This window comes from uncultured Clostridium sp. (genome assembly GCF_910588715.1).
GTDB lineage: Bacteria > Bacillota > Clostridia > Clostridiales > Clostridiaceae > Clostridium.
In genome coordinates this window covers 1-40537 of record NZ_CAJURG010000013.1, presented here as the reverse complement: position 1 = coordinate 40537, position 40537 = coordinate 1, and the positions used below count along the sequence as shown (strand labels likewise).

Below are 40537 nucleotides of genomic sequence, written 5' to 3'. Positions count from 1 at the left end.
TTACCACCGTGAAAGGGTGGTGTCTTGACCGCTTGACCAAGGGGCCTAGGCTTTTTTATTTCCTGCTGCACTCTCCCGAGCACATTACCTATAATACCTAAAAATATATATAGTGTCAACACTTTTTTTAAAAAATTTTTATATATTTTTTATTATGTTTTATTCAATTAAGTTAAACCAGCATTTTTACTAGGTTTTCTGGAGTTTTAGTTTTTTCAATTGCTTCTCCATATCTCGCTAATAAATATTCTTTTTCTTTAATATCTTTATTTATTTTTTTTATTTCAAAAGCACAAATTTCTAAAAATTCTTCTTTTGGTATTTCATCAATAGTTATATTAAATCCACTCTTTTTAAAATTTTGCCCATCAGCTGTTATTTTTATAGGAATGTTATCATTAATTGTACATAAAATTTCTTTTTCCCATATTCCTCTTTTATTTACTGCATATTTATCTTTTAATAAATTTAAACCTTTAAAATTAATTTTTAATTGATTTTCTAATGAATCTAAAATTCCTTTATATAATGCAACTGATATTCCTCTATTTAATTTAATCTTTAAAAAATCACTATAATTTATTAAAAATTCATCAACCTCAGTTTCTGTTATAAATTCTACTTCTTCTTTTTGAAATACCTTTATTCCCTTTTCACCTGGATAGTTAACAACTACTTGATTATAATTCATTCTTCTTAATTTAAATTCTCTTTCATAGTCTCCCGAACTCGAATTAATTATCTTAACCTTCATAAATATCACCTCTTTAAATAGTATTCCTTAATTTCATTTGTTATATTACTAAGAAAATTTGTTATTGCAGAACATACTCCTAAATATTAAGATATATTTAATTAAAAAATTAATGATATTTATGAAAGGAGTGTTTAAAAATGTATCATGATTTAATAATTGTTGGCGGTGGAGCCTCCGGTTTAATTGCAGCTATTACTGCTAAGGATTTTGGAATAGATGTTGCAATTGTTGAAGGTACTGATAGAATTGGTAAAAAGATTTTAACTACTGGTAATGGTAGATGTAACATATCAAACACTTGTATAAAACCACCTTTTATTAACTACCATAGTTCAAACTCTAATTTTCAATTTACTGCCTTAGATAAACTTCCACTTGAAGATACAAAAAATTTCTTTCTATCTCTAGGTCTTCCAATTGTAGAATTAAAAACAGGAAAACTTTATCCACAGTCTCTTCAAGCCTCTTCTGTTGTGGATATTTTAAAAATGGCTATTGAAGATAGAAATATACCGTTATACACAAACTGCAAAATAAAAGATATCCACAGGGGTAAAAAATTTAAGTTATCCACAACCAATGATGAATATAAGTTATTCACAGCTAATAAAATCATTTTAGCTTGTGGAGGAAAAACAGCTCCTAAAACAGGCTCTGATGGAAGTGGATATAATCTTGCTAAGAGCCTTGGACATTCCATAACATCATTAGTTCCAGGAATAGTTCAATTAAAATTAGATTATCCCCACCTAAAGGCTTTATCTGGAGTTAAATTTGATGGTTATGTAACACTTATAGTTAATAATGAAATTGTTAAAAAAGATTTTGGAGAAATATTATTTACTGACTATGGAATATCAGGTCCTCCTATTCTTCAAGTTTCAGCATTAGCATCACAAAATACATTTAAAAAAAAGAAAACTGAAATTGTAGTAGATTTATTACCTAACTATTCAAAAGAAGAATTAGAAAATTTTTTAGAATGTCATTTTGCAATTCTTAGCCATAGACCTATAATGAATGCTCTTACTGGTGTTATACATAAAAAAATAATTCCTGTTTTATTAAAAGAATGTAGTATAACTAACCTCCAAATGCCATGCTATGAACTTTCATGGCAAGAAAAAGCTAAGATAATAAATACTTTAAAATCTTGGAAGTTTACTTGTACTGGTACTAATGACTTTAATCAAGCTCAAGTTACTGTTGGAGGTATTGATACTAAAGATGTTTATTCAGATACGTTAGAATCTAAATTAGTTCCTAATCTTTATTTTTGTGGTGAAATATTAGATGTTCATGGAGATTGTGGTGGGTTTAATCTTCAATGGGCTTGGAGCTCAGGATATACAGTTGCAACTTCAATTGCTGAAAACAAATAAAATTAACTAATAAAAAAGGTGTTACTCATATTAAATTTAAATATGAGTACACCCATTTTTTTATTATATAAAATTTTAATTATAAATTTTATATAAGACTATTTATATAATACCTTTACCTTTTTAATTAACTTTATTTTATTTTTTCCACTTACTAGTTAATACCGTTAATTCCCTACCATCATTATCAACGATTTTATGAAGTATTATTAACCCATCTTCAGCTTCTTTTATTTCATATGAAGCAGTTATTTCGGCTCCATGTCTACATTCTTTTTCAAAAATAACACTTAATTCTTTAAGTTCATAATTTAATACAATATCTAGTGGAAGTGACTCAACTGCCCATTCAACATATCTAACATTATTTACGTGCATATTAGAATCTATATCACCATATCTAACTTTAAAATGATTTTTATTCATTTCTTCTTTTAATTTTTCAAGTTTATTTACCTTTATATCTGGACAATTTTCAGGATCTACTCCATATACTATGTATTGATCTTCTGGAATTCTTACTGCTCTTCTTCTATCTATATTTATTAATAAGAAAATTCCTTCTCCCTCAACTATTTTTTCATTATTTTCATCATAAATTTCATAAGCTCTTGAAGCATAAAACTTTTTAAAACTTTTAGCCATTGTAACTACTTTTATTTTTTCACCATACTTAGGGTATCTTTTTACGTTTATATCGTATTTATAAAAAACCCAAGATAACCTTTTTTCCATTAAATAATTAATTCCAACGCCTAATTCTTCTGATTGTTTAGTTCCTATATCACAAAAATAATTAATTATGGATGACATCTTACATTCTAATCTATAATTAGTTTCATAATAATGCACCTCATACTCTTTTTCTTTAATTATTCCCACTTTGTATTTCCCACCTTTTTTATTTATTAAAAAGAACCCACTATAATGGGTTCTAATATTTTTTCTATTTGTTTAAAGCTTCTAATAATTCTTCTAAATTTATTCCATGAATATATGCAGCTTCTTCAACAGTTTCAGCTTGTGCAGATGGACATCCAACACATCCCATTCCAAAGCTCATTAATATATCAGCTTTGCTATCACTTATTTTTATTACTTCTCCAATTGTCATATCTTTAGTAATCATTCTTAATCACCTTAGCTTTCATAAAATTATTTAATAAAAATATTTTATATCAAATATATACCAAATTCAAGTAAACTTATCTTCTGTCTTATAATTAATGAACTACTCTCAATTTATACAAATTAAAGATTATTATTAAAAACTTATAATAATTATTTAAGAGATACTAATATAAATTTACTAATCCATTATTAATTTGATTTACAACAGAACTAGAATCAATATCGTACTTTGCCATCATTTCATCTAATGATAAAGATTGATTTTCTATAATTGCATATGCTGGTATTCCATAGCTCATTAATATGTTTGCTGTCATAGGATTTTCCGCCATTATCTCGCATAAACTTGTGTATTTATTAATCATAATGTGCCCCTCTCATAATATTACTTATTAATATTTTGCACACTATAAATAAATATTATACAAATAGTAAAAAGCCATATAAAAATATTTTTATATGGCTTAAAAATTATACTATAGAGGTTTAACTCTCATAGTTTGGTCTCTTCTTGGACCAACTGATACTATAGAAATTCTAGTTTCAGTTAATTCTTCAATTCTTTCTAAATACTTTCTTGCGTTTGGATGTAAATCTTCATAGCTTCTTGCTTTTGCTACGCTTTCATCCCATCCATCAAATTCTTCATATATAGGCTCACATTTAGCTAAATCTTCTAAGCTAGCTGGGAAATAGTCTATAATTTCATCATTGAACTTATATCCAATACACATCTTGACTTTATCTAATCCAGCTAATGTATCAATTTTTGTTACAGCTAATGAAGTTAATCCACTAACTCTAACTGAAGTTTTTAATATAACTATGTCAAGCCAACCACATCTTCTAGATCTACCAGTAGTTACTCCATATTCATGACCTTTTTGTCTTATCCATTCTCCAGTTTCATTTTCTAATTCAGTTGGAAATGGTCCTTTACCTACTCTTGTAGTATATGATTTAGCTATACCAACAGCATTAGTAATCATATTTGGTCCTATACCAACACCATTAGATACTCCCCCTGCTGTTGTATTTGATGATGTTACATATGGATATGTTCCATAGTCAATGTCTAATAACATTCCTTGTGCACCTTCAAATAAAACTGTTTTATCCTTTTTGATTTCATCATAAACCCTTACTGATGTATCTTTTACAAATGGTTTTAATTTTTCACCGTACTTAGAATATTCTTCATATATTTCATCAAAGCTTAACTCTTCTCCACCAAGAACATTAACAATATACTTGTTCTTCATTTCAATATTAGCCATAAGCTTTTCTTTAAATACTTCCTTATCTATAAGATCACAAACTCTTATACCACATCTTTCAAACTTATCAGTATAACAAGGACCTATTCCTTTTCCTGTTGTACCTATATCATTTTTACCTCTAGCTTTTTCTTTTAATTTATCTAAAACCTTATGGTATGGCATAATAACATGTGCTCTATCACTAACTATTAACTTTTCTGGAGTTACCTTTACTCCCTCTTCTCTTAAGTAATCAATTTCTGAAAAGAAAGCCATAGGATCTACAACTACACCATTTCCTATTACATTAAGCTTTTCATCATGTAATATACCTGATGGTATTAAGTGAAGTTTATATTGCTTATCTCCAACCTCTACGGTATGACCTGCATTATTACCACCTTGATATCTAACAACTACGTTTGCTTCTTCAGCTAAGTAGTCTGTCATTTTTCCTTTACCTTCATCTCCCCATTGAGCTCCTAAAACAATAAATGCTGACATTTAACTGCCTCCTTTTAAGACATATTAATAGATTATATTACATCATAATCCCATATAACATGGTATCAAAGTAATTGTAAAATTTCAATATCCAAACGAATAATTTTTTGCTTTATTAATATATAATTCGTATAATATTATTGTAAATATAATTTTGAAGAGGAGTCTTAATATGAATATATATAAAGAATCATTAAAATTTCACGAAGAATTAAAAGGTAAGTTAGAAATATCTTCAAGAGTTAAAATAACTAACGAAAAAGATTTATCACTTGCTTATACTCCTGGTGTTGCTGAGCCGTGTAGAGAGATACATAAAAATCCATCTACAGCTTACTTATATACTCGCAAATGGAATACTGTAGCTGTTATCTCTGATGGTACTGCTGTTTTAGGTCTTGGAGATATTGGCCCACTAGCCTCTTTACCTGTTATGGAAGGTAAATCTATATTATTTAAAGAATTTGCTGATGTAGATGCTTTTCCTATAGTCCTTGATACTAAAAAAGTCGATGAAATAGTTGAAACCGTAATTAGAATTGCCCCTACTTTAGGAGGAATAAATTTAGAAGATATCTCAGCTCCTAGATGCTTTGAAATAGAAAAAAAATTAAAAGAAAAATTAAATATACCAGTTTTCCATGACGATCAACATGGAACTGCCATTATAGTTTTATCTGGTTTAATAAATGCCTTAAAGATAGTTAATAAAAATATTGAAGATTTAAAAATAGTTGTTAATGGTGCTGGAGCTGCTGGAACTGCAATAACTAAACTCTTATTATCTTTTGGTGCTAAAAATATAATTGTTTGCGATAGAGATGGTGCCTTAAATAGAAATACAACTTACTCAAATAAATATTTTGAAGAATTATCTCAAATTACTAACCCTAATAACGAGTCTGGAATATTAAAAGATGTTATTAAAAATGCTGATGTATTCATAGGAGTTTCAGCTCCTAATATAGTATCTAAAGAAATGGTTAAATCTATGAATCATGATTCTATTATATTTGCTATGGCAAATCCAACACCTGAAATATTCCCTGATGATGCAAAAGAAGCTGGAGCTAAAGTAATTGGTACTGGACGTTCAGATTTTCCTAATCAAATAAATAACGTTTTAGCTTTCCCTGGAATATTTAGAGGAGCTTTAGATGTTAGAGCAACTGAAATAAATGAAGAAATGAAAATAGCTGCTGCTTTTGCAATTGCTAATTCTGTTTCAGATGAAGAACTTAACCCTAATTATATTATTCCAAAAGCATTCAATTTAGATGTTCAAAATAAAGTTGCAGAAGCTGTTAAAGAAGCTGCAATTAAAAGTAATGTTGCAACTATATAAAAACTAAAAAATACTACATCCCAATTAAATTCAATAAATTGTGATGTAGTATTTTTCTTATTGCTCTATAAAAGTTATTAATATCTCTCCAATAACCTTGTCCTTTGAATATATATTTCCCCATTCTCTTCCATCTGTACAGTCATTAGGAAGTGAAAATGATAAATGTTCTTCTTTGATGTAAGGTTTGACTAATTCATATAACTCTCTATAATTTATATGTTTTATTATCTTTGAAAGACTTGCATTATTTTCTCCTAAGTCTTTTATTTCAACTTTATACATAATTGTCCCCCTGGATATATTAATCAATATATTATATTTTTATAGGCAATAAATATTGATAAAAATATTTTTAAAATTAAGATTAAATTTAATTTAGGAAGAAAGAAACACCTATGATTAATAAAAAAATATATTAAAATCTCTATTATTATCATTTCTTATTATTTTTATATTTGTTATGTTATTCGAATTTTTAGGAGCTACAAATAATTCCATAGGAATTGTCATGGTAACAATAATTGTTTTTACTATGCTTTTTTGTACTTATGAAATCATTGATGAAGTAAAGAAGCTAAAAAATAATTAATTTTATAAAAACATACTTAAATAAAAGAAAATTATTTAAAGTACAAAAAAACCTATAAATTAAATTACCTTTTAGCAATTTAATTTATAGGTTATATTTTAAATTACATTCTTTCTACACTTTCCATACCTAATAAGTCTAATCCTTGTTCTAAAACATTTTTAACAAGATTTATTAAACTTAACCAAGATGCTTTTTTAACTTCATCTTCTTCAGACAATATTCTTGTATCATTGTAGAACTTATTAAAATTATTAGATAATTCATATATAAATTCACAAATCTTATGAGGTGCTCTATCTCTAAAGCTTAATTCTATAACTTCATTAAACTTAGATAATTGAAGCATTAGCCCTCTTTCAGCTTCGCTTTTTGGCTCTAAAATCTTATTTTCTATATTAAATCCTTCTGATTTATTTAAAATAGATTTAATTCTTACTATAGTATATAAAATATATGGCCCTGTATTTCCTTCAAAAGAAGCAAATCTATCTATATCAAATACATAATCCTTAGATGCTTGATTTGATAAATCTCCATATTTCAATGCAGCTAAACCAACCTTTGAAGAAATTTCTTCAACATCATCTTCTGAGACATTTTTATTATCCTTAAGTTTTTCCTTACCAGCTTCTTTAATCATGCTTATTAAGTCTGCAAGTCTCATTACTCCACCTTCACGAGTTTTAAATGGCTTTCCATCTTTTCCATTCATAGTACCAAATCCTATAAAATCTAAAATAGTGTCTTCCTTTGCTATTCCTGACTTTTTAGCAGCTCTAAAGAATTGCTCATAGTGAAGTCCTTGTCTCTTATCTGCTAAGTAGATTATTTCATCAGCTTTCATATCTCTGATTCTTTCTACAACTGTAGCTAAATCAGTAGTTCCATATAAGGATGCTCCATCTGATTTTAATAATAATAATGGTGGAACTGGACTCTTATCAGTTTCTTCACTTACATCAAAAACTAAAGCACCTTCACTTTCTTTTGCAAACCCTTTTTCTTTTAACTCTTCTATCATCTCTGGAATAAATTTTTGAGCATCACTTTCACCGTTCCATAATTCAAAATCAACATCTAATGCTCCATAGTTTTTCTTTAAGTCAGTAACTGAAACATTTAATATATGTTTCCATAAAGCAACGTATCCTCTTCTACCTTGTTGAAGCTCAACAGTAGCTTGTTTTGCAGCTTCCATTACCTTCTCATCGCTCTTGGCAAGCTTACTTGCATATGGATATATATCTTCAAGTTCATCTATTGTAAATGGTGCTTCTTTAGGATATTCCCCAGTAAAGCTTTCGTCAAAGTACGGTAAAGAAGGATTTCTTCTTTCAACTTCAGATATTACCATTCCCATTTGAAGACCCCAGTCTCCTAAATGAACATCTCCAACAACATCATGTCCTAAGAATTTTGCAATTCTTTTTATACTTTCACCGATTATTGCTGATCTTAAGTGTCCAATATGTAGTGGTTTAGCAACATTTGCACCACCATAATCAACAACTATTTTTTTGATTTCTGTAGTCTTTGAAACTCCAAAATTCTCATCTTTATTCATATCATTGATATACATAGCTAAGAATTCATCATTAATATTTATGTTAATAAACCCAGGTGCAACAGCTTCTAATTTAGAAAACATTTTATTTTCCTTTAATTTTTCAACAACTTCATTAGCTATTATCATAGGTGCTTTTTTATGCTTTTTAGCATTTGCTAAAGCTCCATTACATTGATATTGGCATAAATCAGGTCTATTTGATACATTAACCTTTCCTGTTTCCTTTGCGTATCCTAACTCTTCAAAAGCATTTTTAACTACTTCATTTATTTCATCAATAAATAATTTCATAACTTTACCTCCTGATTTCTCTATTAAAATATAAAAAATCCGTCTCCTTTCATACAAAGAGACGGAATATTTCCGCGGTACCACTCAATTTAACTAAAAAATTAGTTCACTTAAAACTTTAACGCAGTTAACGGCATACCTTTATATAAACTTTTTATATTCAAGTAAGCTTCTCCAAGTTCCTTTTCCTTATTCAGAATTTTATAAGGCTTACACTCTACCCCTACTCGCTGTAAAATACTATTGAATAAGTACTCTTCTCTTCATAGAATTTTATATTTTAATTATTACATTTTTTTGAAATTATATTCATTATCTTAATATTTATATATTGTAAACTACTCTCATATTATAAAACTTTAATATTAATGATCAATATAAAAGATTTTAAAAGTTTACTCAAGTAATAAAATAGTTCTCCCTTAATAAAATATATTTTATTTATTTTGCTTCCCATCGTCAAGTGCTACCACTCTCAGTTTATAGTATTAAGAGTTTAATCGTTATTTAGTTAAATTTTAATTATTCATAGTATTACATGTTTTTAGATTTTTCTGCACATTTTTCAACTGCACTTATAACAGTACTTCTAAGTCCGTTTCTTTCAAGGTCTATTACAGCATCAATTGTTGTTCCAGAAGGTGAACAAACTTCATCCTTTAATACTCCAGGGTGTTTTCCTGTTTCTAATGCTAATTTAGCAGAACCTAATACACTTTGTTCAACTAACTTATATGCTTTAGCCCTAGGTATACCCAACTTAACACCTGCATCTGCCATTGCTTCTATAAACATAAAAACATAAGCTGGAGATGAGCCACATAAAGCTATAAATGCATGGAAATCTTTTTCTTCAAGTATTTCATATTTTCCAAAAGAATTATATAGTTTACCTACATAATTTAATTCATCTGAAGTTATATTTTTATTTGGACAAATTGCTGACATACCTTCTCCAACTAATGCTGGTGTATTAGGCATACTCCTAACAAGTTTAATATCTTTTCCAAACCATTCTTCTATTTGTGATATTGTGATCCCAGCAGCTATAGAAATAATAATAGTGTCATTATTAATCTTATCCTTTATTTCTTCTATAACTTCTTTAAAAAAATGCGGTTTAACAGCTAAAAACAAAATATTAGATTTTTCAGCTACTTCAGAATTTACTAATGTTGTTTTTACCTTGAAATCATTTCTTATTTTTTCAGCCGAATTTTCTCTCTTTGTAGAAACTATTATATCATCATTACTTATATCACTAGATTTAAGTAATGCACTAAGCATAGCCCTTCCCATATTTCCACAACCTATAATGCCAATTTTTCTATTCATACAACACCCCACAACAATTTAAATTATTTAATTATTCTCTATGTACTAAATCCAAATCAGCAAACTTAGAGTGTGCCCCAATCCAAGCCATCTTAACTGTTCCAACCGGGCCATTTCTTTGTTTAGCTATAATACATTCACCTATTCCCTTTTCTTCTGTTTCTTTATTATAATATTCATCTCTGTATAAAAACATAACAACGTCGGCATCCTGCTCAATTGAACCGGACTCTCTTAAATCTGATAACATAGGTCTATGATCAGCTCTTTGCTCTGGAGCACGAGACAATTGTGATAATGCAATTACTGGACACTCCATTTCCTTTGCTAAAGCTTTAATAGATCTTGATATTTCAGAAACTTCTTGTTGTCTATTATCACTACCTGAACTACCTGACATAAGTTGTAAGTAGTCAATAAGTATCATATCAACACCATGTTCCATCTTTATTTTTCTACACTTAGACCTCATATCCATAACACTAATACCTGCGGTATCATCTATATATATTTTAGCTTTTGCTAAAGGTCCTGTGGCTCTTGCGATTCTTTCCCAGTCATCATCTTCTAAATTACCTGTTCTAAGTTTTAACATATCTACATTAGCTTGTGAACATAAAAGTTTATATGCTAATTGCTCCTTAGACATTTCTAAAGAAAATATAACAACGCTTTTACCTTCTTTTAATGCTGCATTTTCTGCTATATTTAATGAAAATGTTGTTTTTCCCATAGATGGCCTTGCAGCAATAAGCACCATATCACCTTTTTGAAACCCTGATGTTTTAGCATCTAAATCCTTAATACCAGATCCAACACCAGTTATTGCTCCTCTATTATTAAATAATCTTTCAATTTCTAAAAATCCTCTTTCAAGAACATTAGAAAGTAATTCATATTCTTTAGTATCTCTCTTTTCGGCTATATCAAATACCTTTTTTTGAGCTAAATCTATTACCTTTTCAACATCTCCACCATTATTATAACTTTCCTCAATAATAGAAGTAGATGCTTTTATTAGTTTTCTTAAGGTAGATTTTTCTTCTACTATTTTTATATATGAACTTAAATTAGCTGTTGTAGGAACAGATGCACTTAATTCTGATATATAAGTAACTCCACCAGATTTATCTAACATATCAGTAGTTTTTAAGTACTCTAATATAGTTACTAAATCTACAGCCATATCCTTAGCATACATTTCTCTTATGGCTCTATATATAACTTTGTGTCCATCTCTATAAAAATCTTCTTCATTTAGCTTTTCTAAAACTTGAGCAATGGCACTTTTATCTATTATCATTGCCCCTATAACGGACTGCTCTGCTTCTATGCTTTGTGGTAAACTTCTCATCATAGGTGCTTCCATAAATAATCCGCCTCCCAATTTTTTATTAAAATTTCTGCTTTTTTGTGTCTATAACCTATTATATCAAAATGAATTTAATTTACTATCTCAATTTGTATAATAAATTTATTTCTTCACATAATAAAATTAAGCTTCCTATTTAAAGGAAGCTTAATTTATACATTACTTCTCAAATACTATCTCCATTAGTTCCTCTATATGACTTATAGATTTAACTTCAATATCTTCAAGTCCTAGAGGAACTTCTTTTTCATTATCCTTAGGGATAGCAACAAGTTTAATTCCTTTTCTTCTTGCTCCATATATTTTTTCAAATATTCCCCCAACAGGCTTAACTTTTCCTCTTAAAGAAATTTCCCCTGTTATAGCAACATCCTGACGAATTGCTCTTTCTGTAAGAGCACTTATTATACAAACTGTAATAGCAGCTCCTGCTGATGGACCATCAATTTGTCCTCCACCAATTACATTAACATGAACATCATAATCCTTTATATCCTTATCTGTGATTTTTCTAATTACAGATGCAGCATTAAATACAGAATCTTTTGCCATAGAACCTGCCGTATCATTAAACTTAATAGTTCCATGTCCTTTTTTCTTTGCTGGGAATACTGTTGATTCTATTTCTATTGTAGAACCTAAAAACCCACTTACTCCTAGTCCATATACATGACCTATTTCATAATTATCCAAATTATCTAATCTTTCAAATGGAGAATATCTTCCTATAGAAATAACCTCTTCAACATCTTTTAAAGTTATTTTATTATTCTCTTCATCTTCACTTGTATTAAATAATGAATATCCATATGCATCAGATAATATATTTACAGCCTTTCTACCTTCTATAGTATATTGGCTTATTAATTTTCCAACTCCATCTTCTAATTCTACATTTAATTTCTCAGATGCATTATTAACTATACCTTCTATATCTTTAGATGATAGAGGTTCAAAATACACTTCTGTACATCTAGATCTTAATGCTGGATTTATTTGACTTGGATCCTTTGTAGTTGCACCTATTAAAACAAAATCAGCTGGTGCTCCCTTTTCAAATAAATATCTTATATATTCAGGAATATTTTCATCATCTGGATCGTAATAAGAGGATGAGAATTCCACTCTCTTATCTTCTAAAACCTTTAATAACTTATTTTGAAGAATATCGTCTAATTCACCGATTTCATCAATAAATAATACTCCTCCATGAGCTTCAGTAACTAATCCGGTCTTTGGCTCTGGTACTCCAACTTCTGCTAAATCTCTCTTACTTCCTTGATATATAGGATCATGAACTGAACCTAATAAAGGATTTGTAATTTCTCTTGGATCCCATCTTAATGTAGTTCCATCAACTTCAACAAACTTTGAATCTTCATCAAAAGGTGTAAATCTTAATTTCTTAGCAGATTCTAATGCTAATCTCGCTGCTGAAGTTTTTCCTACTCCTGGTGGCCCATAAAGTATTATATGTTGAGGATAGGGTGAAGACATTTTTGATATTAATGATCTTACAGCTCTCTCTTGCCCAACTATTTCACCAAAGTTTTCAGGTCTTAAAAGTGACATTACATTTTTATTAATCTGCTTTGCGTCTAATTTTTCTAACCTTTCTAACTTTGCTGTAGTCTTTTTATTTTCTTTACCTTTTTGTTTTTTAATTATAGACAATTTAAGTTCATCCATAAACTTATCTTGTCTTTCAACTAAAGCTCTTTCTACTTCTGATTCTATTTTATTTTGAACATATTTTTTAGCTATATTTTCTGATATCCAATAGATAACATCTTCTAAAACCTCATTAGCTGTTTCATCTGTTGGGACAACCTTTGCCCCATTTCCATCAGATGCTATAACATTTAAAGCATATATTCTTTCATTTACATCTGTTGAGTTAACATGTTTTTGAAGCTTAAATCTTACTGTTCTAGCTCTAATAGCACCCTCGTCTAAAACATTTTTAAGAACATCAAATAATACATTAACTTTTGCTTCTATTGGTAAGTCACTTGTTAAAATTCCTTCTAAGTTAAGACCTTCTTTATATAAATTCAATGTTACTCCTCCTTATTGCTTAGGAACAATAATAACTTTCATCTTTGTAGATACTTCTGGATATAATTTTATTTCTACTTCATATTGACCAGCAACCTTTATAGTGTTAACAACAACTTTCTTTTTATCTATTGATAAATTAAATTTATTGTTAATAACTTCAGCTATGTCCTTATTAGTTATTGCTCCAAATAATCTTCCATTATCCCCTGCCTTAGCATCTATAGTAACTTCCTTACCTTTTAATTCAGCAGCTAATTTTTGTGCTGCTTCTAACTCAGCAAGTTTCTTTCTTCTTTCATTTTCTTTTTTCGCATTAACAACATGTAACGCATTTGCTGTTGCTTCTTCTGCTAATTTTCTAGGAAATAAATAGTTTCTTGCATATCCATCTGACGCTTCAATAACATCACCTTTTTTTCCCATTTTCTTAACGTCTTGTAATAAAATTACCTTCATATTATACACCTATCCTTTAACTTTTTATTCTTTAAGCTCTAAATGCTTCTTTATTGCTTCTTTTAACATATATACTGTTTTATCCATTGTTTCATTTACTTTTGCACCAGCCATATTCATATGACCTCCGCCTCCAAGCTCTTCTAATATAACTTGAACATTAACGTCACCTGTTGATCTACCACTTATAGTAATGGCATTGTTTATTTCACATAAAACAAAGCATACATTAATTCCAGATATACCTAAAAGTTCATCAGCAGCTCGTGCAACAATTACAGTATTATTTGCTTTGCTAGGACAAATAGCTATAGCTAAATTACCATAAACCTCAGCACTCTTAATAGTTTCTGAAATTAATAAATAATCTTCTAAACTATCAGTAAACATCTTTTTAACTTCTATAGTATCTGCACCTAAAGACCTTAAAAAAGCTGCTGCATCAAAAGTTCTCACTCCTGATTTAAATTGGAATCCCTTAGTATCCATAAAAATTCCACCTAAAAGTCCCTCCGCTTCAATTTTAGATATCTTTGGTTTTTGCAACATATACTGTATTAGTTCAGTTACAAGTTCAGATGTAGAAGATGCATAAACTTCTATATAATTTAATAGAGCACCTTCTATTATGTCAGGACTTCTTCTATGATGGTCTATAATTATTTTTCTATTAATTTTTTCAACTATACTTAAATTATTTACATATCCTTTATTATGAACATCAACAATTATTAATAACGTTTTATCATTTATTGTCTTTTCAGCTTCAGAACTAGAAATTAATAAATTATCATATTTGCCATCTTTTTTAAGTTTATTCATATAATAATCAATTGCGTTAACATCATTATCAATTATAATATTACAATTTTTCCCCAGTTGCCTTATAGCTGACCATAAGCCAACCGCTGAACCGAAAGCATCCATATCTGGGTTCTTATGCCCCATTATAAGTATGTTACTACTCTCAAAAATCAGCTCTCTTAAAGCTTGTGCTATTATTCTAGCCCTAACCCTCGTTCTTTTTTCAAGTTCACGAGTATTTCCACCAAAGAAATTTATTTTTTCATTATCTTTAACAACTACTTGATCTCCACCCCTACCTAGAGCTAACTCCCTAGCAGTAATTGCATTATTATAGTTTTCTTGTGAGTTATCCCCACCCCTACCTACTCCAATGCTTAAAGTAACTTCAAGCTTATTACCCCTATCAATATTTGATATTTCGTCTAATATGCTAAACTTACAATTAATTTCATCATTAATATATTTATCTTTTACAGATAAACAATATTTATTATAATCATATTTAATAATCATAGACTTTAATTTTTTACTATAGGAATTTATAGTTTTCTCTACCTCTGCTGCTAACATTGGTCTATTTGCTTCGTCAGTTACATCTAATGCCTCTGATAAATTATCTACTTCTATTAACATTATACTTTCTTTAGTTAAATATAAATCTCTTAAATTGCTTACTTCGTTAAAATATACCATATATTTTTGTTTTACATATGTTTCATTTTCATTGCTTATGTTATTAGCATATATGTTATAAAAAGCATCTTTTATTTTTACTCTTTGTCGTAAATCTTTATCACACTTTAACAATTTTTGCAAGTCAAGATTTCTACCTATACTAAGTATATTTTGCTCTTGTAAATCTAATAAATTTAATTCTTCTTTTAATCTATTATTAGCCCAAAGTATATTACCCTCATTATTAATTAAAGCTAGTGGATATGACATATTAGAAATATTGTCATTTATATTCGCTTTAATCTTTGTAGTTAAAGTATTAACCTTTTCATCATATAGTTCTCTGTTAATATTTAAATATATATTAATTGTTGCATATAATATTAAAATTATACTTGCTAAATAAAAAACTTTATTATAATAAAGTACTATTATTAAAATAGTAATTGCAACTGATATTAATAGTTTGCTATACCTTTTGAGCTTTTTTTTCATAAAAGCCTCCTAAATTTTATATTAATAACGTCCTTTAATATGATTTTGAAGTTTCGTTAAACTCTTTCCTTCTTTTTCATATTCATGCTCTTCAGCTATTCCCAACTTTAATTTTTTCCTCATTTCATCATCTACTTCGCTACAACTATATCCCAGCTTTTGTGCTAATACATATAAAATTAAAATTGCTCCGGCTATACAGTTTAATATAGAATCTTTAGCTATATTTGTTCCCCTTGTTAAAAGAGAAAAAAATTCTCCTATAATACATATCAAACTAGCCTTAAGTTCTTCTATAATTTTAATATTAGCCATAATATTTAGCTCTTCTTTTTTCTTCACCAAATTCTCACCTCTATTCAATACCTTGTATCTTTATTTTAATTATTTTTCTTTGTTAATGCAACTAAATAGGGGCTTAAATTACAAATTATGTAATTATTTTAAGATATAAAAATAAAAGCCCCTGAAAATCAGGGGCTAATAAAGTTATTACTATTCAGTTGTGAATGGTAATAAAGCTATGTTTCTTGATCTCTTGATAGCATCTGTTAATTGTCTTTGATGCTTAGCGCAAGTACCAGAGATTCTTCTTGGAAGAATCTTACCTCTTTCTGTAACAAACTTTCTTAGCTTGTTGATATCTTTGTAATCTATTGATTCAGCTTTATCTACACAGAAAGCACATACTTTTCTCTTAGATCTTCTCATTTTTCCAGATCTTTTCATTTCTCTCATGATGTTCCCTCCTTATAAAATAATTAGACTTTTTTAAAATGGCATATCACCATCATCAACTGGAGTCATATCTCCAAATCCCATATCTGGACTTTCAGTTGGAGCACCCCATGCGTTATCAGAATTTCTTGAGTATGAATTATTGTTACCTTCGCCAAAATTAGAACCTATGAACTCAAAACTTTCTACAGCTACATCAGTAGTATATCTTTTAGTTCCATCTTGTGCATCATAACTACCTGTTCTTATACTTCCAGTAACAGCAATTTGTCTACCCTTTGTAAGATATTGTGTAATTGTTTCTCCAGTTTTTCCAAATGCTACACAATTTATAAAGTCTGTTTCATCTTTTTTAAATTGTCTATTAATAGCAACAGTAAATCTACAAACTGCAGTACCGCTACCAGCTGCATATCTTAATTCTGGATCTTTAGTAAGTCTACCAATAAGTATAACTTTATTCATTTCAATACACCTCTTACGCTTCGTTTTTAACGATTATGTGTCTTATAACACCATCAGTAATTCTGAAAACTCTGTCTAACTCTTTTGGTAATTCAGGAGTAGCTTCGAAGTTAATTAAAGTATAGTAACCTTCGTTAACTTTGTTTATTTCATAAGCAAGCTTTCTCTTACCCCAGAAATCAACATTTTCAACTTTTCCTCCACCGTTTTCTATAACACCTTGGAATTTTTCGATTCCAGCCTTAACAGCCTCTTCATCTAATGATGGGTGTAATATAAATATAGTTTCGTACTTTCTCATCATTTTCACCTCCTTTGGACTAACGGCTACAATTTACTGTAGCAGGGATTACAGTTTTAAATTTTATCACTTTATTTTACTCTTTTCAAGTATTTTTATTTCAATTATTGGACTTAACAACCTTTTTCGTATCTTTTTGGAATTTAATGCGTGGTATCATAATTATTCTACCACATCCAATACACTTTATTTTAATATCAGCACCTAATCTTATTACTTCAAATTCCTTACTTCCACAAGGATGTTGCTTTTTCATTTCAACAATATCCCCTAAATCAAATGTTTGAATCATATTTATTCCCCTTAACTATTATTTTTATTTATAATTTGTGTCTTTGGATAAGGAATTTCTATTCCTTCTCTATCTAAGGCTAATTTTATATCTTTTCTTAACTCTCTTTCCATTTCCCATTGACTTAATGGTTCTGCTCTACCTATAATCCTAATAGTTATTCCTGAAGCATTTAATGAAAGAACTCCTAATACTTCAATTTCACCTCTCAATTTACTTTTATGCTTTTCCTCAAATAATTCATTAGTTTTCTTGATAACTTCTATTGCCGAATCAACATTCTCTTCATAAGCTATTTCAACATCAACTATAAATCTTATATCACCTCTTGAATGATTTGTAACTTCAAGAACTGAACCATTAGGCACTAAATGCAAATCACCTGTAAAATCTCTTAAAATAGTTGTCCTTATACCAATACTTTCTACAATTCCAGAATATTGACCAATAGTTACATGGTCTCCAACCCCATACTGATCCTCAAATAATATAAAAAAACCATTAATAATATCTTTTACTAAACTTTGAGCACCAAGACCTATTGCAAATCCCCCTGCACTCACTAAGGCAACAGGTATTTTAGCTAAAATATCATATAACATACTACCTATACCTATTATATATACTGTGTACTTTAGAACACTTTTTAACACTTCTCCTATAGTTAATGCTTTTTGAGGTTGTAAAGAAAAACTAGCTTTGCTAGCAACTTGTCTATCAACAAACTTTTTTATAAGATTATTTCCTACTTTTATTGAAAAATACATTATAATTGATATGAATATAATAGATATAATTTTTTCAACTATAGCTTCCAAGTTTATTCTCTTGCTAAAGAAATCAAATATGCTTTTACTTATACTATCTAAATTAATAAATCCATACATATAATGATTCCTCTTTTTACTTAATTAGTATATAGGTAGATTCTTCTCTTTTATATACGTTTTTAAAATCAATTATATTATCATTAATTATTTGGTTTAATTTTTCCTCTTCCTCTATTCTAATGCAAATACCACAACTTTGAGTAATTAAAGTTGGTGTAGGCATTATTCTAAACTTATAGTTTAATTTACCTAACTTTTGTTCTGCAGACATTGCATCATGAGTATTTTTAAATACTATAATAAAATAATTCATTTTTAATTTCCTCCTTAAAATATATATAATAATTATATTATATATATTTTAAATTTTTAATAAACACTAGCATTATAAAATTACATATTTTTCTAAAGGTTTATTGCAATTTTACTTATTTATTTTATTATAATATAAGAAACAACATTTTTAATATATAAAAATAAAGGAGTAAACAATGAAAGTATATTTAGATAATGGAAGCACATCGTTTCCCAAGCCCAAAATCGTATCAGATTCAATTTATAATTATTTAACAAATATAGGAGGAAATCCTGGAAGATCAAATCATTCTAATGCTTTAGAAGCAAATAGATCAGTATATATAGCTCGAGAAAAAATTTGTAATTTTTTTAATTACGACAAACCAGAGAATGTAATATTTACAAATAATATAACTTCATCATTGAATATTTTATTAAACGGAATAATAAAATCTGGTGATCATGTAATTACTTCTTCTATGGAACATAATTCAGTTATTAGACCATTATATAACTTAAAAAATATATTAGATATAGATTTAGATATTGTTCAAGCTAATGCTCTTGGAATAATAGATGTAAATAATATAAAAAATTTAATTAAACCTAATACAAAACTAATTGTTATTACTCATGCTTCAAATGTTACAGGCTCTATTCAACCAATTAAAGAAATAGGTGAAGTATGCAAAAAACATGGCATATTTTTCATATTAGATAGTGCTCAAAGTGCTGGTATACTTGATATAAATTTTAAGGAATTATCATTAAATGCTTTAGCCTTTACTGGTCATAAAAGTTTATTAGGACCTCAAGGAATAGGAGGCTTTATTATTGATGATAAATTAAATGAAATATGTAATCCATTAGTTCTTGGTGGTACAGGAAGTTTATCTCATTCTTTAATACAGCCTGACTTTTTACCTGATAAATTTGAATCTGGAACTTTAAATCTTCCTGGAATAGTAGGGCTCTATGAAGCAATAAAATTTATAGAATCTGAAGGCTTAAATACAATCTACGAACATAATAGCTATTTAAGATCTTATTTAATAGCTGGAATTCTTAATATGCCTAACTATAAAATAAGTGGTGTCTTAGATAAGAAATATTCTACTTCTTGTATATCAATAACTCACTCTAAATTAGATGTTAGTGAATTATCTTATATTTTAGAATCAGACTTCAATATTAACAATAGAAGCGGATTGCATTGTGCTCCCCTTGCCCATAAAACTATAGGTACTTTCCCTAATGGAACTGTTAGGCTTAGTTTAGGTTATTTTAATACAGTAGAAGAAATTAAATACACTATAGACTCTCTAAATAAGATAAATTCAATTTATAAGTAAATAGTTTCCCTTTTGAATAAGTTGTTAAATTCTTGTCGATACTTCCAATAAGGAGGTTTTAACATGGATGATTGTTTTTACATAGATTCACTTTCCCCTAACTCCTCAAACGAATTAGGGGAATATTTATATATTAAACTTAAAGATATATTTTTAGAAAATAGACCAATAATATTCCTATGCATTGGTACAGACCGAGCTACTGGAGATTCATTAGGACCATTAATAGGATATAAACTTAAAAATATTAAAAGAAAAAATATTTATATATATGGTTCATTAGAATATCCTGTTCATTCAATTAATTTAGCTGAGGTTCTAAATAAAATTAAATCTAATTTTATAAATCCCTTTATTATTGGAATAGATGCTTCTCTTGGAAATGTTCAAAATATAGGAAAAGTATTCGTTGAAGATTCCCCCCTACATCCTGGTTTAGCATTAGAAAAAAATTTACCTGAAGTTGGTGAAATGAATATAAAAGGTGTGGTTAACATATCTGGAAATTTAGATTTTATGATGTTACAAAATACTAGGCTATTTATTGTAATGTCTTTAGCTGATTGTATTTCTAATGCTATAGATCTTTTTGTTAACAAAATCTTATCTAATAATCACTTAGTTTCCTATGATTAAGTATTAATATTAAAAGTTAAAAATTATAAAAGGTAGCTGTTAAAACAACTACCTTTTATAATTTAGCTCTTAGAATTAATTGCATCGTTTAAAACTTTTAGTTCCTCTTCTGACAAATCGTACTTTGATCTTCCCTTATCTATTGGTTTAGCATATGTAGTACTATCATGTCTTGAATATATTCCAGTTATAATAACACCATCATTATAAGAATCTAATATTGCAATTGAGAAGCTTAAATCACTACCTATATCTTCAAAAGCCTTATATCTAATTATAGAAACCTTATTTATACATCCTTTTAATTCTTCAGAAATATTTTTACATTCATCAATTGCTTCTTGTGATCTATTTAATGCTTTTTCAACATTTCCTAAATTATCCTCAATAACCTGTTCTAAATTCTTATTGTCAACGCCGCACATCATTTTTTGATATTTACTCTCTAATTTTTTTACAGATACTAATAATATTATTGTAATTATAAAAAGTAATAATGTTATTACTGATAACCCAATTATTACGAAGATTGAATATTCATTGATAAAATTTATTATGCTATCCATTTATATTACTTCCCTTCAAATGTTTCACGTGAAACACTTTATAAATTAATTATTTCTAATATTCTTTGTAAATCCTCTTCAGAATAGTATTCAATCTCTATTTTACCCTTATTATTTTTATTTGTAATATTAACTTTAGTTCCAAAATAATTTTCTAGTTTATATGTTATATCCTTATAATATGGATTAATCTCATTAGTTGACTTTGCCTTTTCTCTTGTAGGACTACTTTTTAACTTTCTTATTAATACTTCTAACTCTCTTACAGATAATTTATCATCAATAACATTTTGTGCTAACTCACATTGAAGCTTACTATCATTTATTCCTAATAAAGCTCTACCATGTCCTTCTGATATTACACCTTCAATAATATACTGTTGAACACCCTCACTAAGATTTAATAATCTTAAAGTATTAGTTATTGTAACACGTGATTTTCCTATTCTTTTACTTAATTCTTCTTGTGTTAAATTAAAATCACTTATTAGTTTTTTATAAGCTAATGCTTCTTCAATAGAGTTTAAATCTTCTCTTTGAATATTTTCAATTAATGATATTTCTAAAATCTGCTTTTCAGTTAAATTCATTATTATTGCTGGTACTTCTTTAAGCCCAATTAATTTAGCTGCTCTCCATCTTCTCTCTCCAGCAACAATAACATATTCATCATCAACTTTTCTTAATATTAAGGGTTGTATTATTCCATTACCTTTAATAGATTCTGATAACTCTAAAATCTTTTCATCATCAAAAGATTTTCTTGGTTGATCTTCATTATTCTTAATTAAATTAATATCTATTAATATAGAGCCTTTTTCTTTTTCATTAGTTTTTTCCAATTTGTTGTCCAATGTACCCAAAATAGTTTCTTCGGGTATAAGAGCATTTAGGCCTTTTCCTAATCCAAATTTTTTACTCATCTGTTTATCTCTCCTATTGCTTACTTAAAAATTCTTTAGCAAAACGTTTATACGCATCTGCACCCTTGCATTTTTCATCATAAAGCATAATTGGTAAACCAAAACTCGGTGCTTCTGCTAATCTTATATTTCTAGCAATAGTCGTTTTATATACTTTATCATTAAAGAATTTTTTTGCTTCTCCATATACTTCATTACTTAAATTAGTTCTATAATCATACATAGTCATTACTACACCTTCTATATTTAATGATTTATTTAATGATTTTTTTACTAATTGTATAGTATTTATCAACTGTCCTACCCCTTCTAAAGCATAAAATTCACATTGTATAGGTATTAATACAGAATCAGCAGCTGTTAAAGCATTAATTGTTAATACACCTAATGAAGGTGGACAATCTATAAATATAAAATCATATTCATCTTGTATAGATGTAATTTCTCTTAGCAGTATAGTCTCTCTATCTTTTACTTCAATTATTTCTACCTCTGCACCTGCTAACTCCATTGTTGATGGTGCTATGTATAGGTTAGTAATTAATTCACTTTTTATAATAACATCTTTTAACGGAACATTTGCTGTAAGTACATCATACATAGAATATTCTAAATCTCTTTTATCTATTCCAAATCCACTTGTTGTATTTCCTTGTGGATCAATATCTATTGTTAATACCTTATACCCTTCCATTGCTAAATAAGCACATAAATTAATATTAGTAGTAGTTTTTCCTACTCCACCTTTTTGATTAAAAATACATATTTTTTTCATATAAAGCCCTATTTTAGGACTTCACCCCCTTCCCTCAGTTATATTATATATACTTTTATAAAATAATTAAAGATAGACATATTAAATTTAAAATAAATTTAGCATAAGTGTTTCACGTGAAACATAAAAATAGCACTCCACAGGAGTGCTATTTTTTATTTACTTTTAGGTATAGAAACTATTATTTCAATACATTCATCCCTATCTTGAAGTTTATATTTAGCTGGTATATTAAATTTACCTAATACTTGTTTTATAGTATTAACATATAACTTGCCAGGTAAAACACCCTTCCCTTTTTTCTGTTTAATTGGGTTACCAACTAATTTCAATAATTCTGTATTAATTAACTCTTCTGTTTTCTTTACATTTAAAGAATTTTTTATAACCTTTTTTATAACTTTTAATTGTAATTTTTCATCTGGTAAACCTAAAAGGGCTCTTGCATGTCTTTCTGTTAAATTATTTTCAATACACAATACTCTTAATTTATTGCTTAACTTAAGTAATCTTAATTTATTAGCTATAGTGGATTGTTTTTTACCCATCTTATTAGCTAATTCCTCTTGAGTGAATTTATGCTCATTAATTAAATTATAATATGCCTCAGCTTCTTCTATAAAATTTAAATTCTCTCTTTGTAAGTTTTCTAATAATGCAATTTCCGCAGATTGAGCATCTGTAATTTTAATTATATTACATGGAACAACTTCAAGCTGTGCCATTCTAGCTGCTCTCCATCTTCTTTCTCCTGCAACTAATTCAAATTTTTCTCCAACTCTTCTTACAGTAAGAGGCTGAATTATGCCATACTCTTTTATAGATTGACTCAATTCCTCTAACGCTTCTTCCTTAAAGAATTTTCTTGGTTGATATTCATTAGGAAAAATACTATCGATTCTTATGTTCATTATTTCTTTATTCATGTGTACGACCATCTATTATTAAAAATCTACAAATCAATATTCTTATAGATTTATAACAATAGCTTCCTCCTCATAACTTGTTATTTCATATTTTATTAATATCATTTAAACTCTTTATCTCTTTATATCCTATTAACTACCTAAACTCAAATTTATATTATTTCTATTAAAATAATTTTATCTTTTATATATCTTTATTGCAAAGGCTTCTTATTAACAGTTCCCGCTTTTCTAGGATAAGCCTTAGGACACATATTAATCTTTTTTATCTCAACTATATTATGCTTTAAATCAGTCTCCTCAATAGATATTTCTATTATTTCTTTTAATTCTCCACCTAATATTTTTATAGCCTTTTTTCCATTTTCAAGTTCTTCATCAATTGCCGGTCCCTTTAAAGCAACAAAATATCCACCTTTTTTTACATATGGCATACAAAATTCAGATAAAACTGCCATATTTGCTACAGCCCTAGATGTTGCAACATCAAATTTTTCTCGTAATTCCGGTTTTCTTGCCCCATCTTCTGCTCTTGAATGAATTGTTGTTACATTTTTTAAACCAAGCTCTTTAACTACCAAATTTAAAAAATTAATTCTTTTATTTAACGAATCTAAAAGAGTTACTTTTACATTTTGATTCATTATTGCAATTGGTAGTCCCGGAAATCCAGCTCCTGTCCCAACATCTATTATAGCTTTGGCTTTTCTTATAGGTTCTGATTTAAAAGATTTAATGCAATCTATAAAATGCTTTTTAATGACTTCTTCATCTTCTGTTATAGCTGTTAAGTTTATTTTCTCATTCCATTCTTGAAGAAGTCTCATATATTTAATAAATTGCTCATATTGTAATTCTGTAAATTCTAATCCTACATCATTTGAAGCTGTTTTCATTAATTCAAAAAATTTCATCCTTAGTCCTCCTTTTTATTTTTCTTATATTGATGTTCTAAATATATTAATAAAACTGATATATCAGCAGGAGATACTCCAGATATTCTTGATGCCTGACCAATACTTACTGGTCTTATTGCACTTAATTTTTGGATAGCTTCCACTCTTAATCCCTTTACGTCACTATAATCTATATTTTCAGGTAATAACTTTTTCTCAAACTTTTTAAATTGATTAACTTGATCTAATTGACTAGCTATATATCCTTCATATTTAGCTATAATATTTACTTGTTCACCAATATCATCTGTATATTTTGGTCTTTCTAAATCTAATGGTGCTAACATGAAATAATCTAATTCTGGTCTTTTAATCAGTTCATACATACTTATTGGCTTCTTAAGTTCTGTAGAATTAAGTGATACTAAAAACTCATTATTTTCTCTCTTATTGGTTATCTGTAAATTTTTTAATCTTTCAACTTCATTCTCTATATTTGCTTTTCTATTTAAAAATCTATTATATCTTTCATCACTTACTAGACCAACCTTTCTTCCTATTTCAGTTAATCTAAAATCAGCATTATCTTGTCTTAATAATAATCTATATTCAGCTCTAGAAGTCATCATTCTATAAGGTTCATTAGTACCTTTAGTAACTAAGTCATCAATTAATACACCAGCATATGCATCTGAACGTGTTAATATCATAGGATCTTCACCTTTAATTTTTAATGCAGCATTTATTCCTGCAACAATTCCTTGAGCAGCAGCCTCTTCGTAACCAGAACTACCATTTAATTGTCCCGCTCCATATAATCCTTCTATTGTTTTAAATTCTAATGTAGGTTTTAATTGCATTGGATTTATTGAATCATATTCTATAGCATAAGCAGTTCTTAATAATTCTACATTTTCTAATCCTTCTAATGTTCTATACATTTTTACTTGAACATCTTCTGGTAATGATGATGACATTCCTCCAACATACATTTCTAATGTATCTTCACCCTCTGGTTCCACAAATATCTGATGTCTATTCTTATCTGGGAATTTCATTACCTTATCTTCTATAGATGGACAATATCTTGGTCCAACACCCTCAATACTACCATTATACATAGGAGATCTATCTATATTTTCCATTATAATATTATGAGTTTCTTCATTAGTATAAGTTAACCAACAAGACACTTGCTCTCTATCTATATTGTCATGCATAAATGAAAATGGAACTATTTTTTTATCACCAGGTTGCTCAATCATTTTTGAAAAATCAACTGATCTTTTATTTATCCTTGCTGGAGTTCCAGTTTTAAATCTTCTCATTTCTATTCCTAGATCCATTAAATGCTGTGTTAACTCATTAGCTGCAGCTAATCCATTTGGACCGCTATTATAAGTTACATCACCAATTATTATTCTTGCTCTTAAATATGTACCTGTTGTTAGTATTATGGCTTTACATTTAAAGAAAGCACCATTTTTAGTTAATACTCCAATAACCTTTCCGTTTTCTACTTCAATATCAATAACTTCTAATTGTCTAACTTCTAAATTTTCTTGATTTTCCAAAACACTCTTCATTCTATTTTGATATTTTTTTCTATCAGCTTGTGCTCTTAAAGAGTGTACTGCTGGTCCCTTAGATGTATTTAACATTCTTGATTGAATAAATGTATGGTCAATATTTACCCCCATTTCTCCACCTAATGCATCAATTTCTCTAACTAAGTGTCCCTTAGCTGTACCTCCTATATTAGGATTACAAGGCATTAATCCTATAGCATCAAGATTTAATGTACATACTAATGTCTTTAATCCCATTCTAGCTGATGCAAGACCCGCTTCACATCCAGCATGCCCAGCACCAACTACAATTACGTCATATTCTCCTGCATTATATCTCATTTTATACTCCTACTTTCCTACACAGAAATCTCCAAATATTTTATTTACTAAGTCTTCTTCTAATTCATCACCTGTAATTTCATTTAAAGCTCTTAAAGCCGATGTTACAAAAATAGAAATTAAATCTAAATATTCATTCATTTTTACTCTACTTAAGGCATTTTCTGCATTTTCTAGCGCTCTAAATAATGCTTGCTTATGTCTTGAATTAGATATTATTAAACTTTCTGTATCAATTTTTCCACTAAAGAATAATTTCTTTATTGTTTCTTTTAAATCACCTAATCCTAACTCTTCTTTAGCAGATATCTTAATTATATTTTCAAAATTATTTACTAGCTTCTCATCAATCTTAGACTCTAAATCTATTTTATTTAATATAACAATACATTTTTTATCTCCAACCGAATCTATAATTTCTCTATCTTCATCGTCTAATTTTCTTGAAGAATCAAGAACTAATAAAACTAAATCAGCTTCCTGAATTTTTTCTCTTGATCTTTCTACTCCAATCTTTTCAACAACATCCTCTGTTTCTCTAATTCCTGCTGTATCAATTATTTTAACTGGAATACCATCTAAATTTATATACTCTTCAATTATATCTCTTGTAGTTCCTGCAATATCAGTTACTATTGCTCTCTTTTCTCTTAATAGTGCATTTAATAAAGAAGATTTTCCTACGTTTGGCTTTCCAACTATAGCTAAACTTAATCCTTCTCTAATAAGCTTTCCTTCATCTGCCCCCTTTAATAGAATCTTCATTTCATTTATAGCTTTTTCTAAACTTTCTCCTACCTTTAAAGGAATACTTGGATCTACTTCTTCATCATCCTCTGTAAAATCTACGGCAAATTCAACTAATGCTAATATATTTAGCATATATTCTCTTAATCTATTAATCTCTTTAGATAAATATCCTGTACTTTGCATTAAAGCAGATTTCATTGCTAAATCTGTCTTAGCTGTTATTATATCCATAACTGCTTCAGCTTGTGACAAATCTATTCTACCATTTAAAAATGCTCTTTTAGTAAACTCTCCTGGTTCTGCAAGTCTGGCTCCAGCCTTAATTACAGCTTCTAACACCTTATTTGTAGACACAACACCACCATGGCAATTTATTTCTATAGTATCCTCTGCGGTAAAACTTCTTGGCCCTTTCATAAAACTAATTATTACTTCGTCAATTAAATCATTAGTTTCTATATCATATATGTGACCGTACTTCATTGTATAAGGTTTCATATTTTTTATATCATCATTATTCTTAGATTTAAATATTTTTGATGTTATATCCACAGCTTTATCCCCAGATATTCTTATAATTGCAATACCACCTTCACCTAAAGCTGTAGCTATCGCACATATTGTATCAAATTCTTTCATTTTATCCTCCGAATGTGAATAAATTTATATAATTAAAAATTATCGTTATTTATTTAAGTATATTTAAATTCTATCCTTATTTATTTTTTTAATTCTCATTCCCCATTTTCATTATTATTCATTTTACAAAACAATTTTATATAAGTCAAAATTCTAAAAAATAATAAAAGAAAGCCTAAATTAGGCTTTCTTTTATTATTTTTTTAAGCTTATAACAATTCTTCTATATGGTTCTTCACCTTCGCTATGTGTGTTGATATCAGTATATTCCTGTAATGCTGAGTGAATAATTCTTCTTTCATAAGGATTCATAGGCTCTAACTTATATGGTCTTCCAGATTTTTTAACCTTATAAGCAGTTTTTTGAGCTACTCTTATTAAAGTTTCTTCTCTCTTATGCCTATAGTTTTCTGCATCTAAAACAACTCTTTTATAAGGATTATCATGATTTTTATTAACTACTAACGAAACTAAATATTGAAGAGAATCTAACGTCTCACCCCTATAGCCTATTACTACACCGATTTTAGTTCCACTTAAATTAATATTAATACAATCATCATTTTCATTAATATCAATGCTTGCCCCTACATTCATAGACTTTAAAACCTTATCTAAAAATGCCTTTGCATCATCTAAGGAGCTTTGTTTAGTCATAACCTTAATTTTAGCGGGTTTCGCACCAATTAAATTAAATAATCCTTTACTACCCTCGTCAATTATTTCAATGTCAACCTTATCTTTTGTTAGCTTTAGTTCTTTTAAAGCATGATCTAAAGCTTCCTCAACTGTTCTACCAGTCATTTCAATTGCTTTCATACCCTATTCACCACCTAGAAAATATGATAATTATCTCTTTTTAGTTTTTGGTGTAGATTTTTTAGCTTTTTCAATTTTAGCTTGTGCTGCCTTCTCGTCAGCAATTTTTTTCTTTTTAATCGCTGGTAAATAATTTAAGAAATATGTTTGTATTAATTGAATTATTCCACCAGTTATCCAGTAAATTATTAATATTGGTTGGAATTGAAGTGACATAAATCCCATCATACCTGACATCACTATGTTCATAGTACTCATATTCATTCCACCCTCTTGTTGAGGCATTGACTTACTTAATAATAATGATGGAATGTAAGTACTTAATGCTGCTAATATTGCTAATATGATAGAAACAAACCCAATTCCTTTTGGATAAGCAAATATATCGGGAATAAATAAAAATGAAGTATCAGCTCCTGGTGTTGCTGTTATATTTCTAAATACTCCGTATAAAGCAAATAATATTGGTAAAGGTAATAATGCTGGTAAACATCCACCAAACATACTAACATTATTTTCTTTCATTAGTTTAGAAGTTTCTAACTGTAACTTTTGTGGGTCATTTGCGTATTTTGCTTGAAGTTTTTTCAACTCAGGTTGAATTTCTTGCATTTTTACATTTGATTTTGTTGATTTGATGTTAAGAGGTAAAATTAATAATCTAATTATTGCAGTAAATAATATGATTGCTAATACATACGAAATCCCTTCTGCATGCTCTGGTACCCCTAATGCTATAATTAAATTATGTAAAGAATCGAACATCTTCGTCATTACATTTACTATCGCATTCCACATTCTAATAGCCTCCTTATTTCACCGGATCATATCCCCCGTTTTTGTTAAAAGGATTACACTTACAAATCCTTTTTATAGATAAAAATCCTCCTTTTAAAGCTCCATACTTAGTAATAGCTTCATCTGCATACTGAGAACATGTAGGTATAAATATACATCTTCTTGGTCGCATAGGAGAATAATATTTTTGATACAATTTTATAATTGATAAAATTAATTTTTTCATTACAAATATATTCCTGCCTTCTTAAATAAGTTTATCATAGCAGCCTCTACATCGCTATATTTTTTTTCATCTATAGCACTTCTAGCTACAAAAACAAAATCATATCCAGTCTTAATATTTTTTATGTTTAATCTATAACTTTCATATATAAGTCTTTTGCTTCTACTTCTAACAACACTATTTCCAACCTTCTTACTTACTGAAATACCTACTTTATTATAAGATAATTTTTCTTTATCTAAATTATTCTTATTCTTAAAAACATATAAAACTAATAGTTTGTTAGCGTAGGACTTTCCTCTTCTGTAAACAAGTCTAAATTCTGTATTTTTTCTTAATTTATATATCATAAGTTTTAATAAACTCTCCTTAAAATACCTGCACTTGCAGAAAAAAGGCCACAAAGTGCGGCCCTTATGCTGTTAATTTTTTTCTACCTTTTTGTCTTCTTCTCTTAAGAACAGTTCTTCCTGAAGCAGTACTCATTCTCTTTCTGAAACCATGTTCTTTTTTTCTTTGTCTCTTTTTTGGTTGGTATGTCATGAACATTCGAAATGCACCCCCTTTGAGTGATTTATTTTTATAGTAAAAACTATATTTCTCGAATTAAAGTTACTTTACTATTATATATATTTACTTTTTTACTGTCAATATGAATTAAATTCCGTAAAACTGTTGATAAAGTTATTCACATTTTAAAAATTGTGGATAACTTATTGATAATTAACATAAATTTATGATATTATTAAGTGTAATTGTGAATAAATCTGTGTATAACTTTAATTATCCACAGTTGTTAATTACTCTGTGTATAACTTGTTCAAAATTTTAATATCTATTTAATTTTTTTACATAATATCGTTATAAATAGGCAATTTATTGATTGTTAGTAATATTAGTTTTTATAATTTTAAAACCTGTGGATAACTTTTTAAATATTATTTTATCTACAGAAAATGTGAATATGTTATTAACTTTATTAACTTTATCAACAGAATTATTTTTCTGTTGATAATTCTGTTGATATCCTGTTTATAACTTTTTAAAATTTATTTTTTGGAGGATACTTATAAATGGAGACTGAGCTTAAACACTTATGGGAAAAAACCCTAAATATAATAAAAGGTGAGTTAACGGAAGTTAGTTTTAATACTTGGATTAAAAGTTGTGAGCCTTTTTGTATATCAGCTAACACAATAAAAATCAGTGTCCCTAATTCCTTCACTAAAGATATACTGGAAAAAAGATATAAGGATTTAGTTATAAACTCAATAGAAGCTGCTTGTTCTAAAACATATGATTTAGAATTTTTAATTGCTTCAGAAGTTCAAGAAACTGAGGAAAAAAATACTGTTAAAGATGATATATCTGTAACAGTTAGTGATGAAATGTCTAGTACACTAAATCCAAAATATACTTTTGATTCTTTTGTAATTGGTAATAGTAATAGATTTGCTCATGCTGCATCTCTTGCTGTTGCCGAATCTCCAGCTAAAGCTTATAATCCTCTTTTTATATATGGAGGTGTAGGATTAGGTAAAACCCACTTAATGCATGCAATTGGACATTATATACTTCAAAATAATCCAAATGCCAAAGTTGTTTATGTTTCATCAGAAAAATTTACAAATGAATTAATAAATGCTATTAAAGATGATAAAAATGAAGAATTTAGAACTAAATATAGAAGTGTAGATGTCCTATTAATAGATGATATTCAATTTATTGCAGGAAAAGAAAGAACACAAGAAGAATTTTTCCATACCTTTAATACTTTGCATGAAGCCAACAAACAAATAATTCTATCTTCTGATAGACCACCTAAAGAAATTCCAACGTTAGAAGATAGATTGCGTTCAAGGTTTGAATGGGGTCTTATTGCAGATATTCAAGCTCCAGATTTTGAAACTAGAATGGCTATTTTAAAAAAGAAAGCTGATGTAGAAAAGCTTAATGTACCAAATGAAGTAATGGTTTATATAGCAACAAAAATAAAATCTAATATTAGAGAACTTGAAGGTGCATTAATTAGAATAGTTGCATATTCATCATTAACAAATAGAGATATAACCGTAGATTTAGCAACAGAAGCTTTAAAAGATATAATTTCAAATAAACAAAATAAATGTATTACTATTGATTTAATTCAAGATATAGTAGCTAATTATTTTAATTTAAGAGTTGAAGATTTAAAATCACAAAGAAGAACAAGAAATGTAGCATATCCAAGACAAATAGCTATGTATTTAAGTAGAAAACTTACAGATATGTCATTACCTAAAATTGGTGAAGAGTTTGGAGGACGTGATCATACAACTGTTATTCATGCTTATGAAAAAATTTCTGAAGCATTAAATAATGACCAAAGCTTAGAACATACAATAGATGATATAACAAAAAAGTTAACTCAAAAATAATCAACAATTGTACATAACAAGTAGTGAATAGTTTGTGGATAATTCATTTTTTAGTTTATCAATGTGGATACTGTGGATAAGACTATTAATTTATTACCAACTTATCCACAGTATTTTTTACATTAAAACTCTTTAAATATCAGGGTTTAAGATACTTATCCACATATCCACAGTCCCTACTACTACTATTATTATATTTATTTATTATATTTATCTTATTATATTGCACAAATGAATGTGAATAACTGTGTATAACTTAGGAGGTAAAATCATGAACATAATATGCTCAAAACAAAAATTACAAGAAGGTATTTCTATAGTAACAAAAGCTATTACAGGAAAAACAACAATGCCTGTATTAGAAGGAATATATATTAAAGCAACAAAAGAAGGATTAACGCTTATAGGATCAGATATTGATGTAAGTATAGAAACAAAAGTTGAAGCTGATGTTATTCAAGAAGGTAGTATTGTTATTGATTCAAGAATATTTTCTGAAATTATAAGAAAACTACCAAACTCAGAGGTAAAAATAGAAATTTCAGAAAATGATTTAATACAAATTACATGTGAAAAATCAGTTTTTAACTTAGTTTTTATGAATTCTAGTGATTATCCTTCATTACCAAGCATAAATGAAGACATTAGCGTAGAGGTCCCTCAAAATTTATTAAAAAACATGATAAAAGGTACCTCATTTGCTATAGCTCAAGATGAAACTAGACCAATATTACAAGGGATACTTTTTGAAGTAAAAAACAGAGAATTAAACCTAGTTGCCTTAGATGGATATAGATTAGCGGTTAGAAATGAATTATTAGATGTTGATAATAATATCGAAGTTGTTATACCAGGAAAAACTTTGAATGAAGTTTCAAAAATATTAGAAGATAATAATGATATTGTAAAAATTACATTTACCAATAATCATATTCTATTTAATATTAACAATACAAAAATTATTTCTAGATTATTAGATGGTAAATTTGTTAATTATGTTTCCCTTTTACCACAAGAATATAAATTATTAGTTAACGTTAAAAAACAAGAACTTCAACAAGGAATTGAAAGAGCTTCTTTAATGGCTAAAGACGGTAATAGTAATTTAATAAGATTAGATGTTCAAGAAGATATTCTAGTTATAACTTCTAACTCTCAATTAGGAAAAGTAAGAGAAGAAGTTAATATAAACCTTCAAGGTGAAGGAGTACAAATTGCATTTAATTCAAGATATTTACTAGATGTTCTTAAGAACATGGAAGATGATGATGTGGTTATAGAAATGACATCAAGTGTAAGTCCATGTGTCATAAAAGGAAGAAATAGTAATAGTTCTAAATATTTAGTTTTACCTGTTAGATTAGTTAGATAGGAGGAATCTTGTATAAATTTAATTAAAGTACAAGAAATAAGAATATGAATGAAATAGAAATAAGTACAGAATTTATAAAATTAGATTCATTTTTAAAATTTTCTGGAGTTGCTTCACTAGGATCAGAAGCCAAAATTTATATTTTAGATGAACTAGTAAAGGTTAATGGTGAAATTTGTATACAAAGAGGAAAAAAATTATATAAAGGTGACATAGTTGAATTTAATGGGGAAAGTTATAAAGTAGTTTAAAACTATTTTTTTCCATAGTCCTTATCCTTATTAAATTTAATATGTTATAATAAAGGTGTTTAAAATGTTTATTAAAAGATTGCAAATGCTGAATTATAGAAATTATAATGTATTAGATATAAGTTTAGGTCCAAATGTTAATGTTTTTATGGGTGATAATGCTCAAGGAAAAACTAACATATTAGAAGGTATATACTATTGTGCTTTTGCAAGATCTCATAGAACATCAAAAGATAAGGAACTTATAAGCTGGAATTATGATAATGCATTATTAAGTATTACAGTTGGTAGGGAGAGATTAGATAAGAGAATAGATATAAGTATTCTTAAGGACGGAAAAAAGGCAATACAAATAAATAAAGTTAAAATAAAGAAAATAGGAGAACTATTTGGAAATTTTAATGTTGTAATGTTTTCTCCAGAAGATTTGAAGATAATTAAGGATTCTCCTGGTGTAAGAAGAAAATTTATTGATATGGAATTATGCCAATTAGATAATAAATATTATTATAATCTTGTTCAATATAATAAAGTTTTAAATGAAAGAAATAGTGTGTTAAGAAATAAAAACATAAATAAAGAAATTTTAGATGTTTATGATATGCAATTGGTTGAATTTGGATATAATATAATAACAAGTAGATTAGATTATATTCAAAAATTAAATAAATATTCTAATAAAATTCATTCTGATATAACTTCAGGAAAAGAAAAAATTGAATTTAAATATGTTAGTACTATTAAGGATATGGAAAACATAAAAGAAAATTTTTATTCTCTTTTAGAAAAAAATAGGATTCGAGATTGTGAGCGTGGAATTACTACAGTAGGTCCTCATAGAGATGACTTTATTGTTTTAATAAATGATATAGATACAAAAAGTTATGGTTCTCAAGGACAACAAAGAACAGCAGTTTTAACTATTAAATTTTCATCACTAAGAATAATAAAAGAACTTACGGGTGAGTATCCAGTACTCCTTTTAGATGATGTATTATCAGAATTGGATTTTAGTAGAAAAAAATATATTTTAAGCACGATTGGAGAAATTCAAACCATTATTACATGTACTGGAATAGAAGATTTATATGAGTATTTAGATAATAATTCTAAGGTATTTAAAGTTAAAGATGGAGAAATCTTAAACTAAAGGAGGAGAGCTGATGTTTTTACATTTAGGAGAAAATGTAGTAGTACCAATAAAGGATGTAATTGGTATTTTTGATTTACAGACATCAATGTATAGTTCAGATACAATATCATTTTTAAGAATGGCTGAAGAAGACGGATTTGTTGAAAAGATTTCTAAGGAAAGTGCTAAATCATTTGTTATAGCAGAAGTTAATAAAATGAGTAAGGTGTATTTATCACCTATTTCATCATCTACTTTAACTAAGAGAACAAATATTGATTATAATCCTTAAGTCCAATATTTAGCCTTCATAGTTAAGATAGTAAAAATATAAGGAGGAATTTATGTTGGAAGAGAATAAGCAAAGTTATGATGAAAGTCAGATTCAAGTTTTAGAAGGTTTAGAAGCTGTTAGAAAAAGACCTGGAATGTACATAGGAAGCACAAGTTCTAGGGGACTTCATCATTTGGTATATGAAATAGTAGACAATAGTATTGATGAGGCCTTAGCTGGATTTTGTAAAAATATAGAAGTTACAATAAACGAAGATAATTCAATTACTGTAGTTGACGATGGTAGAGGTATGCCTGTTGGTATACATCCTAAAATGGGAAAAGCAACAGTAGAAGTAATAATGACTGTATTACATGCAGGTGGTAAGTTTGGAGGAGGAGGATACAAGGTATCTGGGGGCCTTCACGGAGTTGGGGCATCAGTTGTTAATGCTTTATCTGAATATTGTGAGGTTACAGTAAAAAGAGAAGGATTCATATGGCAACAAAAGTATTCAAGAGGAAATGTTCTTTGTAATTTAACTAAAATCGGTGAGTCTGATGAACATGGAACCAAGGTATTATTTAAGCCAGATCATGAAATATTTGAAGATACTGTATATGATTTTGAAATATTATCAGGAAGATTAAGAGAATTAGCATTTCTTAATAAGGGAATAGCAATAACTTTAATAGATAAAAGAGAAGAAGAAATAAAAGTTGAAAAATACCATTATGAAGGTGGTATAAAGGAATTTGTTTCTTACTTAAATAGAAATAAAGAAGTGTTACATGAATCTCCTATTTATGTTGAGGGAGAAAAGGATGGAATAATTGCGGAAATTGCACTTCAATACAATGATGGATACAATGAAAACTTATATTCATTTGCAAATAATATAGATACCATTGAAGGTGGAACTCACTTAGCTGGATTTAAAAGTGCTTTAACTAGAGCTATAAATGATTATGCTAAGAGATTTGGTCATATAAAAGATAATGATAAAAATCTTTCAGGTGATGATGCAAGAGAAGGACTTACGGCTGTTGTATCAGTTAAGATTTCAGAACCACAATTTGAAGGACAAACAAAGACTAAGCTTGGAAATTCTGAAGTAAGAGGTGTTGTAGATTCAATAGTAGCTGAAGGAGTAAGTGTTTTCTTAGAAGAAAACCCTGCAGTTGGTAAAATTATAATAGATAAGGCTTTAATGGCAGCTAGAGCTAGAGATGCAGCTAGAAAGGCAAGGGAACTTACAAGAAAATCAGTTCTTGAAAGATCAACTTTACCAGGAAAGTTAGCTGATTGCTCATCAAAAGATCCAATGGAGTGTGAAATCTATATAGTCGAGGGAGATTCAGCAGGAGGATCTGCAAAGCAAGGAAGAAATAGAAAATTCCAAGCTATATTACCTTTAAGAGGGAAAATTCTTAATGTTGAAAAACAAAGATTAGATAGAATACTTAATTCAGATACAATTAGATCAATGATTACTGCTTTTGGTGCAGGAATTGGAAAAGACTTTGATGAAGAAAAGTTAAGATATAATAGAATAATAATTATGACTGATGCTGATGTTGATGGAGCACATATAAGAACATTATTATTAACATTCTTCTATAGATACATGAGACCATTAATTGATGGAGGACATGTGTATATAGCACAACCGCCATTATACAAAGTAAGTAAGGGAAAGAAAGAAGAATATGCCTACTCTGATGAAGAATTAGATAGAATTTTAGAAGAGTTTGGTGGAAAAGATAATTCAATAAATATTCAAAGATATAAAGGGCTTGGAGAAATGAATGCAAGTCAATTATGGGATACGACTATGGATCCAGAACATAGAATTCTTTTAAAGGCAACAGTAGAAGATGCTATTGCAGCAGATGAAATATTCACTATATTAATGGGTGATAAGGTTGAACCAAGAAGAGAGTTTATCCAAAAAAATGCTAAGAAAGTAAGCAATTTAGATATATAGTACTAAGAGTTTTAGTATTAGTTGAGGTGAGTACATGAACTTAAATGAAGGAAAATTTATACATGTAGATATAAATAAAGAAATGAAAAGGTGCTACATCGATTATGCAATGAGTGTAATTGTTGGGCGTGCTCTTCCTGATGTAAGAGATGGGCTTAAGCCAGTTCATAGAAGAATTCTTTATGCAATGCAGGAGTTAGGTTTAGAACCGAACAAAGGATATAGAAAATGTGCAAGAATTGTTGGGGAAGTTTTGGGTAAGTACCATCCACACGGTGATTCATCAGTATATGATGCATTAGTTAGAATGGCTCAAGATTTTTCTATGAGATATATGCTTGTAGATGGTCATGGTAACTTTGGTTCTGTAGATGGTGATAGTGCAGCTGCAATGAGATATACAGAAGCAAAAATGAACAAAATAGCAGTAGAAATGCTAAGAGATATAAATAAAAATACTGTAGATTTTATGCCAAACTTTGATGGAGAAGAACAGGAGCCTGTTGTATTACCTTCAAGATATCCAAATCTTTTAGTTAATGGATCATCAGGAATAGCAGTTGGGATGGCTACTAACATACCTCCTCATAATTTAGGTGAAGTTATAGATGGTACAATAATGTTAATAGATAATCCAGAAATTACTGGGTTAGAGCTTATGACATGCATTAAGGGACCAGATTTTCCTACTGGTGGAATTATAATGGGAAAATCGGGCATAAGAGCTGCTTATGAAACTGGAAAGGGAAAGGTTGTAGTAAGAGCTAAAACTGAAATAGAAGAAGAAAATAGTAGGCATAGAATAGTAGTTACTGAGATTCCATATCAAGTAAATAAGGCTAAACTTATCGAAAGTATTGCAGATTTAGTTAAAGATAAAAAGATAGTTGGAATATCTGATTTAAGAGATGAATCAGATAGAGAAGGTATGAGAATAGTAATAGAATTAAAGAAAGATGCAAATCCGAATGTTGTATTAAATTTATTATTTAAACATACAAAGATGCAAGATACTTTTGGAATAATAATGTTAGCTTTAGTTAATAATCAGCCACAAGTTTTAAATTTAAAGCAAATATTATCACATTATATAAGTTTCCAAAAAGAGGTTGTTACTAGAAGAACTATATTTGAACTTGAAAAGGCACAAGCTAGAGCACATATTCTTGAAGGATTAAGAATAGCTTTAGATAATATTGATGAGGTAATTAATATTATTAGAAATTCAAAAACAGGTGAAATAGCTAAAAATACTTTAATTGAAAGATTTGGATTATCAGAAAAGCAATCAGTTGCTATTTTAGAAATGAGACTAAGAAGATTAACTGGTTTAGAAAGAGATAAGATCGAAGAAGAATATTTAGAGTTAATGAAACTTATTGATTACTTAAATTCAATTCTTTCTAGTGAAGAGTTACTATTAAAGGTAATCAAAGATGAATTACTTGAAATAAAATCTAGATATAATGATGAAAGAAGAACTCAAATAGAGAAGGTTGTAAATGATATTGATATTGAAGACTTAATTCAAGAAGAAGAAACAGTTATAACTTTAACTCATACAGGATATATTAAGAGAATATCAGCTGATACATATTCTGCTCAAAGAAGAGGTGGAAGAGGAATACAAGCAATGTCTACAAAAGAAGATGATTTTGTAGAACATGTTTTAGTAACCTCAACTCATTCTGATGTATTATTCTTTACTAATAGAGGAAGAGTATATAAAAAGAGGGCATATGAAATACCTGATGCAGGAAGAACAGCTAAGGGTACTAATATAATAAATCTTATTCAAATAGAACAAGATGAAAGAATAGAAACTGTATTAACTGTTAGAGATAATATTGTAGATGGATACTTATTCATGGCAACTAAACAAGGTTTAGTTAAGAAAACACCATTATCTGAATTTAAAAACTTAAGAAAAAGTGGACTTATAGCTATTAATTTAAGAGAAGGTGATGAACTTCTTAAAGTTAAGGTTACAAGAGGAGATGCAGATATAATAATAGTTTCTCAAGAAGGTAATGCAATTAAGTTTAATGAACAAGATGTAAGGGCAATGGGAAGAACTGCATCTGGAGTTAAGTCTATGAATTTAAGAGATGAAGATGTGGCAGTTTGTATGGATATAGCAACAGATAATGAAGATTTATTAGTTATAAGTGAGAATGGCTTTGGTAAAAGAACACCACTAACTGAGTATAAGAGACAAAATAGAGGGGGAGTAGGTCTTATTACTTATAAGATAGGTGAAAAGACTGGTAAAGTTATAGGTGCCACTGTTTGTAGTCCAGAAGATGAATTAATGCTTATTAATACTAGTGGTATAGCTATAAGAATAAATGTTTCTGATATTTCAGTAACTAGTAGGTCTGCAATGGGAGTTACATTAATGAGAACTTCTGAGGAAGAAAAGGTAGTTGCTATTGCTAAAATAAGTGGAACTAATGATGATAAAGATGAGGAACAATTAACATTAGAAGCTTGTGCTGATAATGCAATTGATTCAGATGATAAAGATATGAATGTAGATTTATTAGCTGAAGAAGTTTACGAAGATACTGAAAAATAAAATAAATGGTTTATTTAAAATAATAATATTAAGTGGTAAATCGTAAATACTGTATAATAAATAATAAGTATTAATGATTTACCACTTTTTATATAATTTATATTTTTAAAATAATAATTAGTTATTAAAATACTAGTACTCTTATCCTAGTGTATCAATAGTATAAAATAAAAGAAATAATAAGAAAAACATATAAATAATAATAATAAATTGTAATAATGATTAAATAAGCTTAAAATAAAACATATCTTCATGATAAGATAAAACACGTCGCTGATGACAAAACAATAAAACATTAAGAATGTTCGAATTGTAAGAGCTTTAGTGATAAAACAAATTGTTTTACTCAAATAAA

Annotated in this window: 42 protein-coding genes and 1 other annotated feature; of the genes, 11 read left to right on the top strand and 31 right to left on the bottom strand. The window is 28.2% G+C overall.

Going from position 1 to position 40537, the window contains the following annotated elements; translation table 11 throughout:
- Nucleotides 1-172: 172 nt before the first annotated feature.
- Nucleotides 173-754 (bottom strand): hypothetical protein, encoded by a 582-nt coding sequence (locus QZ321_RS11780; RefSeq protein ID WP_291749206.1) that lies wholly within the window; start codon nt 752-754, stop codon nt 173-175.
- Nucleotides 755-894: 140 nt separating this feature from the next.
- On the opposite strand from QZ321_RS11780, the gene QZ321_RS11775 reads away from it, so the two are divergent.
- Nucleotides 895-2139 carry an NAD(P)/FAD-dependent oxidoreductase gene (locus QZ321_RS11775; protein WP_291749203.1) on the top strand — a complete coding sequence of 415 codons (1245 nt, stop codon included), beginning with the start codon at nt 895-897 and terminating at the stop codon, nt 2137-2139.
- A gap of 138 nt (nt 2140-2277) precedes the next feature.
- On the opposite strand, the gene QZ321_RS11770 is transcribed toward QZ321_RS11775, so the two are convergent.
- The 4 genes from QZ321_RS11770 to QZ321_RS11755 form a co-directional block, all read right to left on the bottom strand.
- Nucleotides 2278-3021, bottom strand: coding sequence for an acyl-ACP thioesterase domain-containing protein (locus tag QZ321_RS11770; RefSeq protein WP_291749200.1), 744 nt, complete (start codon nt 3019-3021; stop codon nt 2278-2280).
- Nucleotides 3022-3085: 64 nt separating this feature from the next.
- Nucleotides 3086-3268 (bottom strand): DUF1858 domain-containing protein, encoded by a 183-nt coding sequence (locus tag QZ321_RS11765; RefSeq protein WP_291749197.1) that lies wholly within the window; start codon nt 3266-3268, stop codon nt 3086-3088.
- Between the two features lie 166 nt (nt 3269-3434).
- On the bottom strand, nt 3435-3635 hold the full coding sequence (locus tag QZ321_RS11760; RefSeq protein ID WP_290455215.1) for a hypothetical protein: 201 nt from the start codon (nt 3633-3635) through the stop codon (nt 3435-3437).
- Nucleotides 3636-3746: 111 nt separating this feature from the next.
- A complete protein-coding gene (locus QZ321_RS11755) occupies nt 3747-5033 on the bottom strand; it encodes an adenylosuccinate synthase (RefSeq protein ID WP_290455216.1) in 1287 nt (428 codons plus the stop codon).
- 172 nt (nt 5034-5205) lie between these two features.
- On the opposite strand from QZ321_RS11755, the gene QZ321_RS11750 reads away from it, so the two are divergent.
- Nucleotides 5206-6378, top strand: a complete 1173-nt coding sequence (locus tag QZ321_RS11750) for a malic enzyme-like NAD(P)-binding protein (RefSeq protein WP_290455217.1) — start codon at nt 5206-5208, stop codon at nt 6376-6378.
- Between the two features lie 57 nt (nt 6379-6435).
- Here QZ321_RS11750 and QZ321_RS11745 read toward each other — a convergent pair whose 3' ends face one another.
- The 14 genes from QZ321_RS11745 to QZ321_RS11680 all read right to left on the bottom strand — a co-directional run bounded on the left by QZ321_RS11745 (nt 6436) and on the right by QZ321_RS11680 (nt 18971).
- Nucleotides 6436-6663, bottom strand: coding sequence for a hypothetical protein (locus QZ321_RS11745; protein WP_291741038.1), 228 nt, complete (start codon nt 6661-6663; stop codon nt 6436-6438).
- Nucleotides 6664-7073: 410 nt separating this feature from the next.
- Nucleotides 7074-8831, bottom strand: coding sequence for an arginine--tRNA ligase (gene argS, locus QZ321_RS11740; protein WP_291749193.1), 1758 nt, complete (start codon nt 8829-8831; stop codon nt 7074-7076).
- 54 nt (nt 8832-8885) lie between these two features.
- Nucleotides 8886-9107 (bottom strand) — a binding site (T-box leader).
- Nucleotides 9108-9365: 258 nt separating this feature from the next.
- Nucleotides 9366-10166, bottom strand: coding sequence for a pyrroline-5-carboxylate reductase (gene proC, locus QZ321_RS11735; protein ID WP_291741035.1), 801 nt, complete (start codon nt 10164-10166; stop codon nt 9366-9368).
- Nucleotides 10167-10197: 31 nt separating this feature from the next.
- Nucleotides 10198-11535: a replicative DNA helicase gene (locus QZ321_RS11730; RefSeq protein ID WP_291741033.1), complete on the bottom strand. Its 1338-nt coding sequence runs from the start codon at nt 11533-11535 to the stop codon at nt 10198-10200.
- Nucleotides 11536-11697: 162 nt separating this feature from the next.
- Nucleotides 11698-13596 carry a Lon family ATP-dependent protease gene (lonC, locus tag QZ321_RS11725; RefSeq protein ID WP_291741031.1) on the bottom strand — a complete coding sequence of 633 codons (1899 nt, stop codon included), beginning with the start codon at nt 13594-13596 and terminating at the stop codon, nt 11698-11700.
- A gap of 12 nt (nt 13597-13608) precedes the next feature.
- A complete protein-coding gene (gene rplI / locus QZ321_RS11720) occupies nt 13609-14055 on the bottom strand; it encodes a 50S ribosomal protein L9 (protein WP_290455224.1) in 447 nt (148 codons plus the stop codon).
- A gap of 24 nt (nt 14056-14079) precedes the next feature.
- On the bottom strand, nt 14080-16032 hold the full coding sequence (locus QZ321_RS11715) for a DHH family phosphoesterase (protein WP_290455225.1): 1953 nt from the start codon (nt 16030-16032) through the stop codon (nt 14080-14082).
- A gap of 21 nt (nt 16033-16053) precedes the next feature.
- Nucleotides 16054-16347, bottom strand: coding sequence for a MazG-like family protein (locus tag QZ321_RS11710; RefSeq protein ID WP_290455251.1), 294 nt, complete (start codon nt 16345-16347; stop codon nt 16054-16056).
- 180 nt (nt 16348-16527) lie between these two features.
- Nucleotides 16528-16770 carry a 30S ribosomal protein S18 gene (gene rpsR, locus QZ321_RS11705; protein ID WP_005209834.1) on the bottom strand — a complete coding sequence of 81 codons (243 nt, stop codon included), beginning with the start codon at nt 16768-16770 and terminating at the stop codon, nt 16528-16530.
- Nucleotides 16771-16803: 33 nt separating this feature from the next.
- The gene (gene ssb / locus QZ321_RS11700; RefSeq protein ID WP_290455226.1) at nt 16804-17235 is read right to left on the bottom strand and encodes a single-stranded DNA-binding protein; all 432 of its coding nucleotides are present in this window, start codon (nt 17233-17235) and stop codon (nt 16804-16806) included.
- 13 nt (nt 17236-17248) lie between these two features.
- Complete coding sequence (rpsF, locus tag QZ321_RS11695; RefSeq protein WP_290455252.1) at nt 17249-17536, bottom strand: 30S ribosomal protein S6; 288 nt, start codon at nt 17534-17536, stop codon at nt 17249-17251.
- 100 nt (nt 17537-17636) lie between these two features.
- Nucleotides 17637-17828 carry a DUF951 domain-containing protein gene (locus QZ321_RS11690; RefSeq protein WP_291749189.1) on the bottom strand — a complete coding sequence of 64 codons (192 nt, stop codon included), beginning with the start codon at nt 17826-17828 and terminating at the stop codon, nt 17637-17639.
- Nucleotides 17829-17839: 11 nt separating this feature from the next.
- On the bottom strand, nt 17840-18715 hold the full coding sequence (locus QZ321_RS11685) for a mechanosensitive ion channel family protein (RefSeq protein WP_290455228.1): 876 nt from the start codon (nt 18713-18715) through the stop codon (nt 17840-17842).
- Nucleotides 18716-18731: 16 nt separating this feature from the next.
- Nucleotides 18732-18971 (bottom strand): DUF3343 domain-containing protein, encoded by a 240-nt coding sequence (locus QZ321_RS11680; protein WP_290455229.1) that lies wholly within the window; start codon nt 18969-18971, stop codon nt 18732-18734.
- Between the two features lie 178 nt (nt 18972-19149).
- On the opposite strand from QZ321_RS11680, the gene QZ321_RS11675 reads away from it, so the two are divergent.
- Nucleotides 19150-20307, top strand: coding sequence for an aminotransferase class V-fold PLP-dependent enzyme (locus tag QZ321_RS11675; protein ID WP_290455230.1), 1158 nt, complete (start codon nt 19150-19152; stop codon nt 20305-20307).
- Nucleotides 20308-20370: 63 nt separating this feature from the next.
- Entirely contained in the window at nt 20371-20943 is a 573-nt protein-coding gene (gene yyaC, locus QZ321_RS11670; RefSeq protein ID WP_290455231.1) for a spore protease YyaC, read from the top strand.
- A gap of 62 nt (nt 20944-21005) precedes the next feature.
- Here yyaC and QZ321_RS11665 read toward each other — a convergent pair whose 3' ends face one another.
- The 12 genes from QZ321_RS11665 to rpmH all read right to left on the bottom strand — a co-directional run bounded on the left by QZ321_RS11665 (nt 21006) and on the right by rpmH (nt 30720).
- Entirely contained in the window at nt 21006-21509 is a 504-nt protein-coding gene (locus QZ321_RS11665; protein WP_290455232.1) for a DUF4446 family protein, read from the bottom strand.
- Nucleotides 21510-21547: 38 nt separating this feature from the next.
- On the bottom strand, nt 21548-22432 hold the full coding sequence (locus QZ321_RS11660) for a ParB/RepB/Spo0J family partition protein (protein WP_290455233.1): 885 nt from the start codon (nt 22430-22432) through the stop codon (nt 21548-21550).
- Nucleotides 22433-22445: 13 nt separating this feature from the next.
- Complete coding sequence (locus QZ321_RS11655) at nt 22446-23207, bottom strand: AAA family ATPase (protein WP_290455234.1); 762 nt, start codon at nt 23205-23207, stop codon at nt 22446-22448.
- 155 nt (nt 23208-23362) lie between these two features.
- On the bottom strand, nt 23363-24133 hold the full coding sequence (locus QZ321_RS11650) for a ParB/RepB/Spo0J family partition protein (protein WP_290455236.1): 771 nt from the start codon (nt 24131-24133) through the stop codon (nt 23363-23365).
- Nucleotides 24134-24327: 194 nt separating this feature from the next.
- Entirely contained in the window at nt 24328-25047 is a 720-nt protein-coding gene (gene rsmG / locus QZ321_RS11645; protein WP_290455237.1) for a 16S rRNA (guanine(527)-N(7))-methyltransferase RsmG, read from the bottom strand.
- 2 nt (nt 25048-25049) lie between these two features.
- Entirely contained in the window at nt 25050-26939 is a 1890-nt protein-coding gene (mnmG, locus tag QZ321_RS11640; protein WP_290455238.1) for a tRNA uridine-5-carboxymethylaminomethyl(34) synthesis enzyme MnmG, read from the bottom strand.
- Nucleotides 26940-26948: 9 nt separating this feature from the next.
- Complete coding sequence (mnmE, locus tag QZ321_RS11635; RefSeq protein ID WP_290455239.1) at nt 26949-28328, bottom strand: tRNA uridine-5-carboxymethylaminomethyl(34) synthesis GTPase MnmE; 1380 nt, start codon at nt 28326-28328, stop codon at nt 26949-26951.
- Nucleotides 28329-28523: 195 nt separating this feature from the next.
- Entirely contained in the window at nt 28524-29147 is a 624-nt protein-coding gene (jag, locus tag QZ321_RS11630) for an RNA-binding cell elongation regulator Jag/EloR (protein ID WP_291749179.1), read from the bottom strand.
- 30 nt (nt 29148-29177) lie between these two features.
- On the bottom strand, nt 29178-29945 hold the full coding sequence (gene yidC / locus QZ321_RS11625; protein WP_290455241.1) for a membrane protein insertase YidC: 768 nt from the start codon (nt 29943-29945) through the stop codon (nt 29178-29180).
- Nucleotides 29946-29958: 13 nt separating this feature from the next.
- A complete protein-coding gene (gene yidD, locus QZ321_RS11620) occupies nt 29959-30171 on the bottom strand; it encodes a membrane protein insertion efficiency factor YidD (protein ID WP_290455242.1) in 213 nt (70 codons plus the stop codon).
- A complete protein-coding gene (rnpA, locus tag QZ321_RS11615; RefSeq protein ID WP_290455243.1) occupies nt 30171-30521 on the bottom strand; it encodes a ribonuclease P protein component in 351 nt (116 codons plus the stop codon). The genes yidD and rnpA overlap by 1 nt, the downstream gene beginning before the upstream one ends.
- 64 nt (nt 30522-30585) lie before the next feature.
- Nucleotides 30586-30720 carry a 50S ribosomal protein L34 gene (gene rpmH, locus QZ321_RS11610; RefSeq protein ID WP_032116814.1) on the bottom strand — a complete coding sequence of 45 codons (135 nt, stop codon included), beginning with the start codon at nt 30718-30720 and terminating at the stop codon, nt 30586-30588.
- A gap of 524 nt (nt 30721-31244) precedes the next feature.
- Between rpmH and dnaA the strand changes: the two genes are divergently transcribed.
- The 7 genes from dnaA (at nt 31245) to gyrA (ending at nt 40182) form a co-directional block, all read left to right on the top strand.
- Nucleotides 31245-32588, top strand: a complete 1344-nt coding sequence (dnaA, locus tag QZ321_RS11605; RefSeq protein WP_291749175.1) for a chromosomal replication initiator protein DnaA — start codon at nt 31245-31247, stop codon at nt 32586-32588.
- 271 nt (nt 32589-32859) lie between these two features.
- A complete protein-coding gene (dnaN, locus tag QZ321_RS11600) occupies nt 32860-33960 on the top strand; it encodes a DNA polymerase III subunit beta (protein WP_290455245.1) in 1101 nt (366 codons plus the stop codon).
- A 44-nt stretch (nt 33961-34004) separates the two neighbouring features.
- Nucleotides 34005-34211 (top strand): RNA-binding S4 domain-containing protein, encoded by a 207-nt coding sequence (locus QZ321_RS11595; RefSeq protein WP_290455246.1) that lies wholly within the window; start codon nt 34005-34007, stop codon nt 34209-34211.
- A 64-nt stretch (nt 34212-34275) separates the two neighbouring features.
- Entirely contained in the window at nt 34276-35361 is a 1086-nt protein-coding gene (gene recF / locus QZ321_RS11590) for a DNA replication/repair protein RecF (protein ID WP_291749173.1), read from the top strand.
- Between the two features lie 13 nt (nt 35362-35374).
- Nucleotides 35375-35635, top strand: coding sequence for an extracellular matrix regulator RemB (gene remB, locus QZ321_RS11585; protein WP_291740500.1), 261 nt, complete (start codon nt 35375-35377; stop codon nt 35633-35635).
- A 52-nt stretch (nt 35636-35687) separates the two neighbouring features.
- Nucleotides 35688-37604, top strand: a complete 1917-nt coding sequence (gyrB, locus tag QZ321_RS11580) for a DNA topoisomerase (ATP-hydrolyzing) subunit B (RefSeq protein ID WP_290455249.1) — start codon at nt 35688-35690, stop codon at nt 37602-37604.
- Nucleotides 37605-37638: 34 nt separating this feature from the next.
- Entirely contained in the window at nt 37639-40182 is a 2544-nt protein-coding gene (gene gyrA / locus QZ321_RS11575) for a DNA gyrase subunit A (protein WP_290455250.1), read from the top strand.
- Nucleotides 40183-40537 lie beyond the last annotated feature (355 nt).

Bases quoted from the DNA above. Each gene is read 5' to 3' on its own strand.
- QZ321_RS11730 (WP_291741033.1), bottom strand. From the start codon at position 11,535: ATGGAAGCACCTATGATGAGAAGTTTACCACAAAGCATAGAAGCAGAG.
- gyrA (WP_290455250.1), top strand. From the start codon at position 37,639: ATGAACTTAAATGAAGGAAAATTTATACATGTAGATATAAATAAAGAA.
- QZ321_RS11745 (WP_291741038.1), bottom strand. From the start codon at position 6,663: ATGTATAAAGTTGAAATAAAAGACTTAGGAGAAAATAATGCAAGTCTT.
- QZ321_RS11650 (WP_290455236.1), bottom strand. From the start codon at position 24,133: ATGAATAAAGAAATAATGAACATAAGAATCGATAGTATTTTTCCTAAT.
- rsmG (WP_290455237.1), bottom strand. From the start codon at position 25,047: ATGAAATTTTTTGAATTAATGAAAACAGCTTCAAATGATGTAGGATTA.
- rpmH (WP_032116814.1), bottom strand. From the start codon at position 30,720: ATGTTCATGACATACCAACCAAAAAAGAGACAAAGAAAAAAAGAACAT.
- QZ321_RS11685 (WP_290455228.1), bottom strand. From the start codon at position 18,715: ATGTATGGATTTATTAATTTAGATAGTATAAGTAAAAGCATATTTGAT.
- QZ321_RS11755 (WP_290455216.1), bottom strand. From the start codon at position 5,033: ATGTCAGCATTTATTGTTTTAGGAGCTCAATGGGGAGATGAAGGTAAA.
- QZ321_RS11715 (WP_290455225.1), bottom strand. From the start codon at position 16,032: ATGAAAAAAAAGCTCAAAAGGTATAGCAAACTATTAATATCAGTTGCA.
- QZ321_RS11765 (WP_291749197.1), bottom strand. From the start codon at position 3,268: ATGATTACTAAAGATATGACAATTGGAGAAGTAATAAAAATAAGTGAT.
- rplI (WP_290455224.1), bottom strand. From the start codon at position 14,055: ATGAAGGTAATTTTATTACAAGACGTTAAGAAAATGGGAAAAAAAGGT.
- yyaC (WP_290455231.1), top strand. From the start codon at position 20,371: ATGGATGATTGTTTTTACATAGATTCACTTTCCCCTAACTCCTCAAAC.
- QZ321_RS11660 (WP_290455233.1), bottom strand. From the start codon at position 22,432: ATGAGTAAAAAATTTGGATTAGGAAAAGGCCTAAATGCTCTTATACCC.
- mnmE (WP_290455239.1), bottom strand. From the start codon at position 28,328: ATGAAAGAATTTGATACAATATGTGCGATAGCTACAGCTTTAGGTGAA.
- rnpA (WP_290455243.1), bottom strand. From the start codon at position 30,521: ATGATATATAAATTAAGAAAAAATACAGAATTTAGACTTGTTTACAGA.
- proC (WP_291741035.1), bottom strand. From the start codon at position 10,166: ATGAATAGAAAAATTGGCATTATAGGTTGTGGAAATATGGGAAGGGCT.
- argS (WP_291749193.1), bottom strand. From the start codon at position 8,831: ATGAAATTATTTATTGATGAAATAAATGAAGTAGTTAAAAATGCTTTT.
- QZ321_RS11655 (WP_290455234.1), bottom strand. From the start codon at position 23,207: ATGAAAAAAATATGTATTTTTAATCAAAAAGGTGGAGTAGGAAAAACT.
- QZ321_RS11750 (WP_290455217.1), top strand. From the start codon at position 5,206: ATGAATATATATAAAGAATCATTAAAATTTCACGAAGAATTAAAAGGT.
- dnaN (WP_290455245.1), top strand. From the start codon at position 32,860: ATGAACATAATATGCTCAAAACAAAAATTACAAGAAGGTATTTCTATA.
- dnaA (WP_291749175.1), top strand. From the start codon at position 31,245: ATGGAGACTGAGCTTAAACACTTATGGGAAAAAACCCTAAATATAATA.
- QZ321_RS11710 (WP_290455251.1), bottom strand. From the start codon at position 16,347: ATGGCTAATATTAAAATTATAGAAGAACTTAAGGCTAGTTTGATATGT.
- yidC (WP_290455241.1), bottom strand. From the start codon at position 29,945: ATGTGGAATGCGATAGTAAATGTAATGACGAAGATGTTCGATTCTTTA.
- QZ321_RS11595 (WP_290455246.1), top strand. From the start codon at position 34,005: ATGAATGAAATAGAAATAAGTACAGAATTTATAAAATTAGATTCATTT.
- yidD (WP_290455242.1), bottom strand. From the start codon at position 30,171: ATGAAAAAATTAATTTTATCAATTATAAAATTGTATCAAAAATATTAT.
- jag (WP_291749179.1), bottom strand. From the start codon at position 29,147: ATGAAAGCAATTGAAATGACTGGTAGAACAGTTGAGGAAGCTTTAGAT.
- QZ321_RS11760 (WP_290455215.1), bottom strand. From the start codon at position 3,635: ATGATTAATAAATACACAAGTTTATGCGAGATAATGGCGGAAAATCCT.
- gyrB (WP_290455249.1), top strand. From the start codon at position 35,688: ATGTTGGAAGAGAATAAGCAAAGTTATGATGAAAGTCAGATTCAAGTT.
- QZ321_RS11780 (WP_291749206.1), bottom strand. From the start codon at position 754: ATGAAGGTTAAGATAATTAATTCGAGTTCGGGAGACTATGAAAGAGAA.
- remB (WP_291740500.1), top strand. From the start codon at position 35,375: ATGTTTTTACATTTAGGAGAAAATGTAGTAGTACCAATAAAGGATGTA.
- mnmG (WP_290455238.1), bottom strand. From the start codon at position 26,939: ATGAGATATAATGCAGGAGAATATGACGTAATTGTAGTTGGTGCTGGG.
- QZ321_RS11665 (WP_290455232.1), bottom strand. From the start codon at position 21,509: ATGGATAGCATAATAAATTTTATCAATGAATATTCAATCTTCGTAATA.
- ssb (WP_290455226.1), bottom strand. From the start codon at position 17,235: ATGAATAAAGTTATACTTATTGGTAGACTTACTAAAGATCCAGAATTA.
- QZ321_RS11675 (WP_290455230.1), top strand. From the start codon at position 19,150: ATGAAAGTATATTTAGATAATGGAAGCACATCGTTTCCCAAGCCCAAA.
- QZ321_RS11690 (WP_291749189.1), bottom strand. From the start codon at position 17,828: ATGATTCAAACATTTGATTTAGGGGATATTGTTGAAATGAAAAAGCAA.
- QZ321_RS11775 (WP_291749203.1), top strand. From the start codon at position 895: ATGTATCATGATTTAATAATTGTTGGCGGTGGAGCCTCCGGTTTAATT.
- rpsR (WP_005209834.1), bottom strand. From the start codon at position 16,770: ATGAGAGAAATGAAAAGATCTGGAAAAATGAGAAGATCTAAGAGAAAA.
- recF (WP_291749173.1), top strand. From the start codon at position 34,276: ATGTTTATTAAAAGATTGCAAATGCTGAATTATAGAAATTATAATGTA.
- rpsF (WP_290455252.1), bottom strand. From the start codon at position 17,536: ATGAGAAAGTACGAAACTATATTTATATTACACCCATCATTAGATGAA.
- QZ321_RS11680 (WP_290455229.1), bottom strand. From the start codon at position 18,971: ATGAATTATTTTATTATAGTATTTAAAAATACTCATGATGCAATGTCT.